At 60.3% G+C, this 56,448-nt stretch carries 53 protein-coding genes and 6 pseudogenes (1 of these 59 only partly in view); 28 read left to right on the forward strand and 31 right to left on the reverse strand.

Going from position 1 to position 56,448, the window contains the following annotated elements:
* Positions 1-635 precede the first annotated feature (635 nt).
* The gene (locus tag NKH43_RS10705) at positions 636-2,288 is read left to right on the forward strand and encodes an MFS transporter (protein WP_031195547.1); all 1,653 of its coding nucleotides are present in this window, start codon (positions 636-638) and stop codon (positions 2,286-2,288) included.
* A gap of 40 nt (positions 2,289-2,328) precedes the next feature.
* Positions 2,329-2,577, forward strand: a complete 249-nt coding sequence (locus NKH43_RS10710; RefSeq protein WP_023723202.1) for a DUF982 domain-containing protein — start codon at positions 2,329-2,331, stop codon at positions 2,575-2,577.
* 105 nt (positions 2,578-2,682) lie between these two features.
* On the opposite strand, the gene NKH43_RS10715 is transcribed toward NKH43_RS10710, so the two are convergent.
* The 12 genes from NKH43_RS10715 to NKH43_RS10770 form a co-directional block, all read right to left on the reverse strand.
* Positions 2,683-4,833, reverse strand: coding sequence for a type IV secretory system conjugative DNA transfer family protein (locus tag NKH43_RS10715; RefSeq protein ID WP_352621698.1), 2,151 nt, complete (start codon positions 4,831-4,833; stop codon positions 2,683-2,685).
* 13 nt (positions 4,834-4,846) lie between these two features.
* A complete protein-coding gene (virB11, locus tag NKH43_RS10720; protein WP_352516251.1) occupies positions 4,847-5,872 on the reverse strand; it encodes a P-type DNA transfer ATPase VirB11 in 1,026 nt (341 codons plus the stop codon).
* Positions 5,869-7,332 carry a type IV secretion system protein VirB10 gene (virB10, locus tag NKH43_RS10725; protein WP_352516252.1) on the reverse strand — a complete coding sequence of 488 codons (1,464 nt, stop codon included), beginning with the start codon at positions 7,330-7,332 and terminating at the stop codon, positions 5,869-5,871. Before virB10 ends, virB11 begins: the two co-directional genes overlap by 4 nt.
* Positions 7,332-8,129, reverse strand: a complete 798-nt coding sequence (locus NKH43_RS10730) for a TrbG/VirB9 family P-type conjugative transfer protein (RefSeq protein WP_352516253.1) — start codon at positions 8,127-8,129, stop codon at positions 7,332-7,334. Before NKH43_RS10730 ends, virB10 begins: the two co-directional genes overlap by 1 nt.
* Positions 8,126-8,839 carry a VirB8 family type IV secretion system protein gene (locus NKH43_RS10735; RefSeq protein ID WP_352547726.1) on the reverse strand — a complete coding sequence of 238 codons (714 nt, stop codon included), beginning with the start codon at positions 8,837-8,839 and terminating at the stop codon, positions 8,126-8,128. Before NKH43_RS10735 ends, NKH43_RS10730 begins: the two co-directional genes overlap by 4 nt.
* A gap of 72 nt (positions 8,840-8,911) precedes the next feature.
* Entirely contained in the window at positions 8,912-9,955 is a 1,044-nt protein-coding gene (locus tag NKH43_RS10740; RefSeq protein WP_352516254.1) for a TrbL/VirB6 family protein, read from the reverse strand.
* A 183-nt stretch (positions 9,956-10,138) separates the two neighbouring features.
* Positions 10,139-10,873, reverse strand: a complete 735-nt coding sequence (locus NKH43_RS10745) for a type IV secretion system protein (RefSeq protein WP_352516255.1) — start codon at positions 10,871-10,873, stop codon at positions 10,139-10,141.
* A gap of 9 nt (positions 10,874-10,882) precedes the next feature.
* Entirely contained in the window at positions 10,883-11,794 is a 912-nt protein-coding gene (locus NKH43_RS10750) for a transglycosylase SLT domain-containing protein (RefSeq protein WP_352806984.1), read from the reverse strand.
* 229 nt (positions 11,795-12,023) lie between these two features.
* The gene (locus tag NKH43_RS10755; RefSeq protein ID WP_352516258.1) at positions 12,024-14,426 is read right to left on the reverse strand and encodes a VirB4 family type IV secretion/conjugal transfer ATPase; all 2,403 of its coding nucleotides are present in this window, start codon (positions 14,424-14,426) and stop codon (positions 12,024-12,026) included.
* Positions 14,423-14,716, reverse strand: a complete 294-nt coding sequence (locus NKH43_RS10760; RefSeq protein ID WP_352516259.1) for a VirB3 family type IV secretion system protein — start codon at positions 14,714-14,716, stop codon at positions 14,423-14,425. Before NKH43_RS10760 ends, NKH43_RS10755 begins: the two co-directional genes overlap by 4 nt.
* Positions 14,717-14,719: 3 nt before the next feature.
* On the reverse strand, positions 14,720-15,034 hold the full coding sequence (locus NKH43_RS10765) for a TrbC/VirB2 family type IV secretion system protein (RefSeq protein ID WP_352516261.1): 315 nt from the start codon (positions 15,032-15,034) through the stop codon (positions 14,720-14,722).
* 12 nt (positions 15,035-15,046) lie between these two features.
* Positions 15,047-15,655, reverse strand: coding sequence for a lytic transglycosylase domain-containing protein (locus NKH43_RS10770; protein ID WP_352517938.1), 609 nt, complete (start codon positions 15,653-15,655; stop codon positions 15,047-15,049).
* A 133-nt stretch (positions 15,656-15,788) separates the two neighbouring features.
* On the opposite strand from NKH43_RS10770, the gene NKH43_RS10775 reads away from it, so the two are divergent.
* From NKH43_RS10775 to NKH43_RS10785, 3 genes are read left to right on the forward strand one after another with little or no spacing between them, the layout of a single operon-like run.
* Positions 15,789-16,391: a hypothetical protein gene (locus NKH43_RS10775; protein ID WP_352516264.1), complete on the forward strand. Its 603-nt coding sequence runs from the start codon at positions 15,789-15,791 to the stop codon at positions 16,389-16,391.
* The gene (locus NKH43_RS10780; RefSeq protein WP_023722879.1) at positions 16,388-16,945 is read left to right on the forward strand and encodes a thermonuclease family protein; all 558 of its coding nucleotides are present in this window, start codon (positions 16,388-16,390) and stop codon (positions 16,943-16,945) included. The genes NKH43_RS10775 and NKH43_RS10780 overlap by 4 nt, the downstream gene beginning before the upstream one ends.
* Complete coding sequence (locus tag NKH43_RS10785; protein WP_156948357.1) at positions 16,932-17,096, forward strand: hypothetical protein; 165 nt, start codon at positions 16,932-16,934, stop codon at positions 17,094-17,096. Before NKH43_RS10780 ends, NKH43_RS10785 begins: the two co-directional genes overlap by 14 nt.
* On the opposite strand, the gene NKH43_RS10790 is transcribed toward NKH43_RS10785, so the two are convergent.
* Positions 17,093-17,437: a hypothetical protein gene (locus tag NKH43_RS10790; protein ID WP_031195334.1), complete on the reverse strand. Its 345-nt coding sequence runs from the start codon at positions 17,435-17,437 to the stop codon at positions 17,093-17,095. The genes NKH43_RS10785 and NKH43_RS10790 overlap by 4 nt on opposite strands.
* 141 nt (positions 17,438-17,578) lie before the next feature.
* Here NKH43_RS10790 and NKH43_RS10795 point away from each other — a divergent pair, with 141 nt between their 5' ends.
* The 4 genes from NKH43_RS10795 to NKH43_RS10810 are packed head-to-tail and all read left to right on the forward strand — an operon-like array spanning position 17,579 to position 20,762.
* The gene (locus NKH43_RS10795) at positions 17,579-18,208 is read left to right on the forward strand and encodes a response regulator (protein WP_023722882.1); all 630 of its coding nucleotides are present in this window, start codon (positions 17,579-17,581) and stop codon (positions 18,206-18,208) included.
* A 13-nt stretch (positions 18,209-18,221) separates the two neighbouring features.
* A complete protein-coding gene (locus NKH43_RS10800) occupies positions 18,222-18,914 on the forward strand; it encodes an FkbM family methyltransferase (protein ID WP_023722883.1) in 693 nt (230 codons plus the stop codon).
* Complete coding sequence (locus NKH43_RS10805) at positions 18,904-19,449, forward strand: putative pterin-binding protein (protein ID WP_156948359.1); 546 nt, start codon at positions 18,904-18,906, stop codon at positions 19,447-19,449. The genes NKH43_RS10800 and NKH43_RS10805 overlap by 11 nt, the downstream gene beginning before the upstream one ends.
* Positions 19,446-20,762: a sensor histidine kinase gene (locus NKH43_RS10810; RefSeq protein WP_023722885.1), complete on the forward strand. Its 1,317-nt coding sequence runs from the start codon at positions 19,446-19,448 to the stop codon at positions 20,760-20,762. Before NKH43_RS10805 ends, NKH43_RS10810 begins: the two co-directional genes overlap by 4 nt.
* 110 nt (positions 20,763-20,872) lie before the next feature.
* On the opposite strand, the gene NKH43_RS10815 is transcribed toward NKH43_RS10810, so the two are convergent.
* Positions 20,873-21,343: a helix-turn-helix domain-containing protein gene (locus tag NKH43_RS10815; RefSeq protein WP_245278784.1), complete on the reverse strand. Its 471-nt coding sequence runs from the start codon at positions 21,341-21,343 to the stop codon at positions 20,873-20,875.
* Between the two features lie 198 nt (positions 21,344-21,541).
* On the opposite strand from NKH43_RS10815, the gene NKH43_RS10820 reads away from it, so the two are divergent.
* On the forward strand, positions 21,542-22,144 hold the full coding sequence (locus NKH43_RS10820; RefSeq protein ID WP_023722887.1) for a hypothetical protein: 603 nt from the start codon (positions 21,542-21,544) through the stop codon (positions 22,142-22,144).
* 125 nt (positions 22,145-22,269) lie between these two features.
* On the forward strand, positions 22,270-22,728 hold the full coding sequence (locus NKH43_RS10825) for a hypothetical protein (RefSeq protein ID WP_031195338.1): 459 nt from the start codon (positions 22,270-22,272) through the stop codon (positions 22,726-22,728).
* A gap of 66 nt (positions 22,729-22,794) precedes the next feature.
* On the opposite strand, the gene NKH43_RS10830 is transcribed toward NKH43_RS10825, so the two are convergent.
* Positions 22,795-22,920, reverse strand: coding sequence for a hypothetical protein (locus NKH43_RS10830; RefSeq protein WP_023722890.1), 126 nt, complete (start codon positions 22,918-22,920; stop codon positions 22,795-22,797).
* A 382-nt stretch (positions 22,921-23,302) separates the two neighbouring features.
* Here NKH43_RS10830 and NKH43_RS35300 point away from each other — a divergent pair, with 382 nt between their 5' ends.
* The 11 genes from NKH43_RS35300 to NKH43_RS10885 all read left to right on the forward strand — a co-directional run bounded on the left by NKH43_RS35300 (position 23,303) and on the right by NKH43_RS10885 (position 34,622).
* Entirely contained in the window at positions 23,303-23,851 is a 549-nt protein-coding gene (locus NKH43_RS35300; RefSeq protein ID WP_502906470.1) for a hypothetical protein, read from the forward strand.
* Between the two features lie 82 nt (positions 23,852-23,933).
* Positions 23,934-24,494, forward strand: coding sequence for an FMN reductase (gene msuE, locus NKH43_RS10840; protein WP_502906473.1), 561 nt, complete (start codon positions 23,934-23,936; stop codon positions 24,492-24,494).
* Between the two features lie 27 nt (positions 24,495-24,521).
* The gene (gene sfnG, locus NKH43_RS10845; protein WP_023722893.1) at positions 24,522-25,622 is read left to right on the forward strand and encodes a dimethylsulfone monooxygenase SfnG; all 1,101 of its coding nucleotides are present in this window, start codon (positions 24,522-24,524) and stop codon (positions 25,620-25,622) included.
* Positions 25,623-25,677: 55 nt separating this feature from the next.
* Entirely contained in the window at positions 25,678-26,580 is a 903-nt protein-coding gene (locus tag NKH43_RS10850; RefSeq protein WP_352621688.1) for an ABC transporter ATP-binding protein, read from the forward strand.
* Positions 26,580-27,476 carry a branched-chain amino acid ABC transporter permease gene (locus NKH43_RS10855; protein ID WP_352453924.1) on the forward strand — a complete coding sequence of 299 codons (897 nt, stop codon included), beginning with the start codon at positions 26,580-26,582 and terminating at the stop codon, positions 27,474-27,476. Before NKH43_RS10850 ends, NKH43_RS10855 begins: the two co-directional genes overlap by 1 nt.
* 3 nt (positions 27,477-27,479) lie before the next feature.
* Positions 27,480-28,517 (forward strand): branched-chain amino acid ABC transporter permease, encoded by a 1,038-nt coding sequence (locus NKH43_RS10860; protein WP_352517944.1) that lies wholly within the window; start codon positions 27,480-27,482, stop codon positions 28,515-28,517.
* 49 nt (positions 28,518-28,566) lie between these two features.
* Positions 28,567-29,844: an ABC transporter substrate-binding protein gene (locus tag NKH43_RS10865; protein ID WP_352858104.1), complete on the forward strand. Its 1,278-nt coding sequence runs from the start codon at positions 28,567-28,569 to the stop codon at positions 29,842-29,844.
* A 118-nt stretch (positions 29,845-29,962) separates the two neighbouring features.
* Positions 29,963-30,754 (forward strand): ABC transporter ATP-binding protein, encoded by a 792-nt coding sequence (locus tag NKH43_RS10870; protein ID WP_352475067.1) that lies wholly within the window; start codon positions 29,963-29,965, stop codon positions 30,752-30,754.
* On the forward strand, positions 30,751-31,998 hold the full coding sequence (locus NKH43_RS10875) for an SfnB family sulfur acquisition oxidoreductase (RefSeq protein WP_352620152.1): 1,248 nt from the start codon (positions 30,751-30,753) through the stop codon (positions 31,996-31,998). Before NKH43_RS10870 ends, NKH43_RS10875 begins: the two co-directional genes overlap by 4 nt.
* Before the next feature lie 33 nt (positions 31,999-32,031).
* Positions 32,032-33,207: an FMNH2-dependent alkanesulfonate monooxygenase gene (gene ssuD / locus NKH43_RS10880; RefSeq protein ID WP_352620151.1), complete on the forward strand. Its 1,176-nt coding sequence runs from the start codon at positions 32,032-32,034 to the stop codon at positions 33,205-33,207.
* Positions 33,204-34,622 (forward strand): FAD/NAD(P)-binding protein, encoded by a 1,419-nt coding sequence (locus NKH43_RS10885; protein WP_352620150.1) that lies wholly within the window; start codon positions 33,204-33,206, stop codon positions 34,620-34,622. Before ssuD ends, NKH43_RS10885 begins: the two co-directional genes overlap by 4 nt.
* Positions 34,623-35,018: 396 nt before the next feature.
* On the opposite strand, the gene NKH43_RS10890 is transcribed toward NKH43_RS10885, so the two are convergent.
* From NKH43_RS10890 to NKH43_RS10915, 5 genes and pseudogenes are all read right to left on the reverse strand, one after another.
* The gene (locus NKH43_RS10890; RefSeq protein WP_031195349.1) at positions 35,019-36,077 is read right to left on the reverse strand and encodes a class I SAM-dependent methyltransferase; all 1,059 of its coding nucleotides are present in this window, start codon (positions 36,075-36,077) and stop codon (positions 35,019-35,021) included.
* A 39-nt stretch (positions 36,078-36,116) separates the two neighbouring features.
* On the reverse strand, positions 36,117-37,325 hold the full coding sequence (locus NKH43_RS35305; RefSeq protein WP_502906471.1) for a peptidase M16 family protein: 1,209 nt from the start codon (positions 37,323-37,325) through the stop codon (positions 36,117-36,119).
* 452 nt (positions 37,326-37,777) lie between these two features.
* Positions 37,778-37,972, reverse strand: a complete 195-nt coding sequence (locus NKH43_RS10905) for a hypothetical protein (protein ID WP_023722909.1) — start codon at positions 37,970-37,972, stop codon at positions 37,778-37,780.
* A 352-nt stretch (positions 37,973-38,324) separates the two neighbouring features.
* A pseudogene (locus NKH43_RS10910) lies at positions 38,325-38,621 on the reverse strand (nicotinate-nucleotide diphosphorylase); the annotation flags it as partial.
* Between the two features lie 479 nt (positions 38,622-39,100).
* The gene (locus tag NKH43_RS10915) at positions 39,101-39,400 is read right to left on the reverse strand and encodes a Y4lK-related protein (protein WP_023722911.1); all 300 of its coding nucleotides are present in this window, start codon (positions 39,398-39,400) and stop codon (positions 39,101-39,103) included.
* A gap of 729 nt (positions 39,401-40,129) precedes the next feature.
* Here NKH43_RS10915 and NKH43_RS10920 point away from each other — a divergent pair.
* The gene (locus NKH43_RS10920) at positions 40,130-40,279 is read left to right on the forward strand and encodes a hypothetical protein (protein ID WP_023721628.1); all 150 of its coding nucleotides are present in this window, start codon (positions 40,130-40,132) and stop codon (positions 40,277-40,279) included.
* Positions 40,280-40,391: 112 nt separating this feature from the next.
* A complete protein-coding gene (locus NKH43_RS10925) occupies positions 40,392-40,583 on the forward strand; it encodes a hypothetical protein (protein WP_084642947.1) in 192 nt (63 codons plus the stop codon).
* A gap of 27 nt (positions 40,584-40,610) precedes the next feature.
* Here the strand turns inward: NKH43_RS10925 and NKH43_RS10930 are convergent, their stop codons facing one another.
* Positions 40,611-41,219, reverse strand: a complete 609-nt coding sequence (locus NKH43_RS10930) for a S46 family peptidase (protein ID WP_352620147.1) — start codon at positions 41,217-41,219, stop codon at positions 40,611-40,613.
* A gap of 12 nt (positions 41,220-41,231) precedes the next feature.
* Here NKH43_RS10930 and NKH43_RS10935 point away from each other — a divergent pair.
* A pseudogene (locus NKH43_RS10935) lies at positions 41,232-41,873 on the forward strand (IS630 family transposase); the annotation flags it as partial.
* 55 nt (positions 41,874-41,928) lie between these two features.
* Here the strand turns inward: NKH43_RS10935 and NKH43_RS10940 are convergent.
* From NKH43_RS10940 to NKH43_RS10960, 5 genes and pseudogenes are all read right to left on the reverse strand, one after another.
* Positions 41,929-42,699 (reverse strand): GntR family transcriptional regulator, encoded by a 771-nt coding sequence (locus tag NKH43_RS10940; RefSeq protein ID WP_023721624.1) that lies wholly within the window; start codon positions 42,697-42,699, stop codon positions 41,929-41,931.
* An 18-nt stretch (positions 42,700-42,717) separates the two neighbouring features.
* A pseudogene (locus tag NKH43_RS10945) lies at positions 42,718-43,347 on the reverse strand (TCP-1/cpn60 chaperonin family protein); the annotation flags it as partial.
* 62 nt (positions 43,348-43,409) lie between these two features.
* Positions 43,410-43,532 (reverse strand): hypothetical protein, encoded by a 123-nt coding sequence (locus NKH43_RS10950; protein WP_352858109.1) that lies wholly within the window; start codon positions 43,530-43,532, stop codon positions 43,410-43,412.
* A 319-nt stretch (positions 43,533-43,851) separates the two neighbouring features.
* Positions 43,852-43,994, reverse strand: a pseudogene (locus NKH43_RS10955) (IS21 family transposase); the annotation flags it as partial.
* 194 nt (positions 43,995-44,188) lie between these two features.
* Positions 44,189-44,914 carry an FkbM family methyltransferase gene (locus NKH43_RS10960; RefSeq protein ID WP_023721622.1) on the reverse strand — a complete coding sequence of 242 codons (726 nt, stop codon included), beginning with the start codon at positions 44,912-44,914 and terminating at the stop codon, positions 44,189-44,191.
* A 268-nt stretch (positions 44,915-45,182) separates the two neighbouring features.
* Between NKH43_RS10960 and NKH43_RS10965 the strand changes: the two are divergent.
* The 3 genes and pseudogenes from NKH43_RS10965 to NKH43_RS10975 all read left to right on the forward strand — a co-directional run.
* Positions 45,183-45,648 (forward strand): annotated as a pseudogene (locus NKH43_RS10965) (IS6 family transposase); the annotation flags it as partial.
* A 473-nt stretch (positions 45,649-46,121) separates the two neighbouring features.
* Positions 46,122-47,264: a non-hydrolyzing UDP-N-acetylglucosamine 2-epimerase gene (wecB, locus tag NKH43_RS10970; protein ID WP_352452592.1), complete on the forward strand. Its 1,143-nt coding sequence runs from the start codon at positions 46,122-46,124 to the stop codon at positions 47,262-47,264.
* 654 nt (positions 47,265-47,918) lie between these two features.
* Entirely contained in the window at positions 47,919-48,092 is a 174-nt protein-coding gene (locus tag NKH43_RS10975) for a site-specific integrase (protein ID WP_352515799.1), read from the forward strand.
* Between the two features lie 1,240 nt (positions 48,093-49,332).
* On the opposite strand, the gene NKH43_RS10980 is transcribed toward NKH43_RS10975, so the two are convergent.
* From NKH43_RS10980 to NKH43_RS11000, 5 genes and pseudogenes are all read right to left on the reverse strand, one after another.
* Entirely contained in the window at positions 49,333-50,223 is an 891-nt protein-coding gene (locus NKH43_RS10980; RefSeq protein WP_245278698.1) for a sugar kinase, read from the reverse strand.
* 152 nt (positions 50,224-50,375) lie between these two features.
* On the reverse strand, positions 50,376-52,457 hold the full coding sequence (locus tag NKH43_RS10985; protein WP_352620146.1) for an FAD-binding protein: 2,082 nt from the start codon (positions 52,455-52,457) through the stop codon (positions 50,376-50,378).
* Between the two features lie 203 nt (positions 52,458-52,660).
* A complete protein-coding gene (locus NKH43_RS10990) occupies positions 52,661-54,316 on the reverse strand; it encodes a GMC family oxidoreductase (RefSeq protein ID WP_352620145.1) in 1,656 nt (551 codons plus the stop codon).
* 13 nt (positions 54,317-54,329) lie between these two features.
* Positions 54,330-55,029, reverse strand: a pseudogene (locus tag NKH43_RS10995) (SDR family NAD(P)-dependent oxidoreductase).
* Positions 55,026-56,448, reverse strand: the 3' portion of a protein-coding gene (locus tag NKH43_RS11000) for an aldehyde dehydrogenase family protein (RefSeq protein WP_023721611.1). The gene runs 137 nt beyond the window's last position; 1,423 of the gene's 1,560 nt are visible here — the last part of the coding sequence; its start codon lies beyond the right edge, outside the window; its stop codon occupies positions 55,026-55,028. Before NKH43_RS11000 ends, NKH43_RS10995 begins: the two are co-directional and overlap by 4 nt.

The following is a 56,448-nucleotide window of genomic DNA, read 5'->3' on the forward strand; positions in this document are numbered from 1 at the left end:
AATCGCTGCGCGGGTGGTCGAGATGAAATCGCAAATCCGCCTGCACCTGCCGACATCGTGCCCCGACCAGCGCATCCTGCGCATCGTCCTCGATCGCATCCCCCAACTCGCGACATAACGATGGGGGCAGACGCCCCGAAACGAACCCGTCGACCGCAACCTGCAAACCCCCGCCTGCCATCACGACGGAGCAATCCCGGCGCCTGACGAGGCGCGTGGAAAAGCACCGCAACGGCGACCACAGCGTCGCTTCAGGCCGTCAAAAGCTTATCGCCGTGCATCAAGGCGGCTAGGTAGGTGTGGCCCGGCTTCGTTGAATCCGCTGCGGGCCAGCTCTCTGATAGAAATCGGCGCCGTCGTCCCAGGCTTTCCATGGGCATCGTTTCCCGCGCGGAATGAAGGTCTCCTTCCCGAAGGCGGCAATTCCTAAACTCGGTGCGATGCCCGATTTGCGGTCAGGCTGCATCCGCCTTTTCTTCCAGACCAAGTAATCGCTTCGGCCAGAGCGCCGGCGGTGAAGAATTGTCTTGCGCTATCCCTAGCAAATGCGCTCATGCTGCTACTCCTCCACGGGCACCTGCGCCGGGAGGGCACCTCTAAACGCGACCGATAGACCGAGGGGAGGGCTCAACCCAATGAGCAGGGTGGCGCCCGCAGATGCGACTCCAGCTTCGTCGGCGACATTTGCGCCGCTCGAGAATGCAACTTTCCGATCGATCTGGCTTGCTACGCAGGTGTCCAGCTTTGGCTGGCTAATTCAAACTGTCGCCATCAGTTGGCTGATGGCGACCATTTCGACTTCCGACGTGATGGTCGCCTTGGTGCAGGCTTCGACGACGTTGCCTACATTCATCCTGTCGATCATCGCCGGAGCCCTGGCTGATAATTTCAGCCGCCGCAATCTGATGTTCGCTGGCTGGTCCGTGATAGCGCTGTCCTCGGCGATGCTGACGGTTCTTGCAGGCTTGGGAATTTTCAATCCATGGATGGTTCTTGCATTCAGCTGTTTGGCCGGAGCGGGCGCCGCTTTCACCGATCCCGCTTGGCACGCGTCGGTCGGCGACATCTTACGAAAACGCGAAGTTCCAGCCGCGGTTACGCTCATCTCGGTTGGATATAACGCTGTTCGAAGCGTCGGTCCGGCGCTTGGTGGCATTGTCGTTGCCTCCTTTGGACCTTTGACAGCTTTCGCTGTGGCGACGCTGACCTATCTAGCGCTGCTGTGGACCATAGGGCGCCGCAAATGGGATGTTCGCTCGTCCCCCCTCCCGCGCGAGCCATTGACCACGGCCATTCATGACGGAGCGCGCTTCACGGCGCTATCGGCGGAGATCAAGGCGGCAATCGCGCGTGGCGCGCTTTTTGGCCTGACCAGCATCTCCATACTCGCGCTCCTGCCTGTCGTTGCCCGCGATCAATTAGGCGGAGGACCGATCGTTTATGGCATCCTGATGGCTGGCTTCGGGACCGGCGCCTTGTGCGTCGGCATCTGCAACAATGTTTTGAGACGGTCGCTCTCCCAGGAGCGACTGACAATACTGGCATGCATTGCTTGCGCGGCGTGTTGTTTATCTCTTGCTCTCACGTCTTCAGTGGCAGTGGCGGCTATTGCGCTGGCGCTCGGCGGCGCGGGATGGGTGGTCACCTGGACGGGGCTCGACGTAAGCGTTCAATTGGCAAGCCCAAGGTGGGTCGTTGGTCGCACGCTCTCGATCTATTATGCCCTTTCGTCGGGTGGTATCGCGGCCGGCAGTTGGCTGTGGGGTACGGTGGCTGAGAACTATTCGCTTGCCTCAGCCCTGGAGATTTCAGCTGCTGCGCTACTGATGGTCGCGGCCACCGGGTTCCTGTTGCCGATCCGTCAATGGCAAGACTCTGATCAGGATCCTTTTGGCTTCGAGACACCGCAACTCGCTCTCGACCTGAAGCCGAGAAGCGGCCCGATCGTCATCAAGATCGAGTACTCAATACCGGAGGCAAACGTCGAAGCTTTCCTCGATCAGATGCAGGAACGACGGCGGGTGCAAAGCCGCGTCGGCGCCAGGCACTGGAACCTCCAGCGCGATCTTCAGGATTCCTCGCTTTGGACAGAAACCTTCCGCACGCCGACCTGGATGGACTATCTGCGCCTAAACCATCGCCTCACAGCGGCGGACAAGGAATTGGACCAACGTCTGCTCGAATTGAACATGGGTGGAAACCCACCTCTTACTAAACTTTCGATTGAGCGGCCGACCGGGGCAACCCGCAAGCGGGATCAACCGACGCGATTTTTCTTCCGCCGGTGATCGCAGGCTGTTGTTGATAGAGTTTCAAGGGTGAGGGTAGATGACCGGCTTGGTAAGATTTGAGAGGCCAGTTGTGATTCAGATTGGCCGCTATACAGAACGCACCGTGTTCGATGTTAATGATGCGGCCTCCATCCTGCTGCGGGATCTTGGTGGTCGTCAGACGGAGAAGCACAGGGCAGCTATGGACGCCTGTCTGAAGGTTATACGAGGTGAGCTTCATCCACCCGCCGCCCGCAGGGCTTTCGTCGCGGTCGCGCGCGAAGCAAAGATTCTACGCTGCGATTGACTGGAGTGCTCAAGCGGCACCGCCCGGCAACTGGCGGCTGATACGGAAGGCCTGAGGCATGACGTTGCCGCTCTTCTATCTGACACGAGCAGGGCGCAGCAGTTCCTACCCGTCGACTACATCAGGCAAAGTATCTTCGACGACGCTCAAATTTCGATCGAAAGCCTCGGTGTCGGATGCGTGGGCTCGGAGAGATCGCACCTTGTTTAGGATAGCCGCAACCGCCGCTTCTTTTTCTGGCGCTATGCGTGTTGTCACCGCTTTGGCCGCCAACGCGGAAAAATCTATGGCGGCATAAGGTGGCACACCTGCAGTGTCGCTTGCTTTCGGCCGTTCTTTGACGATTGTGCGCCGGCCCCGCGGCGGAGCCATACGGCCGGCTTTTGCGGCAAATGTTGCGCCGCGCCGTAGGCGCGTCTGCAAGAGGCCTGAGCGGTACGCCGGTGCTGTCGGCACAATCGTCGGGAGCGCAGGAGATGGAACCGCCGCGGAAGCGTCCAGCGCAGGTCTTTTCGTGCGCGAAGCGTCGGTAGAGGCGGGCAGGGGCATGAATGCGCGTTTGGCGAGCTGGCCGTCGGCGAAATAGAAATTGCGCGTGCCAAGGATCGGCAGCTCGCCGCGCGGCAATATGATGACCTTGTTCTTGTCGAGCGTGCGGATTTCGTCCGGCCGCATGAGCGGCCGCCGCACTTCCTTGCGGTGCTCCGAGCGCGTGTAATAAGTGTCGAACAACGTCGCCTTGGTGCGCGTCACGTCTTTTTGCACGTCCGACCTTTCGCCGAGCTGCTCGGAAACGTAGCGCAGATCGTCAGCATCCTGCGCGCCGAAAAAGATCTGCACGCGAGCGGCATTAATGAGCGTCTTGCGCCCTTCCTGGCGATAGATCTCGCCTACAGCCTTCAACGACTGCACGAAAAACCACATCGAAACACCGTTGCCGCCGAGCACGCTCGCCATTTCGGTGACGTTCTCCAGCTTGCCGAGGTTCTGGAACTCGTCGAGCAGCACAAGTACCGGATGCTCGGCCGGCTGCGGCAGGCTTTCCGACATGAAGTTCATCATCTGCGTGATCAGGACGTTGAACAACGGTCCAAGCGAAGTGATCTGCTCGCGGCGCACGTCGAGATAGAGAGAAATCCGGTCCCGCTTGAGCCTGCGAATATCGAACGTGCTGCGCGAGGTGGCTCGCATCAGGCGCTCGTTGAGGAAGGGGGCCATGCCGGTGCGCACGCCGGCGTAGATTCCGGAGAACTGCCGCTCAGACATCTCAAAGTAGGGCAGCAGGGTTTGCAATGTGAAATGCGAACATTCGCGGCGGCGTTCCTCGCGCAGCGAGCCGATGAATTCCAGGAGCGGCTGCTCGGCACCGTTCATGATCTCGAGGATTGTGGCAAAGGTCTTTTTCTGGTTTGGGATCGTCGGCGATTCCATGACGAAGGATGCTATGCCGGTAAAAAGGAGACGGGCGTCGTTCACCCAATAAGGGTCGGCATTTGAGGGCGGTCGCGGAAACAGCGCCGCAGCGATGTTGCGAAGGTCGATGTCGCGCTGCGCCGAATCCAGCGAGATGAAGTCCATCGGATTGTAGCATGCGGTATTGCCGTCCTGATCAGCCGGCGCAAAACGCACCACGCGGCTGATGGTTGAACGGTAACCGGCAGTCGCCGCATAGGTCTCGCCCCGCAGGTCGAGAACCACGAGCGAATGCGGCCAGGTCAAGGCGTTCGGGATGATGAGAGACGTGCCTTTACCGGAGCGCGGCGGTCCTATGACGAAACCGCCGACATCATCGCCATCAATCCACAATTTCTTGCCGCCGATCAGCTTGCGCTGGGTCAAGCGGATCTTGCCGGAGCGCTGATCGCGGCCGGGCGACAGAATTTCGGCCAGCCTGCCGCCGGCTCGACCGACGAAGACGCCGCCAACTTTCGTCAGGCCGGTTTTTGATACGTCGCTCATAGTCATGAAGCGAGAGTCGTTGCGCTTTTTCGGGCGCATGAGAAACAGGCCGACCAGCGGCGCAAGAAACCCTAATGCCCCTGCGGCGACGGCGTATTGTACCCGGCTAACATTCCCCGCTATCGTATCTGCCCAGGCCAGACGAACGACGGGCAAGGGATTGGCGTTCAACTGGTCGAACAGGACCCGGGAGCCAGTCCTGAACCAATCTGTCGCGGCATAGACGACGGTGAAGACCAGGGCGCCCAGGGCCATCGCCATGAGCACCATGAAAATTGCAGTTGCGATTTTCTGCATGGATAGGCCCCCGCTAGATTGTCTCGGCCTTGGTGAACTTGATCTCGCTGATGCCGCGCCGTCCGCCTTCGGTGCGGACCATCTGGACGACCACCGGAATGACCTCGCGCAGATAGCCGAGGATTTCGCCTCGTGAGAGGCCCGAACTGCCCTGCATGACCATGAGCGCCAGCCGCTCGTAGGCGGACCGGGCGGAATTGGCATGAACGGTCGTGAGCGAACCCGGGTGGCCGGTGTTGATCGCCTGGAGGAACGCGAAGGTTTCAGCGCCGCGTAACTCGCCCAAAAGCAGACGGTCGGGCCGCATGCGAAGCGAGGCTTCGAGCAGCTGTTGGGCGGAGACCTTGGCAAGCCCCTGGTCGCCCTTCGAGGCTATCAAGGTGACGTTGTTGGGAGCCGGCAGCCTCAGTTCGCGGGTGTCTTCGATCGTGATGATCCGCTCATGGGCCGGGATCTCCTTCAAGAGCGCATTCAAGAAAGTCGTCTTGCCGGTTGACGTGCCGCCTGAAACCACGATCGAGACGCGGTTGCGCACCGCGTATTGCAGGAAGTCCATTGGCGACGTGTCGTGCAACATCTCGACGAGTCGCTTTTCTTCGATTGAAAGCGCAAGGCCGCTGCCCATTGCCGTGTCCTCGAAGGCGCCGAGATCCTTGTAGGCAGCAAGGCTCATATCCATGATGACCTGCTTGCGGATCGAAATCGCCCCGCCTTCGGGAGCCGCCGGCGGCAAGATGCATTGGATGCGCTCACCCGAGGGTAGAGCGGCCGACAGGACCGGCTTCTCTTCGTTGATGACCTGATTTGTCGCCGAGGCGACACCCGTCGAGATATGCCTAATCCAGCCGGGCGTGACCTCGCGCTTGACGACATGCTCCATTTCCTTCGCGCCGAGGCGTTCGATAAACAATTCACCCGGCCTGTTGATCGCAATCTCGGACACCGCATCTTCGGTCAAATAGGCCCATATCGGTTCCAGATGAGCACGCAGGACCGGGGCTCTCGCCCAAGGGTCAGGGAGGGGATGCACGGCATTCATTTCACCGGGCTCCCATAGCCGGAATAAAAATGATCCGTCGGCATGCCGTAGAGAGGCGTCGGATCGATCGCCGCCTTCGGCCGCCCACCTGCCTTCAGGCGTGCAACTTCTTCCTGGACGGGATCGGCGTATAGGTCCGAGAAATCGAGATCTCGCCGCACCAGCACGACGACCGATGTGCCCTGGTCGACGTAGACTGTCGGGCCAATGTTCTGCGTGTCGCGAAACGCCTCTTGCGCGAGTTGCTGCAAGGCGGTCGATGACTTATCAAACGCGATGCTGCGGGCGTCGCGCTGCGAGCCATTGCCACCATAAGTTAGGGTCGTGGTCTCACCTGTTACGGGATCGATTGTCGACACCTGGCGCTGTTGGCCATCTTGCCCGCTATCGCCAAGCGAGGACAGATATTCAGAGACTCCGCCAACGACGGAAAGCATGATGGCGTTGCCGTACCGTGCAGCCCAGTGCGTATCGACACGGCCGCCCATGCCGCCGCGGCCGAGCGCGTCGGCACCAGGCGATTTGATGTCGACGGAAATGCCATCCGAGCGGATGACCCTGCTCCAGACGATGAAAACACGCTTTTGACCGCGCGCAAGCCCCGAGCGGTATTCTCCGGTCAGGCGCGAGCCCTTCGGAATGAGGATCCGCCTGCCGTCGAGCGAGAAGACATCCTCACGCACGACAGCGCGCACGGCACCGGGAAGGTCGGTGTTGATCGCGGTTTCCAAATAGCCGCGAATGATCGTGCCTTCAGGGATCAACGCATCGGTGCGTCGGAAGACCCTGGCTTTGACGATGCCGGAAGAACTTGCCTCAGACTGCGCCAGGAATGCCTTGTTGGGATCACTGTCGGCGCCGGGGACCGGAATGATCTGACCGTCGGGCGCGATCTCGACCTGCGCCGCCTGGGCGCCGGCATCCGTCGAGCCGGTTTGATCATTCGTCACCATCTGGTTCGAGCGCAGGCGTTCCCACACCGCTTTTTCGCGCTCGGCGGCCTCTGCCTTACGGCGAGCCTCTTCCTCTGCCGCGGCTTCGCGGCGGGCTTCTTCCGCCTCGGCCTTGCGGCGAGCCTCCTCTGCCGCCATTTGCGCCTCCAGCGCGCGCCGCTGCGCATCGAGATCCGCGCCCTCCTGCACGGTCTGATCGACATTGGTAGCCTGTTGCGCGCCGCTCTGGTCGGCGGCCGGTGGCGGCACCACAATCTGCTCGATGGTGCCGTCGGCAGGTTGCGGCGGTTCGTTCAACGCCGGCGGGCGGAATTCGGGCGGGTTGAAGTTTTCCTCGCCGTCGCTGCGAACATCGCGCGATACCGGCTCCCGGGGCCAGTTCAGCCATATCAACGCGCCAACCAGCACCACGCCGAGGGCGACCAGGGCGATCCTGGTACCCACGCCCGCACCGCGGCGCGCGACCGTCGGGCTGCCGTCCAGCTGGTTATAATCGATCTGGGTCATCACCGCCCTCCGCTGGATCCGAACAGGGTGGAACCGCCTGTCAGTTTCGTTGGACCGTAGACTTGCTCGACCGGATCGATGGCGTTGGGTCGCGCCCGGTTGTAGAGGCAGAGCGTCTTGCCATCGGCCCGCAAGGTGAATTGCTGCGCGACCTTGTCGATGACTGTGTATTTGCCCTGCGTGCGAACGTTGACCAGCGACTCATGGCGCTTGTCGTCGACAACGAAAATCGCCGGAATGTCACCCTTGAACTCCAGAAACACCTTCGTGCCGTCGTCGAATACGGTACGCGGCTTCAGGCTGTCGTCACCCTTGTAGGCATAGTCGTAATTGAGATCGGCATAGTTCAGGTCCTTCAAATCCGGATCGGCGGCGCTCTCTTTGGCCTGTGAGAGCAGGCGCGCGTTGATATCCTCGTCCGGGTATTTGAACCGGACCTGGAACGATGCCCGGTCACGGCTATTGTCGGTTGCCTGCAGCAGCAAGGAATAGACGCGCCGGTTGGTGACGACGTTGACGTTGGTCCACGCATCGCGCTCCAGCGGCTTTACGAACAGAAATCGCGATCCGCGTTTGGGGATGATCGACCAGCCTTTCGTGTCGCCAGCCGACACGGTTTCGATGACTTCGGTCGGGCTGAGCTCGACCATCGTCGAAATACCCAGAGCTGCGCGCACCGACGTCACGTCGTCATTGTTGAAGGTGACGTATCGGATGCGGCCGTCGCGTGCGGCCGCGTCGTGCATTGTGCCGAGCAGAAAGGCGGCCGACAGCGCAAGGCCCACGCGCCATCTCATTGTAGGCTCCCCGCAGCGGGCGCCGATTCCTGATCGCGGCGGTAGTCCGTAACCTGAAATCCCAACGGATTGTCGAAACGCCATTCGTTCTTCAGCGGCGTCGAGGTGTAGCGGAATTTTATCACCGCCACCCAATCGTCGGTGGTGGACGAATTGTCCCGCCGCGTCGTCGTGGCAAAGCGCACCGAGGCTGTGTTGCGATTGAGCAGGGAAACCGACTTGATCTCGACCGAGACAGTGACATTGCGGCCAAAAATCTTGTCCAGCGATTGTGGATTTGCAGGCGTATAAAGCCACGTCAAATCCTTGGATGCCGCGTCGGTGGAGTAGAGCTGGGCCAGGTCGTAATTCTGTTTCAGTTCACGGGAATCGTAGGTTTCCCGGGCCCTGATATAGCGGACCAGATTGGCCGCCGTGACGGCTTCGTTCTGCGACAAATCTCCAGGCTTCAGCGCGCGCATGATTTCGAGGTAGCCCGTCGATTTGTCGACCTCGACAACATACGGTTCGAACTGCCGGAGCGGCAGGATCAGCACGAGCGCCAACAGAGACAGCACCGCCACCAGTCCGGAAACGCCGCTGATGATCCAGGCCAATGTACGCGATCGACGCATTGACCGGTGCGTGTCGTCTTCCCAGGTCGCGCCCGCCCTGTAATAGCGCTTGTCGACGAGTTCGCTGCTGCGGTCGGCAGCCGTTTCCACTGGCATTGTCACGTTACTATTGCCTCGTTTGCGCGACGCATTCTGATCCACGCCGCGATCGGTGATCGTTCTTGTGTCCTAGGCCAGAGGCCTGGAGTTATCGCGCGCACCTTGCTGGATGGCGGACCGGGTTGCGGCATCCGCCCTAGCTGCTCGCGAAGATCGAAAACTGTTTGCCGCGAGCTGTCGGGCGCCGCGAGCGGCGCGGCCTGCGACCCATCGCGCGCCGGAATAGCGCACGGCGTTTCTGCCGAAGTTTCTATAAGGATTGTATGCTCCCACGGTGCTCAGATACCCGCCGCCATTCAGGATCGAAGCAATCGAAGGTATCTGCATGAGAACGTAGATCCCGATGATCGTCACCAGCACCAGCGGCAGCACCAGCGACATTTTGCTGTCCATGGTCGCTCCGCCGGACGTGGCGGTGTTCAGCGCCGCGTTGACGAGCGAGAAGTAGAAACCGAGAAAGCCGTAGATCAGGACTTGCTGGATCATCAGGAAGGTGCTCAGCGAAAGGAAGCCTTCGCTCATGCGCGAGGACCATCGGTAAAGCCAGAGAATGATCCATATCGGCGCCAAGGCCAGCGTGATGAACAACATCACCTTGGCGGCGATGATCGCGGCAATGGCAAGCGCTGCGAAGATGATGGCAGACAGCAGGACGAGCAGCGACAAGAGCGCGCCAAAAATGTCATAGAAGGATCCGCTATAGACCTGATTGGCGACGTCCTGCGCCCCTTGGTAGAGATTGTCGATCAGCGCTGGAATTGCCGCCTGATCGCTGAGCTGATTGCCGGTGGCCCGCGACACGGCGCCGACGATCACCTTACCGACCTCGTCTGGAATGCTTTGCACGAGCTGATAGATCGTCGCGGAAAATGTCCCCCATCTGGTCAGCAGCAGATAGATGATGACGGCGCGGCCGAGGCGATAGGCCGCTTCGATTGGCGAAATCGACTCACGCCCGCTCAAAATCGAATAGCCCCACCACACGATATAAAGGGTCAGCATCAGCGTGAAGACGTTGCCCATCGCATTGCCCAACTGCATATAGACGGTGCGAACGAAGTCCTCGCCGATGTTGTCAATGCCACCGAGGATGCTTGCGGCGAGACCGTTCATGGATCCTCGTCAATGATGCTGGCGAACGGCGTTGAATTGACCGGCTTCAGCGCGCCGCATTCGTCGGTGTGGGCATACGCCAAAGGCCCGCACGGAGCTTTCAGTTCGCGATTAGCGCATCCAAAAAGCCCCGCGCCGAGCCCAATCACAACGCATATGCGCAGGACTCGCCTCGACAAGCGCTCAGCCCCCGCTCTTGCCGAATTCCGCGAATGGATTGACGGTGCGCGGCGTCATCATCTTCTGCACCTGGCTCTGGCGAAGAAGATCTCCCTTCAGCTTCTCATTCAGGGCCGCGACCGCACCGTTCTGCACGCCGATCAGTTCGTTGACCGCGCGCGCGTTTTCCAGCTGCATTCGTGTGTTCTGGTCCACCGATCCCTTGACGTCCTGTGACTGCCCGATCTGCCCGCTCGCGGACTGCAGGGACCGTTGGCGCTGGGTGACACCTTGCGAGGCCTGCGAAGTCAGCGCGCTTAGCAGCGAGGCCACGTTGACGCTGCCGCCATAGGCCGTGTTGACGGCGCTCGTCTCTTTGCCGGCAATCTGCTGGAGCTGCTTCACCAGCTGGAGCCCGTTGATGACGGCGCCGGCGATTTTCTGGATTTCGGGCGAAAGGCCGCCAAACGAAAGAGCCCCGCCGTTCAGGATCGATCCGAACGACGGCGCCTGGGCAATCGACATATTGCCGCCAAGGCCCATCTGTCCGATCCCGAGCGATCCGTCACGACTGCCGCTGAGAGCCTGCAGGATCTCGTCGCTCTTTTTCAGGATATCCTTGTTCGAATCCATGATGGAGTTGGTATTGTCCGCATTCTTGCGGGCGACATCGAGATTGGCGCCATCGATGACGGCAATCTGTGCGTGGGCCGTGCTTGCCCAAAGCGCCAGACTGCCGGCAATTGCGAATTTCGTCATGTCAGCCTCCTATTGCTGCAGAGAATCGATGACGCTGGCAGCGCCAGCAGGGTCAGTGGTGATGATCATCGAGCGGCTGTCGGCTGAGCTTGTCCCTGCATTCTCAACCGCGCATGGTAGCCACCGGCCGCGATCGATCTTCAACCATTCCAGTTCCGCGGGATTGCAAGAGAACGGGTTTGGAGAACCGCTCTTCGGCTGTTGCACCAGCTTGGCCGACTGCGATGCCTGAACGTTCTGCAACGACAGAAGTTGAGCCAGCAGGCCAGTGAAATTCCCCGCATTGGCGAGGTACTGGTTGGTGACATCGGCGTTGATCCCACGAGCCGACGAGTTCAGCTCCCAAGCGTCCTTGTATTCCGTCACTTGGCCAACGTTGCCCGCTAGCGCGTCAATCGCCGCATAGTTGGCGCCCATCTGCGATGAGCTTGCATCAAGGCCGCCAGCCGCCTTCCTGACCGTGCCCATGGCCGCGTCCTGGGCCGTGCCGCCGGCGCCGTCGGCCGTCACGATCGAGAATGGTGCCGGCGCGGCGGCCGGAGCCTTGCCGCTCGACACATAGTCGTTGAAGTAACTGTTCCAACGGCCGACGCCGCCGGCCCATTGGTTTTGCTCGCCTGCGTTCGATCCGTTGTAGAAGGAGGCGAGACAGCTGTAATTTGTCGCCCCGCATTGCTTCACCCCCATTCCGAGATATTTGACGCCGCCTTCGATATTCTGCTCGTTCACGTCGCGGTCCAGTCCCATGGACTTGCCGGTGCCCTTGGTCAGCTGCATGACGCCTTTGACGCCGGTGTGGCTCCCGGCGCACGTGTCAAAGCGCGATTCCTGATAGGCGACGGAGAGCGCCAGGCCTTCGGGCACGCCGTACTTTTGCGCGTAATAGCGGATCATTTTCACGTTGCCCGCGTCGCGCTGCAACGCGTCGGCCGGGGACCGGCGAAACATCTGTGAGCGGTATTTGTTCGAATAGGTGCAGACGACGCTTTTCTTCCTGTCGGTTTCGTCCTTCTTCGCTTCATCCGACTTCGTGCTGTGCTGCTCGTCCTCTTGCCGCTTGTCGAGGTTCGAATCGTCGATGACCGCGATCTGAGCGACAGCCACGGTCATGCTTCCCGACGTCGCGAGAGCCACGGCCAGACAAGCGCTGCTAAGCCGCTTCGTCATGCTCGTTCTCCCATCCGCAGAAGTATGGCAGCCACATCTCCGGCTCGTCGCCGAAGGTCTCCCGGAGCCGTGCGCATTCCTTGCTGTTGGCTTCGTTCGAGGACAAGACCTTGATGAGATCGGGCATCGCCGACAAATCGAGCTTGGCTACGATCGAGTCGCTGTCGTGCTTGACGAGGAAGGTGCGTGTTTCCTTCGCGGTTCGGCGCACGAACTCGAATTCCTTCGCTGTCAGCGAGAAGCGCTCCATGTAGGACTCCTTGCTCGCCTTCGGGTTGGGGAAGAAAATGTTGGTCTTCGTTTGCTCGATCAGTGACGACGAGATGGCGGAATTGACGACGTCTTCCGCCGTCTGCGTGCCAAAGCCGACCACGCCGTTGCGGCGACGAATGGTCTTCAGCGTTTCGTTGATGAAAGCGGCGAAAACCTCGTCGTCCAGCAGCTTCCAGCCTTCATCGAGGAAGAGCATGATCGGCGAGCCGTCGATGACGTCCTCAAGACGGTGGAAGATGTAGAGCAACGCCGCCGAGCGCAGCTTTCGGTCGCCCAGGATTTTGGTCATGTCGAACCCGACAACGGGTTTCGAGAAATCCACCAGATCGACGGGATTGTTGAAAAGCCAGCCTCTGTCCTTCGGGTCGAGCCAGGGCTGTATCCGCGCGGCCAGATCATTCATGCCGGGCATGAGCGAACCCCGCAGCACTTCCGGCAGCAGGTCGAAGGTCCGCTGTTTGCGCGGGATCTTGTAGATCATGTCGACGGCGGCGTTGATGACGCGCATCTCCGCCACGTCCAGCGCACCGCCTTCCGGCGTTAGAATGTAGATGAGCAGATCTTCCAGGAAAGAACGGTTTTCTGCCGTGTCCTCGAGCTGCAATGGCGCGAACCCGGTCGGCTGAGAAGGCTCCATCACCTCGTATCGACCGCCGAGCGCCCGAACGAAAATTTCAGCGCCGCGCATATAATCGAAATAAACACATCGTGGCCGCGGCATGATGCGCATGGCCTGCGCCATCAGGAATGACAGCACCACGGTCTTGCCCGAGCCGGTCGGACCGAACACCGTAAAGTGCCCGACATCGTGAACGTGGAAATTGAAATAATAGGCTGTCTGGCTGGTCGTTTCGAGCAAAGCGATGGGGCGTTTCCAATGCAGCCTCTCGCGTTGGCCCGAGGGGAAATTGTGTCCTGAAAAAAGGCCGGCGAAGTTAAGGGACGAGATCAACGCGCGTCGCGCGATGTAGCTGAAATTTCCCGGCAACTGCGCCCAAAAGGCGAGTTCCGTGTTCAGTGTCTCGCGGACCGGCACGATCGACATGCGCGAAAGCTCGGCCGTGATATCGGATAGCGCACGGTTGAGCCCAGCCATATCCGGTGCCAATGCCATGACGCTCATGTGATGTTGTCCGAAGACGACTTCGCCGCCGGCCAGCTTGTCGGCGCCGTCGTGGACGGACTGCTCGACTGTCGTGCCCGCCTCGTCGGAGCCCTCAACCTGGTTCGCGATGGTGTTGATCCTGCGCATCGCCGTGACACGGTCTTCGATCGCGAAACTCTGCGTCAGGACGAACTCATGTGGCAGGCGCAAGAGACCGTCCAATGAGCCCGGCGCGGTGAACGGCGGATATTCCTTGATCGACACCATGGCGCCGAGCTTGCCAGCGTCCGGTCCGCGAAGTTCCAGCGCGGACTTGCCGAAAAACAGCTGCCGCGTCGCCAGCACATCGCCAAGGGACATGCGCGGCAAAGGCATTTCCACATCGACGCCGCCGGCGAGGATCTTCGCCAAAAATTCCGCGGGCTCGGAAAAGAAGCCGTTGCGGCGCTTCACGAGACCGAGAAGACGTGCACCATAAGCCGTAAAATCCTTGACGACGCCGTCGAGAACGTCCTGCAGTTCGGCCATCGCCTCTTCGCGGGTTTCTTCGCCTGCGGTGCTGATGCGGAACGCATTGAGCGCCTTGTCCACCCAGCCGACGCGGCCGACCATCGGCCGGCGTATGACCGTCAGATACGCTTCGTTGACGAAAAGGTTTTTCGCCCCAAGCTCATCCATGTAGCGGGCGTCGAGCTCGGCCACGAAAGGGTTGTCAAAGTCGCCTTCGATCTCCGGCGTCACGTGGCGGCGGATGATGGTAGTGTAGACCGCAAAGCGAGACGTTGAGAGATTCCGGAACGTCGTGTTGCGGTTGAACATGCGGCTGTTCAACTCGGCCTGGTCCATCGTCTGGAAGGGCAGGCCACTGAGCTGGATGACGCCCACCAGAAAGCCGCTCTTCGTTACGATCAGATTGTCATCGACATGGCGAAGGTAAGGGATGTGCATCGCCGCGGGCTTTTCACGCCGCCGCTCACGGCCAAATTTCAGGTCGGCATCGAGGCTCATGGCGAATAGCTCCTCGCCCCCCAGAAAGTAAGGTTCGCCACCGCTCCGCGTTTGGAGACGCGCCGCTCGAAAATATGAAACATATAGGGGTCGAGCTGGCACAGATATGCGCTGACCAGATGCACCACGCCGAACACCCCAAGACCGAGCATGAAGCTGCTCGTGGCGATAAAGCCGATCACCGCCAGGATGCCGTTCAGAGCAAAAACTTCATATCGCACCCCCCATTTCATCGGGGGGCGTGTCAGTGGCAGGCTGACCGGCTCGACATAGACTTCCTCGTCGTCCATGTCTCAGCTGCCTCCCGCGGTCGCGCGAACCGCATCCACCAACTGGGCAGCGCCGAAGATCAGAGCGATGCCAATGATGATGGAAAAAGCCATCATCCACGCCAGGCGGCCCGTCATGGCGAGGAAGCCAAGAAAACAGACCGCGATGATGGCGAATGAGCGCGCGATGTTGCCCTGCAGAACGCCGACGAACCACTCCAGCACATTCTCGACCGGTGCCGCCGACTGCGCATATGCACTGGCCGGCGCGAGAGCTATTCCGACCGCCGAGGCCAAGGCCAGTTTCAGGGCAAATTTGCCCGCTTTCCTGTATTCCACCCTTGGCTCCTTTCAGTTGCCGAAATCCATGACATGACCATCCTGCCAGGCGTCCTCGCTTGCTGGCGGAGCGGCCGCGAGCATTTCGGATTTGGCCAGGGCAGACTTCTTCACGACACCGCCGAACTTCCAGCGGTTCAGTATTTTCACGATGTATTCTGCAGTTTCCGGATTCACCGGAATGCCCTGCGCCTTGTAGACGCTGTTGGGCCCGGCGTTGTAAGCCGCCAGCATCAGCAGCGGATCCTGGAACTCGTCATAGAGTGACTTCAGATGGCGGAGGCCAGCCCGTACATTTGCCTCTGTGTCGCAACGGTCGCTCACGCCGAGATCGGCCGCCGTGCCTGGCATCAGCTGCATGATCCCTAGGGCTCCGGCCTTCGACGGACCCTGACTGGCGCCGAGATCGCTTTCGGCCCATGCAATTGCCTCGGCCAGATCGGCGTCGAACCCTTCCTCTTGCGCGATTGAACGCACAAGTCGGGAGACCTCAGCACGATTTCCGGTCGTACACGCCCCCGGCCTTTGCGCCCCGACCGCGGCAAGGGCTTGCGCCGGTGTTGCAAAGGCAACTGCTACGCGGTCTGATGCCAGGTCCTGGCCGTGCGCATTGAACGGCATCGTGGCGCCACACAGGGTGAGCAGGAGAGCGAATCGAGCGTTCATAGTGTCGCCAAAATTTAACACTTTACTATGGCTACACGCAGCCCTAGTAAAGTGTCAACACTGTATGTAATCGCAAGGACGGATTTCGATGAGACAGACGGCCCTTTGCATGGTTTTGCTGCTTCAGGGCACCGCGGCTTATGCTGCCGGCGCCGACGCCCCGAGTGCCTTTGCCCAGCCGTCGGAGCACTACCTGCTCCAGTTTGCCAAGCCGGGCGAGAAGGTGTTCGTCTATGAACGCTATGATGCAAAAGGCGCGCTCTTTCAGCGCGATGCGGCCGCCCTTATCTCGCCGGTTAAGGTGCCGTCGGCGACCGAGCGCGTCATAAACGGCGTGACGTACCGGCTGCGCGGCCTTGCGGCCTGCCCCAAACCGAAGATCACGTACAAGACGCAGCAATGGGACTGCACGAAGGCCGCGCAGGACTATGAAGAGGCAATCTACAACAATCGCGCATCTGTCGTGCTTTGCAAAACACTTGTGCTGCAAAGCACGAAGGGTGAACCCGACGCCGTGTCGTGTTTCTCTCTCGTCGGTGCGGGCAACGCAAACGACCCGTACAACGTCGCCTACGACGATGACGAAATGGTTTTTTTCGACATGGCGGCGATCGGACGCAACAAGGACGGCAAGTCGCTGCGCCCCGATCTGGAGCATTCGGCCGACCTCGGTGGACAGTTCCAGGAATGAAGCAGGCGAGCTTCGCAGTGCTGGCCGCATTTGGTTTGTGCGCTTCGGCCCAGGCCCAGGATGCATCCGAGTCTGCCGTGCCAACGCCCTTGGCAGTATCGAAATCGGCTCAACTGCTGACCGGAGATACCTGGCGTGATGGAGATCACCTTTTCCGCCTCTATGGCGTCCAGTCATGTCTTCGAGGCACGTCAGCCGAAGAGCAAAATGGAAACAAAATCGATTGCGGGAACACCTCGCTGGCGCACCTTGCAGCCCTATTCGATAGCGCGGCGGTTACATGCCAGCCAATCGGCTACGCCCTGGACAAGGCGGTTTTTGTCGTGTGCGGTGCGCAGCTGAATGGCGACACAATCGACGTCGGCACGGCGCTGATAGCGACCGGATACGCGTTTGCCGCAACAACCGCAAACGGCAAAGCCGTCAATGAGAACTATCTGATCGCGGAAATCAACGCTAAGATGAAACGTGCGGGTTTGTGGGGCACAACGTTTCGGCATCCTGTGCGACTGCTGCTAAACAAGCGGTCGGAGAGACAGCATGAAACACGATGATGAAGCGCACAGATATTACTATCCTGTGGAAGGACGCGGCGACGGCGCCATTGGCGGAGCGGCTGCGTTCATCGCGATCATTTTGGTGCCGGCGGCCATCTACGCGGGCTGGAATACCGTGGCCTCATGGATTTCGACGATCTTTTCTTAGGGCTGCAGTTTCGTGAAGGAACCGAGCAACGCGCGCCAATCGTCGACATCAATCTCGCACCAGCCATGAGCCGTCAGCCGTTGGAAGTAAGCAGCCTTCATTTTCATTTCCGCGATAGTGGCTACTGGAGCAATGGCAGCACGCCTTCGCACAGCGGCCTCCTCCGCCATGACCGCGTCCAGCCTCTCACCCAGCACGATCGCGTCCGGCCCTTCGGCCCCCATCCATCGCTTGCCGATACATTCAAGCGCGGCAACGCTCTGACGATGTTCCGCAATCAGTTTTGCGACGTCTTCAGCCGCTTCCATCTGTCCATTGCTGCAGACCTGTTGAATAGGCATCGTCCTCGCCCTGGCGTACATCGGTCACATACTGGTAGCTCGGGAGGTGAGGAAAAATAGGGATGACATCATCCCTTTTTTGAAGCGACCAATTCTGAGAGACAGGGGCGGTGGGCGCATGCGTAGAGGGATTGGCTTCCAATGTTTCGTGCCCTGGTGGTCGAAGACCAGACACTTATGCGTCTGGCACTGATGAACGAAGTGCAAGCAAGCTTCGAAGAATGCATTGTCCTGGGAGCGGAGACGCTGAACATCGCGACTGCCGAGCTTCAAAACAATCATTTCGATCTTGTCGTGATCGATCCTGGCTTGCCCGGTTTTGATCCCACGTCACAGGGCGACCGCGTCGCTGTCGTCGACAAGATCATCGAGGCTTCACCCAGTGCGATCCATGTTGTCGTCACCGGTTCTGACAACCTTTGCGAGGCGGATGGCTTCCGGCAAATCGGCGCTGCCGCCTATCTCGGCAAGACCGGGCTTGCGCCCGGCGTGTTCAGGGACGTGCTGGACGATATTTCCACCAAGGGATTCTCGTTGCGCCTGTCGCGGGTTGTCATGACGAAACCCGATTATCGCTTTTCTGTTCTTACACCGCGCGAACAAGAGGCCATCGACATGATGGCGCATCGCGAACCCGGCGTGAAACGCAAGGAAATCTTTTCGCTGATGGCCGACCGGCTGGCCATTGATGCCGGCTCGGCCGAAAAATACTACAAGCAGGCTCGCGCCAAGCTCATGCGGCAAGGCCATCCGCTCCCACGAGGTCTGTGAGACAATTGCGCCCATGATCGTCCATGGAATCAAGGTTCCTGTCGCACCACAGGATGTTTCGCCGGTTATCTGGAGAGCGCTTCAAAGCCAGAGCTATGAGGCGAAGGAAGCGAAGTGGATCTTCAGGGCAGTCAAGGCGCGCGATCGCGTACTGGAGCTAGGGTCCGGTATCGGCATCATCACCGCACTGATCGCGAAAATCCCCGGCGTTCAGGTGTGGGCTTTTGAAGCGAATCCCGCAACAGCGGAACTAGCGAAGCGCGTGATAGCGGCCAACGATCTCGACAATGTCACATATTCGCAGGGTATCCTCACAGCAGGGCCGCCGCGGTCCTTCACCTTCTACGTTCGCCGCGACCTTTGGATGTCTTCCACGGACAAAGACCAAGGACCATATGAGCGCGAACTTTCGATCGTCTCGGCCGACGTCGATCGTTTCATCGCCGATCATCGAATAAACGCCCTCGTCATGGACATTGAAGGAGCTGAGAAAGAACTTCTGCAGGATGCCGAGCTGCCCGGCGTCGAACGCATCTTTCTTGAGCTGCACGACCACCTCTATGGCCTTGACGGCATCCGCAACATCACCCTTGCCCTAGCAGAAAAGGGATTTGCCTACGATCCGCGGGGCTCCCGAGGACCTTGCGTCCTCTTCGCTAAGAACGATGGCCCCCGCGAATATGAGGATGTGGAAGATGTTGCGTAATGCTCTCGCCGTCATGTTTGCCGTAGCCCTTCCGCTCGCCAGCGCCGCCGAGGAAATTCCGCTCGATCCCAACGAAGTGTCGGTTCAAGACGCCAGCGGCAAGACTGTCGCCGTTTTTTCAGTAAAGCAGCTGCGGGCAGACTTTCCACAACAGACCTATGACACGCGTACGCCTTGGACGAGCGACAACGAGAAAATCGAATATCGTGGGCCGCTGCTTGCAAATGTGCTTGCCAAGGCCGGAGTCACCGCCGTGCAGGAGGTCAAAGTTGTCGCCTATGACAACTTCGTTTCCGACATTCATATGGACGAAATCCGGTCTTATAATCCGATCCTGGCGATCGAACGTCGTTGCAACGAGAGTGACAAGGCCGGCTCGCATTGCCCGCCGGGCCAGGATTTCCGCCCGATCAGCATGGTAGAAAAAGGCCCCATCTTCATTGTTTGGCCCTTCGACCAATTGCCTGCTTCATATGTTCCCGCAAGAAACTCGATCTGGGTGTTTTTCCCAGTCATCCTGCGCGCCACGCAATGAAGTTCTTAAACGGCCGTTTGCTCACTGTTCTGCCGTATCTCGGTATGGCTGCAGCGCTTGGGCTGAGTGCGTGGACATTCATGCAATCGAACCGCTACCGTCAGGAGACGGATGCCATCCTCAATCAGACTTTCGAGATTCAGTGGCGCGCGGCACAGATTCGCGAGCGCCTTATACGAGTCTATGGCTATCTTCGCATTGCCGACGAGACGGGCAAGCTTGATGCGGACATCGATCGACAAATGGCGTTGGTGAACGTCAACGTCGCGCAGTTGGAAAACCTGCCCTATCTGAACCGCTTTTTTCCCGACCACGATGCCGAACTCCTGGGCCGGATTGGCCTAACCCTCGAACAGAAAATTGCCCCTCTTGTGTCAGCGCGTACAAACTACACCCAAGCCATTGCCGACATGGCCAAGCTGGAACAGTCAATTTACGAGATTTCCAGCTCTACCGTTGATCACAGTGCCACCTTGCAGCAGACCGCCAGCATCGACATTGCGGCCTCGCGCAACTGGTTCATCTTTGCCATCGCACTTGGCCTGGGTGCCACCTTTTATCTCGTTATCCATCAACGCTATGCTTTGGCCAATCGCCGTGACCAGCATATGCGCTCGTTCGCTTCGCTCTTTGCGCATATGACCCGATCGCGGGTTACAGCCTTGAGGCTGTTCCTTGAGCACGCACAACCAGACAAGCAACCGAGCGGCGAAATGCTTGAGGCTGCGCGCAGTGCTGCTACTGAACTGGAATCGATCACCAACAGTGTCCTTCAGATCGCCTATGCGCCACAAGATTCCAGCACCGTGGCGCTCGGCCCACTCCTCGAGGATCTCGCGCACGATCGCAGCAGTTTGGTGCAAGTTTTGGTCGATCCTAAAGCACGTCTGCAACCTGTTCCGGCGACGCCGTTACGGTTGGTCGTTAATGAGCTGATAGAAAACGCTCTTGCCGCTCTATCCGGCACCAGAAACGCCCCAATTCTCATCTCCGCGACAGTCAAGCGACGTCCCTTCCTCCTGCGCAGTTACCTCGTACTAGATGTGGCGGACAACGGCGCAGGCATGTCGCCTGCAATCCTTGTGAAGGCAACTACACCTTTCTTTTCAACGCGAGCTGGAAATCATACTGGCCTTGGACTGACCGCATGTTCCCAGATGGTCTCGACGCTGAAAGGAAGGCTCATCATCAACAGCGCTCCCGGTGCCGGCACAACCGTAGAGATCAGGATTCCGGTGCATTCGACTGCCGCCACGTCATGGCAGTCGTTCCTCAGGCGCGGGCGAAAAAAGGTACACACGTGGCGCGCCTAATTGTCAGCTCTGCTCCATTTTCACCTGAATGCACCGGTATGCGCTATCACGGCGAAAACCTGCCAGGCATTCTGTGTAGCGCAGCTTAGACGGATGATGACGCTGGAAGTTCACGGCACTCTGAAATGAGAACCTACGCCTCCGGGTGCGTCAGAATCAGGTAGATCAGTTGATGGCGGGACCTTATCGGAAAAGAGGAAGGTCGCTGGATCAAGTTTCAACGCCTTGGCGATCGCCGCAATTGTGTCGACGCTGATATTGCCGCTTGCGCGTTCCAATTTCATGAATGTCGCCTCCGCCACGCCGATGAGCTCGGCCATCTTATAGCGGAGCAAAGTGCGTCGTTTTCGCTCAATGTCGATGATGTGCGCCAGACGCATGCGGATTGCATTTTCGTCCAACTGATGCGCCCATTCGGGAAGTTTTTTTCCGCCCGCGAGCAGGTCCGCAACTGACACATGCAAGCCGCTTGCCATGATTTGCAACGTCGTCAGGGTGACATTGTTTTTCTGTCGCACGGTCTGGATGTATGTCCGGTAGGCGAGCCTTTCGCCCTCGACGGTCCGGAACAGCTCGGCCATGTGCATATGGGATAGGCCACGCCTAGCTCTCTCCCGCTCCAGCGTTCTCGCAATGTTGGCGCGCAACGGGTTGTTGACCAGGCCCGCGTCGTCTCGTTTCATAAATCGATGTAGTCGCACAACCTGCCTTCTCGATCTGTCCTTTTTCGCGCGGATGATCCATAGTAAAGTATCAGAATCCGCAGCGAGGAAAAGGCTATGAACATGCTGAAATATCTCTTGGTGGGTGCCACCGTCGTCGTGGGCGCCGCGGCTCTTCCATCCCAATCACAGGCATCGGAATGGGGCTGTCAGGTCCTCCTCTGCCTGTCCGGTGACTGGCAGGCCACTCCTTCTTGCCACCCGTCAATCTACAAGTTGATGGCGGCGATGAAAGCGCCGGGTTTTAACTGGCCGATCTGTCCACAAGCCAACTCCAGCGCCGCGAGATTCGAGAAGTATGAGGATTGTCCAGCTGGCTGGCAAGCAGCTGGCAGCTACGACTCCGATCGGCGAGGAATGAGGCAAGAACGGAACATCTGCCGTATCAGCTCCGACAGGCTCACCCTGCCCGCCACTTTCACGAATAGTCGTCTCGGCCAAGACCATGACAACGGATCTCGACAGGCCCAGATCGAAATCAACGGTAGGTTGGTGACGGCAAAAATCCAGATCACGGGCAACGATAGAGGGCATTCCCTTGGTAATGGCCCCACCTACTACACCATCTCTCGGCCGGTGCGCGGAAAGCCCTGGTTCATCGAGTATGACGACGCGAACGGCATGCGCCAGAAAAGCTGGTTCAATCTCAACATGCCATAAGCCAGGCGATCACGCAGGATGAGTCGCCATGAGGATCACAAGGCGTGTCTGTCCGGTTCATTCACCCCGACGCCAGCGATAGCTTCGAGACAGCAATACGGTACTGGATCAGGGAAGGGTAATAAGTGTTGAAGGCGCTGCTCCTGTCGACTGCGATAATGGGCCCATGGGCAGGCTTGGCGGTGGCTAGCCAGAGCGAGAAGCCGCGATCGAGCGCGGACAATCCGATGTGGCCCGCTTCACTGAAATGGGACTGCAAGACCGCCGCCAAAATCGTGTGTGAGCGTGACGGCAGTTGCACAGTGGCCGAGGACCATACTAGGTTTGTGCTGAACTATGGCAGCAACGAAGCTGAGTTCCCGGCCAGCAATGTCAGGATCAAACGGCACTATCAACAGACCGTGCAGGCAAGCCCTTTGCAGCAGGAAGTTAAAGTCGAACTGGCTGACAATCGCGTTCTTTGGCTGACGGCCGTGGATGCCAGCCGCACTTATTCGGAAGCCTGGGTCGGCGCAATGAGCGAGTTGAAGGGCGGCGCGGTACTCATGGAATCCGAGGGCGTCTATTGTATGCCGCACAAGTGAGTGAGCCGAGAGGGAAGGCGAGCGAAAACCGATATGTTCTGACCTCGGGCGCCAGCCACCGGCGTTTCAGAAAAGTCCGGCATAACCGTCTTCCCGGTCTAGTTTCATCAGACGATCAGCCGTCGACTCCTGCGCAGCGGCGTCCTGACCCATCACGGCCAGCGCAGCGAACAGCCCAACAGATTTCCTCATCCAAGTCCCCTCACGCCAAGGACCAAGAACGTTTTGCCTTGCCTGGCGAGAGCTGGGTGCGGATGGTCAGGAGGTCTTGCATGACTAACCTGTCAACAATGAAACGAACATTCCATGGCACGGTGCTCGAGCGCATCGTGGTGGTGGGGCTGGGCGGCCTGCCCCTGACCGCAACGATCGACAATCTGCCGGAAGCGTATCCGGGCGGACAAGTCGCGCGAGGCGGGCGCCTGGGCCTGCTCGGCAATCGCGACATCATGGATACGCCGTTCAACATAGGCAGCTACACGGCGCAAACGATCGAGGATCAGGGCGCACGCACGGTGGACGACGTGATGATCAATGATCCTTGGTACGGAGCACCCATTCAACCGGCGGGATATTGGATTCCTTCTACATTCGCGGCTTTCCGATCAATGAAGGAAATTTTGGCGAGGTCGCGTTCGATGGTGTGTTCGGGGTCGCGCCGACCTATCGCTTGTTCACCGATTATATCGAGCGATCGAGGTTCTCAAAGGACCGGTGGCGCTCCTTTATGGCATCGCGCCGAACAGCAGTCTCGGGGGGTACGACCAATATCATCCCACGCGCGCGGGCCGAGGTCGATCTGACACGGTCGAGCCCCCAGGGCGGCGGGCATCTCGATGTGAGCGGGCGTTTCGGCGCCGAGCGGCAGTTCGGGGTCCGATTCAACGGCAGCTATCACGGCGGGGACGCCGATCGACGACCAAAAGCGCGACGTGCCGGTGGTGACAATCTGCGGCGCGGGCCGCACCGGGCAACGGAGCGCCGATCGCCACGATCAAGCCTGGCCGGTCTGCGCCCGCGGTTTGCCGCCAATCGGATGTTAGAGCTCATGCTAATGAGGCGTCAGCACTCCGATTTTCTCAATGGTTTGGAAAAATCAAAAGATAATTCCTTATCTCTATAGATTTTGTGTAATATCGTACGATCCCGTCTTGGCAACCGGGCATCCCCTTGGTGGAACAGGAGATCGACGACACGTGGCAAGAATTTCGGTTCTCGGCATATCCGGCGGCGTTAGTACGCCATCCCGCACCACCGCGGTGGTGAGCGCGCTGGTCAAGGCGGTCGCGTCGCGTGTCCCGTCGGACGCCGGCCTGATCGAAATCACCGAGGCGGCGCCTTCGATTTTCGCCGGGCTGTCTCGTCGTGCGCTCGGCGCGTCTGGCGAAGCGATCATCCAGCGTGTCGAGAAGGCCGACCTGCTCGTGGTCGGAACGCCGGTCTATCGGGCGTCCTACACCGGCGCTCTCAAGCACCTGTTCGACCTCGTCGATCATCGTGCACTGACGGGCAAGACCGTGCTTCTCGCGGCAACCGGCGGAAGTCCATACCATGGCCTGGTTCTCGAACATCAGCTCCGGCCATTGTTCGGTTTTTTCGGGGCCGTCACGGTCCCGACCGGCGTCTACGGCGCGCCCGACGATTTCGTCGATGCCAAGATCGTCGGCGCGGCGATTATCGAGCGCATCTCACGGGCCGCTACCGAAGCGATTTCCTTGCTTAATTCCAATGATGCAAACACTGCCGTCGCCACGCGCGTCGGTTGAAGCCAATCAAAAGGGGAAACGAACGAAATGACCTCGAATTCCGACAACGTGAAATTCGCCTACTGGGTCCCGAACGTCTCGGGCGGCCTGGTCATCTCCAACATCGAGCAGCGGACCGGCTGGGACATCGACTATAACCGCAAGCTCGCCCAGATCGCCGAGGCCAACGGCTTCGACTACGCGCTGAGCCAAATACGCTTCACGGCCGGCTATGGCGCCGACAACCAGCACGAATCGGTATCGTTCAGCCATGCCTTGCTTGCGGCGACCACAACGCTGAAAGTCATCGCGGCGATCCTGCCCGGCCCATGGAATCCAGCGCTGGCGGCCAAGCAGATAGCCACCATCAACCACCTGACCAATGGCCGTGTCGCCGTCAATGTCGTCAGCGGCTGGTTCCGCGGTGAGTTCGCCGCCATCGGCGAGCTGTGGCTCGACCATGACGAGCGCTATCGCCGTTCGGAGGAATTCATCCGTGCGCTGCGCGGCATCTGGACCGAGGACAATTTCACTCTGAAGGGCGACTTCTATCGCTTTACCAACTACTCGATGAAGCCGAAGCCGATCGATCCGCAGCCGGAGATCTTCCAGGGCGGCTCATCACGCGCGGCGCGCGACATGGCTGCGCGAGTTTCCGACTGGTATTTCACCAACGGCAACACGCCGGAAGAGATCAAGAAGCAGGTTGACGACATCAAGACCAAGGCGAAGGCCAATGGCCACAAGGTCAAGATCGGCGTCAACGCCTTTGCCATCGCTCGCGAAACCGAGGCAGAAGCGCGCACCGTGCTCGACGAGATCATCGCCAAGGCCAATCCGGAGGCGGTGCAGGGTTTCGCCGATCAGGTCAAGAATGCCGGCAAGGCGTCGCCGGAAGGCGAGGGTAACTGGGCGAAATCCTCGTTCGAGGATCTTGTCCAATACAATGACGGCTTCCGCAGCAATCTCATCGGCACGCCGGAACAGATTGCCGAACGCATCCTCAAGCTGAAGGATGCCGGCGCGGATCTGATACTGCTCGGCTTCCTGCATTTCCAGGAAGAGGTGGAGTTCTTCGGCAAGCGCGTCATCCCTCTGGTGCGCGAACTGGAAGCGGCGCGCGACAGGGAGCTCGTCGCCGCGGAATAGGACACGCGCGGCCTCCAGGCCGCCGCCCGCACGCCTTCAAAATCAGGGACATTTCATGATTGGTGCTTCGCTGGGAGCCGCCGCATACGAGCGCGCGCCCGAAATTTCCGGCATTCTTGCTGGTGCTGGTCCCGTCGAGGACACGCGCCCGGCGCGCCTGTCGGCAAAGGCTGATGCGATCCTGGCGCTGGGCGGGATCAGCATTTCCTTTGGTGGCGTCACGGCACTGCGGGATGTCGACCTCGAGGTCAAAAGCCGCGAGATTCGCGCTGTGATCGGTCCCAATGGCGCCGGCAAATCCTCGCTGATCAACATCATCAGCGGCCTCTATCACGCCGATCAGGGCAAGATCGCGATCGATAGCCAGTCCTTCTCCCGGGTGTCGGCAAGCCGTCTGGCACGGCTCGGCGTCGCGCGCACCTTCCAGAACCTGGCACTGTTCGGTGGGCTTTCAGTGCGCGACAACATCGCGTCGGGCCGCGTCCACACCCGGCGCGCCAGCTTCGTCGAACATATCGCCGGTCTACCGCGCGCCCGGCGCGAAGATGCCGCGATCGCTGAAAAGGTCGACCAGACAATCGCCTTCCTGCATCTCGAGGCCGTCGCCGATCGCCTGGTCGCAACGCTGCCCTACGGCCTGCAGAAGCGGGTCGAACTGGCGCGCTCGCTTGTCGCCGAGCCGAAGATCCTGCTGCTCGACGAGCCGATGGCCGGCATGACGGCGACCGAGAAGGCCGAGATGGCCGGTTTCGTGCGCGCAGCGCGCGACCGGCACGACGTCACCATCATCCTCATCGAACACGACATCGGCGTGGTCATGGGGCTCTCCGACCGCGTCGCCGTGCTCGACTACGGCCGCAAGATCGCCGACGGGACACCGGCCGAGGTCAGGGCCAATCCGGCGGTGATCCGGGCCTATATCGGCACCGCCGAAGGCGAAGATGGCGAGGGCATCTGATGAGCTACTATGATTTCCTCTTCGTCATCGAGGTGCTGGTCGGTGGCTTGCTCTCAGGCGTCATGTATTCGCTCGTCGCCATCGGTTTCGTGCTGATCTACAAGACGTCGGGCGTGCTGAACTTCGCGCAAGGGTCGATGGTGCTGTTCGCCGCACTCACCTTTGTCAGCCTTGTCGAACGCGGCATCCCGTTTGCGCTTTCAATGCTCATTACCCTCGCGGTCATGGTTGCGCTGGGCTTCACCATCGAGCGAACTGTGCTGAGGCCGCTGGTCAATCGCTCGCCGATGACGCTGTTCATGGCCACGCTTGGCCTGTCTTACATCATTGAAGGCGCTGCCCAGTTGGTGTGGGGCACGCAGGTGCACGGGCTCGATCTCGGCATCGACGACACGCCGTTCGAGGTCGGCGGTATCCTGATATCGTCGTTCGATCTTCTTGCTGCAGGCATTGCCGCGGCGATGGTCGCCGGCTTGAGCGCATTCTTCTATTGGACCCGCGTCGGCCTAGCGTTTCGCGCCGTCGCAGACGACCAGTTCGCGGCGCTCGCCGTCGGGCTGCGGCTGCCCCGGATCTGGGGAACGGTGTGGACGGCCGCGGGGTTCGTGGCACTGGTCGCGGGGCTCTTGTGGGGCGCGCGCCTCGGCGTCCAGTTCTCGCTGTCGCTGATCGTGCTGAAGGCGCTGCCGGTGCTGGTGCTTGGCGGCTTCGATTCTATCCTCGGCGCCATCGTCGGCGGCCTCATCATCGGCGCCAGCGAGAAGCTCGCCGAGGTCTACCTCGGACCCTTTGTCGGTGGCGGCATCGAAGGCTGGTTCGCCTATGCGCTGGCGCTGGTCGTCCTGCTGGTGCGCCCCTCCGGCCTGTTTGGCCAGAAGACTGTCGAAAGGGTCTGACCGATGGCCGTGCAAGCGCTCGATGCCGCAAGGCTTCCCATCGACTGGCAGAGGTTAGCTCTGCCCGTCGCCCTGATTGCCGTGGCCTACGGCCTGATCCCCGCCTATGCGTCGAGCTATCTCGTCGAGGCGATCCTGCTGCCGTTCCTTGCGCTCAGCCTGGCGGCGGTCGGCCTCAACCTTTTGACCGGCTATTGCGGCCAGCTTTCGCTGGGCTCCTCCGCCTTCATGGCGGTCGGCGCTTTCGCCGCCTACAATTTCAACCTTCGGGTCGAAGGACTGCCGCTGGCTGCGACCATGATCCTGGCCGGGATTTCAGCCGCCGGCATCGGCGTCGTGTTCGGATTGCCGAGCCTGCGCCTGCGCGGCTTCTACCTCGCCGTCTCGACGCTCGCCGCCCAGTTCTTCGTGCAGTGGGCGCTGACCAAGTTCGGGTGGTTCTCCAACGACAACCCTTCCGGGGTGATCTCGGCGCCGCACCTTGCCGTTGCGGGCTTCTCGCTCGACAAGGCGACGGGCCGCTACCTGCTCTCGGTGACCACGGTCATCGTGCTCACGGCGCTCGTCTGGCGCCTGGTCAACAGCGCGACCGGCCGCAATTTCATCGCCGTGCGCGACAACGAAACCGCCGCGCGGGTGATCGGCGTCCCTGTGCTGAAGACCAAGCTGCTCGCGTTCGCCATCTCGTCCTTCATCATCGGCGTCGCCGGGGTGCTGTGGGCCTTCACCTATCTGCGCACCGTCGAGCCGGCCGGCTTCAATCTCGACCGCTCGTTCCAGATCCTGTTCATCATCATCATCGGCGGGCTGGCCTCGATACGCGGCGCCTTTCTGGGAGCGGCGTTCATCGTCGTCTTTCCGCTCATCCTGTCGCGGCTTGGCGCCTTCCTGTTTGGCGGACTGTTCGATTCGGGTGTTCTCGACATGAGCCAGCGCATCGTGCTCGGCGCGCTCATCATCATCTTCCTCATCGCGGAACCGAACGGGCTGTCGGCCCTCTTCGACCGCCTGAAACGACGGATCGGCTCAAGGTCCAGCTGAGCGCCGCTCGACATCCTCTCACGGACCACAACCTCAGGAGACGCAATCCATGACCTTCTTCAGTCACCTCAAGAAAGCGGCGATCGCCACGGCCTTCGTCCTCGGCGCGACGGCGGTCCACGCCGACGAGCAGTATTTTCCCCTGCAGAGCTACCGCGTCGGCCCTTATGCCGCCGGCGGCACCGGCTTCTTCGGCGGCTTCATCGACTATCTCAACCTGATCAACATCCGCGACGGCGGCGTCAACGGCGTCAAGCTGACCTGGAGCGAGGGCGAGACGCAGTATGAGGTCGAGAAGGGCGTCGAGGTCTATGAACGATTGAAGAGCAATCCCGGCATCGCCGCCTGGAACCCGCTTTCGGTCGGCATCGCCTATGCCATGATCGACCGCATCACCGATGACAAGGTGCCGCTGATCACCATCAACCACGGCCGCACCGACACCACGGACGGACGCGTGTTCCCTTACGTCTTCCCGCTGCTGCTCAATCCGTACAGCGAGACCTCGGGCATCGTGAACTATATCGCCTCCAAGGAAGGTGGCCTCGACAAGCTCAAGGGCAAGAAGATCGTCGTGCTCTATCACGGCTCGCCCTATGGCAAGGAGACGATTCCGATCTATGAGCTGCTGTCGCAGAAATACGGCTTCGAGCTGTCGCAGATCGAGGTTCCGCATCCAGGCAACGAGCAGCAGGCGCAGTGGCTGACGATCCGTCGCGAGCATCCCGACTATGTGGTGCTGCGCGGCTGGGGCGTGATGAACCCGGTTGCGCTCAAGACCGCGCAGAAGACCGGCTTCCCGGCCGATCACATCGTCGGCAATGTCTGGTCGAATTCGGAAGAGGATGTGATCCCCGCGGGCGATGCCGCCAAGGGCTATACGGCCATCACCACCCAGGCGTCAGGCGAGCAGTATCCGGTGGTCCAGGAGATCGTCAAAACGGTCTACGGCGCCGGCAAAGGCAATCTCGAGGAAAAGAGCCGTATCGGCTCGGTCTACCACAATCTCGGCATCGTCAACGGCATCCTCAATGTCGAGGCGGTACGCATCGCGCAGACCAAGTTCGGCAACCGCACGCTCACCGGCGACGAAGTCCGCTGGGGCTTCGAGCATCTCAAGCTCGATCCGGCACGCGTCGAGGCGCTGGGCGCCAAGGACCTGTTCCACTCGATCAACGTCTCCTGGGACAATCACGAAGGTGACGGCTACGTGACCTTCCAGCAGTGGGACGGCAAGAAGTGGAACGTCGTCTCCGACTGGATTGCGCCCGACTGGAAGCTGCTGCGTCCGATCATCGAGAAGTCGTCCGAGGCCTATGCAATCTAAAGGGCAAAAAAGACCCCCCCGCCCAAACCCCCCTACCCTGGGGCCCCAAAGTCATGCCCAACACCCCGGGGCCGCCCCCGGGGCGGCCCGCGATTTCCTGCCTATTGCGGAGTCATCGATGTCCAGCCCGGAAAATCCGATCCTGTCGGTCAGTCGCGTGGAGGCCGTCTACAACGGCGCCATCGCCGCCCTGCACGGTGTCGACCTGTCGGTCGGCAAAGGCGAGATCGTCGCACTGCTCGGCTCCAACGGCGCCGGCAAGACGACCCTGCTACGCGCCGTATCCAATCTCCTCCCGGCCGAGCGCGGTACTGTTACCGCTGGCCGGATCACTTTCGACGGCGAGGATGTCTCCAGGGCAAGCCCCTCTCACCTCGTCCGCAAGGGTCTGGTCCAGGTCCTCGAGGGCCGACACTGCTTCCGCTCGCTGACGGTCGAGGAGAACCTTCTGACCGGCGCGCTCGGGCGTTCGTCTTCCCGCACCGGCGTCAAGGCCGACCTCGACCGCGTCTATGCGCTTTTCCCCAGGCTCACCGAGAAGCGCCGAACCCGGTCCGGCCTCACCTCCGGCGGCGAGCAGCAGATGACGGCGATCGGCCGCGGTCTGATGTCGCGGCCGAAACTCTTCGTGCTGGACGAGCCTTCGATGGGGCTGGCGCCGCTGATCGTCGACGAGATTTTCAGCGCTTTGAAGCGGCTCAATCGGGACGAAGATCTTTCGATCCTTGTCGCCGAGCAGAATTCGGCAGTGGCGCTGAAATATGCCGACCGCGCCACCGTGCTCGAAAACGGAAAGAGCGTGCTGGAAGGGTCGGCCGCCGACCTGCGCCAGCGCGACGACATCAAGACCTACTATCTCGGCGGCACGCCGCTTCCATCGCAACATTTTCCCCAGGAGACCGCAGCATGACCATCCAATCGAAGCAGCCGTCCGATACTCGCAGCGCCGTCCCTCCGGTCGAGCGTCCGTCGGCCAGAGCGCATGTCATCAAGACCGATGCCGAGGCGATCGCTGTGGCGGAAAAACTGGCCGCAGACTTCGCCAAGGACGCCTCCAGGCGGGACCGCGAGCGCATCTGGCCGAAGGAAGAGCTCGATGCGTTTTCGCAGAGCGGCCTGTGGTCGATCAACGTGCCGAAGGCCTATGGCGGACCGGAACTCTCCTATGTGACGCTGTCGAAGGTGATCACCATCATCTCGGCGGCCGATCCGTCGCTCGGCCAGATTCCGCAGAACCATCTCGGCGTCGTCGCCGCCATCCGCACCGTCTCTGACGAGGCCCAGAAGCAGTTGCTCTTCGCCGAAGTTCTGTCCGGCACGCGGTTCGGCAACGCGTTCTCGGAATTCGGCTCCAAGCGGGCGGCCGATTTTGAGACCAAATTCGTCGACGCTGGCGACCACGTCGTGGTCAATGGCCAGAAATTCTATTCAAGCGGCGCGCTGCTCGCCCATCTGGTGCCGATCGTGGCGCTCGATGACGAGGGCCGGGCCTGGTATGCCATCGCCGATCGCGGCGCGCCCGGACTGACGGTCATCGACGACTGGTCGAGCTTCGGCCAGAAGACGACGCTGTCCGGCACAGTCCTGCTCGACAATGTGAAAGTGCCGAAGACGCATCTCGTCCCCGGCTACAAGGGCTATGACCGGGCGACGGCCGACGGCGCCATCTTCCAGATCATCCAGGCTGCTGTCGATCTCGGCATCGCCAACGCGGCGATCGACGAAACCGTCAGCTTCGTGCGCACCAAGTCGCGCGCGTGGATCGACAGCGGCGTCGATCATGCCTGGCAGGATCCCTACACTATCCAGGCCGTCGGTGACCTTCGCCTGCGGGCCAATGCGGCGCAGGCCGTTCTGGACAAGGCAGGGCTGGCGGTCGACCGCGCCGTGGCCGATCCGAACGATAAGACCGTCGCGGAAGCGCAGATCGCGGTTGCCGAATCCAAGATCCTCACCACCGAGATCGCCATCAAGGCCACCAACAAACTGTTCGAACTCGCCGGCACGCGATCCACACTGGCCGAGCACAATCTCGACCGGCACTGGCGCAACGCCCGAACCCACACGCTGCACGATCCGGTGCGCTGGAAATACGCGATCCTCGGCAACTATTACCTGAACGACGTCAATCCGCCGCTCCACGCCTGGAGCTGAGCGAGAACGCCGTAAAGTCACAAAGGACTGTTCATGAGCACTGCCATCCCCGACAGGATCAAGGTCCTGTGGTTTCTCCCGACCCATGGCGACAGCCGCTATCTCGGCACCTCCGAGGGGGGCAGGGCGGTCGACCTGCCCTATCTGACCCAGGTCGCCAAGGCCGCCGACGCCATCGGCTATTACGGCGCGCTGCTGCCGACCGGCCGAAGCTGCGAGGACAGCTGGGTCGTGGCGTCGGCGCTGGCGCCGTTGACGCAGCGGCTCCGCTTCCTCGTTGCGGTGCGGCCGGGCCTGCAATCGCCGACGCTTGCCGCGCGGATGACCTCGACGCTCGACCGCATTTCCGGCGGGCGCCTGCTTATCAACGTGGTCACCGGCGGTGACCCGGTCGAGAACAAGGGCGACGGCATCTTCCTCAGCCATGACGAGCGCTATGAGGTGACGCGGGAGTTTCTCGATATCTACAAGGCCGTGCTGCGCGGCGAGACCATTGCCTTCGAAGGCAAGCACTTCCGCATCGAGGACGGAAAGCTGCTGTTCCCGCCTGTGCAGACCCCGCATCCGCCGCTGTATTTCGGTGGCTCGTCGGAGGCGGCCAATGCGGTCGCCGCCGAGCAGATCGACAAATACCTCACCTGGGGCGAACCGCCGGCTGACGTCGCCGCCAAGGTCGACCATGTGCGCGGCCTTGCCGAGAAGGCCGGACGCCAGGTGAGTTTCGGCATCAGGCTGCATGTCATCGTTCGCGAAACCAATGACGAAGCCTGGGCCGATGCCGACCGCCTGATCAGCCGCCTGGACGACAAGACGATCGCCGAGGCGCAGAAGGTTTTCGCGCGCATGGATTCCGTCGGCCAGTCGCGCATGAGCCGGCTGCATGGCGGCCGTCGCGACAAACTCGAAATCAGTCCGAATCTGTGGGCCGGTGTCGGCCTGGTGCGCGGCGGCGCCGGCACCGCTCTGGTCGGCGATGCGGCGACGGTGGCGGAGCGCATCGACGAATACCGGCGCATCGGCATCGATACCTTCATCCTGTCCGGCTATCCGCATCTGGAGGAAGCCCATCGCTTCGGCGAACTGGTGCTGCCGCTGTTGCCGCTCGATCACGAAATCTCGACGCGGCCGACGGCGGTTAACATGGGCCCCTTCGGCGAAACGGTGGCCGGCGACCATCGCCCGTCGTCGCTGCGCGCGAGCCAGTCTTGAGCGCCAGCGAACCGATCATAGCGATTGTCGGCGGCGGCTTTTCAGGTGCGGCGACTGCGTTTCATCTGGCGCGACTGCTCCCGGCCAGTGCATCCGATATCGTGGTCGTCGAGCCGCGCGAAAGGCTCGGCTATGGTCTGGCCTATTCGACGACCGATCCTTCACACCGCATCAATGTGCCGGCCTCGAGGATGACGCTGATCTCCGGCCAGGACAGCCACTTTGCCGACTGGCTGGAGCAGACCGGCGCCGTTCTGAATGACGCCGAGGCGATCACTACCAACGGCGCGGCCTATCCACAGCGTCGCGTTTTCGGCCGTTATGTCGAATCCCACCTTCAGCCATTTTTGCAAAGCAAGACGATTCGGCACGTCCGATCCGCCGTCGCGTCGGTCGAGCGTAACGGCGACGCATATCGCCTCATCCTTGCCGACGGCGGAACGCTCGCGGCCGATGCATTGGTTGTCGCAACGACTCATCCGCCGCCGGCCTTACCGCCAGCCTTGCGCGCTATAGCCGGCGCCGCCGGTCTGGTCGCTAATCCCTATGATCTCGAACGACTGGAAGCGATCGAGCGCGACCACCATGTCCTGGTCGTCGGCACCGGGCTGACCTCGGCGGACGTCATCGCCACTCTCGACCGCAGGAGGCATCGCGGCAGCATCACAGCACTTTCGCGCCATGGCTACCGCTCGCGCAGCCATGCAGCCTCGCGTGGCGATCCGATCGGCGATTTCACGACCCTGCCTTCACGCAGCGCAACGGCACTGTTCAGGCGCATCCGGGCCACGATCCTTGATGCCAAGCGTCGGGGCGAAGGCTGGCACCCGGTGCTCGACGCCGTCCGGCGACAGGGGCAAATCATCTGGCAGGCCTTGCCGCTCGCCGAGCAGCGCCGCGTGGTGCGCCATCTTCGTGCGCTGTGGGATGTGCATCGCTTCCGCGTTGCGCCACAGATCGCGGCCGTGCTTGATCGCGGCGTTGCCGAGGGCAGGCTTGCCTATCGCGCCGCATCGATTGTCGGCGCCGAACAGGTCGACGGACGCATTTGCGTCAGGCAGCGGCTGCGTGGCCAACGCAGCCTCGTTGTCGAGGCTTTCGACAGTGTGGTCGTGACGACCGGACCGGCGCACGCCGATATCTTGCGGACCAACACGGCGATTGCGGCGCTCGCGCGGATGGGATTGGTCCGGCTCGACCCGATTGGTCTTGGTTTGGAGACCGACAGCCAAGGCCGTGCGGTCGGCACATCCGGGCGCCCGACCGACAGCATTTTCGTCAGCGGGCCACTGGCGCGCGGCAGCGTCGGCGAACTGATGGGAATTCCCGAAGTCACCGCACATACCGAGCGCATCGCCGCCGAAATTCACCAATGGTTGGGATACCAAACGGCGTTGCGTCGCAAGGCGTCGTGAAGCTGTGATTAGCATGAGTCTATTCAGATGACACTGACGGAACGCACCGCCAGGATTGAAAGCGCCTTCGAGGTTTATGAAAGCGCCATTGGTCGCAGTGCCGCTCCTGGCGCTTTTCGCGTTTGTCGCCGACGCCGCCGAAGTCGCCCAAGTTCAGGTGGAGAGACTGCGCGTTTGAGCGGAGTACGGTCTTCGGAGTTGGCTTCTCTGAGAGCACCGAAGTAGTCTAGGCGACGAGCTTGGCTGCGTGTGCCTTCAACTACTGTTGGCTTCTAACAACTCCAATCTGATGTCAGGGGGGTGACGCCTCTGGAAATTTGTCGATAACTGTGAGTTCGGATTTTGACGAGATCTTCACCATAAAGCGATGAGCTGCAATTTCTAGCGACGGCCGCGCTAGGGACGGGCCTCCAGCACCATGTTGAACGGCGTCTCCGTGGCGCGACGGAATCGCTTGAAGCCGCCGCCGGTCACCACCTTGCGTAGCCTCGCCTCGCCGGCCTGGGCGCCAAGCCCGAGCCCGACTTCCTGCGACAGGGATGCGGGCGTGCACACGAACGTGGAAGCGGCATAGTAAACGCGTCCGACGGGATTGAGGTTCGCCGCTAGATGATTATGCGCGAACGGCTCGACGATCATCCACGTGCCATCCGGCTTGAGCGACCCGTGGACATGGGTGGCGGCGCCCGCCGGGTCGCCCATGTCGTGAAGGCAATCGAAAAAAGCGACGAGGTCATAGGTGCCGGGGTAGGTCTTGGCGGCCGCGACCTCGAAGCGCGTGTTGGCGCCGACGCCGGCTTCCTCGGCGGCCTTGCGGGCGCGCTCGATCGAAGGGGCGTGATAATCGAAGCCGACGAAGCGCGAATTGGGGAAAGCACGTGCCATGAGCACCGTCGATGCGCCATGACCGCATCCGACATCCGCGACCTCCACGCCGCGTTCGAGCTTCTCGACTACGCCCTCCAGGGCCGGCAGCCAGGAGTCGATCAGATTGGCATTATAGCCTGGACGGAAGAACCGCTCCGTGCCGCGAAACAGACACGCGCTATGATCGTGCCATGCAACGCCCTTGCCGGACTGGAACGCTTGCCTCACCTTTTCTTCGTCGAGCCACAGCGCGGATAGGAACTCGAATGCGCCAGCCATGAAGGCCGGGCTATTTTCATCGGCGAACACCAGTTCCTGCTCGGCGTTGAGATAGAAATTGTTGTTGGCTTCATCGTAGTCGACATACCCCGCAGCCGCCTGCCCGGAAAGCCATTCCGTTACAAGGCGCTCCTGGGTGCCGGTGCGTGTCGAAAGTTCGGCGGCAGTCATCTTGCCGCCTTCGCGCAATGCCTCGAACAGGCCGAGTTTGTCTCCCAACAAGACTCCCGCGCCCGTAGCGATCGCACCGAGATCGCAGACCATTTTCTCCAAGAATGTGTCCAACTTTTGCTGACTCGCTTCAGACATCGGAATCTCCCTTGGGCTCGATCTCTCCCGGTAAAAGCCTCACAAGGGGAGAAGAATGGCGAAATTGGAGCCCGGGCCCATCCTTTGGCGTCCACGCGCGGGCCGATCACCATAATGGCGGGTTCGGCCGAAAGCAGCTTCTTTGCCGCTGCCTCGACTTGGTCGATCGATGAGGGCGGCGCGGCGCTGGTGTAGCCGATGCCAAGACCCGACAAGCGTGGCTGCAATCGAACTGGAGGAATCCAGATTGTTGGTAGCATAGGTGCCGATCAGATAGTTCTTGCTCGCTTTTAGCTCGGCCTCTGTCGGCCCTGTTTCCGCCAACCCCCTGATCACGTGGCGTATCCGCCGAGCGTCTCGGCCGCCCTGTCGGCGCGCGTCGCCGTGGTCACGACAAGCGCATTGGAATGCTGGTAGTCTTTCAATCTGGAATGGATACCGTAAGCAAGGCCGCGCTTTTCGCGCACTTCCTGGAACAGACGTGAGGTAAATGGCGAGCCTCTGAGTATTTTGCTTATCAGCTGTGCGGCTTAGAATTCCGGGTCGCTGCGTCCGATGCCGGGAAAAACAAGCTGCAGCGAAGTCTGCGGCGGGTCGTAGGCGACCAATTACGCCGGCCGAGCTCGGGGCGACATCGGCCACCGGCGCGATCGCCTGCTTCTGAGGCAAATCGCCGACCGAGTCGTGGAGCCTTTCACTCAGGCCTTTGGCATCAATGTCGCCGACGACCGCTACGTGCAGCCCGTCACCGACGAAAGCGGCCTTGTGGAGGGCGCCTAGATCGACCGGCGTTATGCCGGCGAGGCTCTCCTTGGTGCCCCTCGTCCGGCCTCGAATAAGGATGCGTGCCGTAGATTCTGCGCCGCTTGGCGCGGATGCGGTCGACGGGCTCCTGGTCGAAGCGGGGGCTGTTAGGCGCGAGCCTGAGCAGATCGAAGGCGGCGTCCTTCCGTTCGGGCAGCATGCGCATCTGCCATAAATGCCGTCGCGCTGCGCGTCGAAGCTCATCTCGGCCCCGGCATGGTCAACCGTCGCCTGGAAGGCATCGCTGTCGAGATCGCCGGCGCCCTCGTCGAACAGGCCGGTCATCAAATTGGCCAGTCCCTCCTTGTCAGCCGAGTCCTGCGTGGTGCCGCCGTCGAAGACGAAGCGGATGGCTCCGGTTGTGGTGACGGGACGGACGATAAGCAAGGTTCGGGGCGAAGTGATTTGTTCCGCGGCGGCGGTATGTTTTGGTGAGGTGATCATGCGACGTCTTCTTTGGTCGGGCACGTGTTTGCGGATGATGATGCATGTACCGTGCCAAATGAGAAAACCATTTATACGCAATCTGGTAGATCTGACCCTGCTACGTTGCGTATCCGACATTGTCGGAAATTGGACAGCGCCGAACGCGAAGCGGCTCGGGGCTTGTGACGATGCTTGCGCGTGCTGCTGCGGAGGGGGATATGAATGCGCTTCGAACTGGCGCGAGGCCTTCGAGGATGCCGGATTACTTAGCAAGGAGAAGTTGCTGGCGGACGACCGCCCATCCGAACCGTTTGGACGAGAATCACCCCTTAAACGGGGTCCTCATTCGGCACTCTCGCTGCGGCCACAGCCTAAGTTGCACCGACAAGGTGCGCCTGGAGCAGATCAATCTTGGCGCGGCCGTACGTTTGCCGCTTGATGAGTTTGAGCTTGGTGATCTGGCCTTCGGTCTAGCCATTCGACCACGGAGAGATGATGGCGTTGCGGACTGCGGCGATGTCCTTTTCGACCCTGTTTGCAAAGGAGCCGACGAGGCTTGCCTTCGCGCCGTCCAGCCGAGTGTCCAGTTTTGCGGCCGCCTTTGATCGGATCATCTGCTGAAAGTCGTCGATCAGCGTTCGCGCGATGACCGAGGTCAGGAACATTGCTCTCGATTGCCCCGATCAGTACAGCGTCCGATTTGGACAGGTCGTCACGCGCCAGCGTCATGAGCTTGGCGATGCTTCGTGCCGAAGGCGTGCGGGCAAGTGCGCTTTGATCGGTCCTTTCAGCAAGGCGTCTGCGCCGCGCCCATTCAGAGACGACGCCGATCTGGCCACGAAAGCCTTTCTTGCGCATTTCGCGCCAAGTCATGTGCTTGACCTGGCGGCATCGTCTTCGTCGAAATCGTTGCGTCCATTTCCATCCTGTTCCCTGGTTTCTGGCCTTTACGGCTTCTCTGCTAGCCGCTTGACGGTGACCGGAAAACTTATCCGCCCGGTGCCGTCCATCAGTCGATTATGAGTCCCGATAATCAAGTCCGATATCCAAGATCGGCGCGCTATGGGTCAGCCAGCCGATGGAGACCAGATCGACGCCCGTCGCAGCAATCTGCGCAGCCATATCGAGCGTAATCCGGCCCGATGCTTCGGTGACCACCCGCCCGGCAACCATCGCCACCGCGTGGCGCAACTCATCGACCGACATGTTGTCGAGCAGGATAGCGTCGGGGGCGAAGCCAAGTGCCTCCTCCAACTGGATCAGCGTATCGACCTCCACTTCGATTTTGACGAGATGAGCTACGCTTGCTCGCGCCAGCCACGCTTGCGGCGGCAACGCTCGTCATCCGCCGCTCTATAACCCTCGACAAGGGCCTCAATGCGATTTCAGTCAAGATGCAATCTCTCCGCTCTCGAAGGCGAGAGACTGGCAAGGCACAAGCAGGAGCGACATTCCTATTTTGCCAGATCAGGACATTTCATAACGCTATTATGGAACTCGGCGGCGGTTTTCTAGCTGTTGCTTGGTTCTCTCCTGCCGCAGCTACGAAGTTGTGGATTCTCTCAGTAAACTGCGGTTATCGGGTTGAACTATGGTGCCAGAGTCAGAAACGACAGCACATCGCAATGCCACTGGGGGGCTGACCGACCCTTGTCCGTGGTGCCCAGTACGAGAAGACCAGGTTATTGCCCTGTTGGGCAAACCACAGCTCATTGGCGTCAATACCCGTCCGGAAGTCGAGCTCGTCATGTCGGTGAAGGAGCCGGATTCGACAATCGTATCCGACCCGTCCTTTATGCGTTCCAATTTCGAGTGCCTGTTTTGTGCGGTCTCCGGCCGTCGTTTGTCGACGACGTGAGTTCTATGTACCGACCTATCGAGCGAAGATAGGCAACGATCTCCGGTAGCAGGTGATCACGATCGCCAAACTCTTCCACGATTCTCTTTACCTTGCGCCAGGGTACCTTCCCGTCAACATCGCCCAGTGAATAGCCTAAGTGACCGATCGCACAGATATCACAGCCAGCCTCGATCACCTTGTCGACGAAGGCGGGAATCTCGCTCGCTTTCATTAGCCGCATGTTGCTGGTCATCGCAGATATCTCCGTTGGTGGTCGGCATGGAAATTGCGCCGACGCTCAAACGTGCTTGAATGCGCGCACCTTCGCTACCTGTGCACTTGCACAGCTTGTAGGCAGGCCTGCAGAAGGCGCGGATCGAGTGTTCCTGCGCATTTGTTCATTGTTGGCACCCCGGACACTCAACCGTGTTGCTAGAACAACCCACCTGCTCCGTTCCAACAGCAGCATTGGCCACCGGAACGCTCCCCTTGCGCGCACTGAAAGCCGGCGCTCAGGCAGTCGGAGTCAGTCATGCCGAGGCGCCATTTCCTTTTCCCCACAAGTCGCACGAGCCGCACGCGCTCTTTTCGCTCTGGAGTCCAGTAGGTTGGGTCTGGGTTGGCTCAATCGAGGGGATGGGCGTCTTTCCATTTAGCTATAGGCTAGGAAAAGCTCCTTAGATCCCGCAGTCAGGAGTCCACCAATCGGTCGAGATGGCTGCGAACCGCGTTGCGGGCGGGATTGGGTGCTCCGACGGATCGATACCCAATACCTGCGCCATTTGTTCTTCGATGGCATTATCGCCCCCCGCGTATAGCTAAGTGGTGTGTACAAACCTGATCTACACGACCTAGCGCGATTTGGAGCCAACCGGCCTGGGACCTGGGCGGCCGCCTCGCCGCCTCTGGCTCTGCGCCGCAAAATCGGGCCGGTTCCGCGTCCGCATCGAATGACGCCGGTTAGAGGTGGTCTCGGAACGGGGTGCTCGGCATTTATGATCCGACCGAGCGCCAGCGAGTGATCGTCGGCGGGCTGGACGGCGGCATCATGTTAGGGGACTACGGCCTCCAGGCGCGCGAGGAATGCCGAGACCTCGGCGCCGATGTCGGCCGGTTCAGTCACCGTGGGTGACGGCCTAGCTACTCCCCGATCATCCGCGATTTAATTCAAATTTGTCTGTAAATATTGACGATTGCGCGACCTTCACCTCGTAGACGGCAATGGGGTGGTTAGAGAGGGTCCTATGACAAGCGATTTTTCCGCCGCCCGAGTGCATTTAGATCGAGCGTATGACTACCTTTGTGGCGATGACCCGATGAGTCGAAGGGGACGCCAAGCCTTGGACCTGCTAATTGAGGCGGTTGCCGTCGAAGAGTTCAAGCAGCCACGCCAAAACGCGGAGGTGCTAAGGTTTCCGATTGGGCGCCGCTCCTGAGGCAATCTCCACGGCCGCCATGTAGCCTCAGGTGAGGCGCTCACCGGACGGTTGCGCCGCCACTATGAACCATGGTGAGCAAATCCTCCAGAAGGCCAAGAAGCCCGCCCCGCATGAGCCGAGGCGGGCAATAGAAAATGGGGTGCCCAAGCGCGTCCATGAAACAGCGCCGCAGGTAAAATTCAGCAGAATGTCCATCCTGGCGCCTTCAACGGCGATGCGCAGCCAGTTCTTGGGCCGGTAGGGCACGTTGTCGCGCGCATATGGCCGGGAGGAACCATCAGGCGCGACATAGGCGCGACAAAAGCCGAAGTGGCCCGTGTGGCGCGGCCACATCCAGTTATCCGTTTGGCCGCCGAAGTTGCCGATGCGGAGCGCGGGCGCATAGACGAGGCGCACGTCCTCAATTTCGAGCTTCTGGAGGAGATAGTAGGAGGCGCCGCCATAATGGGCCCCTACGTCGCAACGGTGATTGGGCTGTCCTTCACATGCGGCGATCAGGGCCTTTTTGTTCGTGGCGAGCCGCTCATAGCGGGCAAACCCGTTCAGCTTGTCTGAGAGGCTCTTGAGCATTTCGGCGGTCACATCCCGCATGTCCTCGATCACATAGATGCGGCTGCCGGGCGCCGCGGGCAATTCTTCACCCAGTTCAAGCTGTCGAGCGATCCACTGTTCGTCGACAAGGTTGGCGACATCGTCGGGCTCTACCTGTCACCGCCCAACAGGGCAATGGTTTTGAGCGTCGACGAGAAGAGCCAGATCCAGGCACTCGATCGGGAGCAACCGGTCCTGCCGATGATGCCGGGCGTGCCGGAGCGCCGGACCCATAGCTATGTCCGACACGGCACCACCTCGCTGTTCGCGGCGCTCGATGTGGCGTCCGGCTTTGTGATTGGCAAATGCTACAAGCGGCACAGGGCGACCGAGTTTCTGGACTTCCTCAAGCAGATTGACGCCAATGTGCCGCCCGATCTCGATGTCCACGTCATCATGGATACCACAGAACCGCGCTGGTCAGGTTTCTGTCGCGCCGGCCTCACTACCATGTCCACTTCACGCCCACATCGGCATCCTGGATCAATCAGGTCGAACGCTGGTTCGCTGAACTGACCCGAAAGCAGCTGCGACGCGGCGTGCATACCTCAACCAGCCAGCTCGAGGCCGATATTCGCACCTTCATCGAGCGCCACAATGAGAACCCAAAGCCCTATCGATGGACCAAGTCCGCGGACGAAATTCTCTCGTCCGTCAGGTGTTTAGGCCGAGCAGACCTTATGTGGCGAACTTTAGGTTCACATGACTAGCTAGCTGAAAACTTTGCAACACATCCCTTCGCAGTTGGGCATCATCTGCTCCGGCCGATCAATTGGCGGGGTTGAGCGATCGAGGCGCTCTTGCGCTCGATCCAGCCAGTGTAAATGTAGCGATCGGCCCGGTAGGACGAGGACGAAAAGTAAATAACCTGATCGGTCGCGTCGAAGGCGGTACGGTCGATTTGCAGTACCGCAGTGCCGCTAGGCACGTCGAGTGCCTTTGCCAGTTTGGCACGCGCGGTGCCGGCCCTTATCTCCTGCCTGGCTCGCGCCAGAGTCACACCAAGTTGCCGCTCGAGAATCTCGGTGAGAGAGGTGTCGGCAAGGTCCACTTTTTCGATCTGGCGCCCTATTGCCGCAGGAAGCGAAACCGTCTCAACAGCTACGACTTCGTCGTCAATCGTTCTCACGCGCTCGATGTTTAGTACTCGTTCATCGGTTGGCACATTAAGTGCGGTTGCAACCACGGCGTCAGCGGAACGCCAGTCGACCGTCACATGCCTGGTACCCGGCCGGAAGCCACGCGCTACCGCTTCTTCCGAAAATCCTGAAAAAGTGAGCAGGTCCCGGCCGATGTGACGCTTGGCAACAAACGTCCCCTTGCCAGCGCGTCGATAAAGCAAGCCTTCACCGACAAGGGCAAGCACCGCCTGTCGCACCGTATTGCTGCTGAGTTCGTGCTGTTTCATCAACTCCATCTGAGTGGGGAGCTGATCCCCAGCATTGAAGACCCCGCTCTCGATCTGAGACCGAATGATATCCGCGAGCTGAATATGAAATGGAGTTCTACCGGGCTGAACCATGCGGTCTCCTTAAGCCGAGATCACGCCTTGGCCGAAGAGATCGCCGAATTCGCCGGTCTGGGCGTCCGAGCCATAGGTACAGCCTCGCGCAGCTTGCCGATGACGATGGAGCGGTTTGCCCCGCTGTTCTCCGCGATCTGGCGCGCGGGAGCTTCGATGGCGCGCCGCACGATATCGGGGCCGTATCTCTGGTCGGCGTTGTCGGCGGCGACCGCCTCGAGTGCCTTGGCGGCTCTGAGCAGCGCCACGCCGCCGGGCAGGATGCCCTCCTCGACCGCGGCACGGGTGGCATGAATGGCGTCGCCGACCCAATCCTTGCGTTCCTTGACCTCGACCTCCGTCGAGCCGCCGACGCGGATGACGGCGACACCCCGGCGAGCTCGGCCAGCCGCTCCTGCAGCTTCTCGCGATCCAGTCGGAGATGGTCTCCTCGATCTGCGTCTTGATCTGGGTGACACGCCTCTGGATCTGCTCCTTCTTGCCGGCGCCGTCGACGATCGTGGTGTTCTCCTTCTCGACTGTCACCCGCCTGGCGCGGCCGAGCATGTCCAGCGCGACATTCTCTAGCTTGATACCGAGATCCTCGCTCATGGCGGTGCCGCCAGTCAGGATCGCGATATCCTCCAGCATCGATTTACGGCGGTCGCCGACCTCGAGGTCCAGTGGCTTAGGCTGGCCGGTTTCATTGCGTGCGTCAGGACCGGCGGCGATCACTTCGCCCTCCTGCAGCTTTTCCTTCGCGATGCCGGGAATGGTGATGCCTCGCTGGCCGTCTTCTCGTCGGCTTCGATGCGGCGGACGAGGATGCGGTCATCCAATGAACGGAACGTCATGTCGTTCTCCTTCAGGACAAACAGATTGCAACAGGCTACCCCGATTCGGACCGACAGGGCTTGGTGCAGGGCTCGCGCGACCCTTTTTCGGCATCGCGCGCACATGCGGATTAATTTTGCTCCGTTCTCCAAGAGTGGACTGGCCTATGAAGTTCCGACCCTTATGCCCTGCTGTGTTGATTGCGCCATGGGACGCATTGACCGTTGTCTCGATGCGGACGAGACGAAGTTTCACAGGGCCTATCCTGAGCCTATGAAATACGTCTTCGGCGCGTTCAGGGCCTGCGCTCGCGGGACATGGAGCTGAGGCCGTCTCCAGCAGCAAGGCGTTGAGTTCCTCCAGGTTCTTGAAGCGCAGCCTTGGGGTGAAAAAGCGCTCGCGCCCAGCCTGACCTGGTTCTCGACCCGACCCCTCTCCCAACCCGACGCTGAAGTGCAGGCCACCGGCTCGATAAGATAGTGGCCGATCCCAATGCATGGCCAAACAGCGGTATCGACGCCCTCATGCCATGGAATTCCCAGCGCTGAATGGCCTCAGCTCCCGCTTACGCTACATGCGGCGATATGCGCTTCATCTGATTGCCACGCGGCACCCGAGGACGGACGTTGGCAGGCTTGGTGTACGTTCAATGACGCGTTCGATTTGGGCCGCTGCATCAAGTCAATCGCTCGAAGACGACGTTGATGTCAGTCATTGCAGCAAGCCGGTATGATCTGCATTCCATTACATTGATGATCCGATCCCTATTGCCCTTTAGATAATGCTCGTTTGGCTCGCATTGGATGACAGCAGGTCTGATGCACTCGTAGTCAATGGCCTTGACGAGATCGTGATCCAGTCCTTCGCAATCGATCGATAAGAAATCGATCTTATTGGCATAAGGGGCCAGTAGTTCATTGATACCGATCGCGCTCACCTCGATATGTTCTCGGATACCTCCTATACCGTCGAAGTCCCCGAAACTTTCAACGTGTGCTTTATCCACCGACGAAAGCTCATGGGCGTTTCCGATGAAGAGCGTCGCAGACGCTTGCGGAGCGGGCAAGACAACGGATCGAACGAGAACGTCTTCCGGGCGAGCAGTCCTGATCAGCGCTTCCAATTCAGGATTGGGTTCAACCAGAACACCTCGCGCGCCCCGTTGGTACATAAGAAAGGTATTTGAGGTCGAGATGGGGTGATTAGCGCCGATCTCGACATAAAACACACTGGCCCAAGATCTTTGACTCTTGCAGAGTTTTGCAGCCAGAATTCCTTCGACAATAACGTCTTCTCCGGCTTGTGCGTAACTAGCCGGCGCGAAGTGCTTTATCCGAGAGTTCGGGAGATTGAGCCTAGTGACCTCTTGGTTTATTGACTGGTTTTCGAAGTGGGACAACATAGCTCGACCTCCAATGTATTGGACAGGGGACCGCTACGACCGGTTGTCGCGACGGCCCCTGCTCATAATCCCCGCAATCAGCGTGCCACGTGCCGAATGCGGTGCTCCTTACTCAACAAGAGTGAAACACGCGCGCCCGCTGGAATGGCCGCGACACTTTTGTCGGGTTCGCGACATCAGCGCCACCGTCCGGCGACTTCCCGAGGATGTGTTGCAAAGTTTTTGGTAACCAAGCGCATTGGGCTCCGGTGTTCCTCGGAGAGTTGAGATATTCGAAGGCCGCCATTTCGACCAATCTGTGATCTTGCTTTGCATTCGCTCGCATCTGGCCTACGGACTGAGCCTACGCTGATCTTCGAGAAATGATGGCGGAGCGTGGCATTAGTGTCGATCATTCAACGATCCATCGCTGGGTCGTTCATTTCGCGCCGCTGCTGATGGAACGCTTTAACCGGCGCAAGCGCCTCGTGACCGGCAAATGGCATGCGGACGAGAACTACATCAAGGTCCGCTGGCGATGGATGGACCTCTATCGCGCCATCGACAGCGTCGGCGACACCGTCGAGTTCTGGTTCAGTGAATCCCGGGATTTGCCGGCCGCCAAGCGTAAGAGCGTTGGCACGCCATGACCGTGCTGATCGCATCGTCATCGACGCAGGCAGACCAACCGGGAAGCCATTGTTTCCTGCGATGCCACAAGTCGATTGCAGGATTGCTCCCGGCGCCGGTCGAAAGCCGACCCGCATTTGGCAAAGCCGGCCAGCTTGTCCGACGCAGCGATTTGCTCTTCGTCGCTAAGACTGCGTCGTGTGTCGGCTTTGTCGGGCCCGTGACACGAAGTTCGGTTGGGCGAACTTTTTTCTGTTTGCTAAGTAGCTGTAAGCAATCACAAATTGTTTTTTAGCTCGATCAGCCAATGTGGCACGAGTTTTGTGCCTCCTCGTTGAGGAGTGGCGGCAGCAATTGCCGCCATCATTGATGCCGGGGTCAGTCGCGATGGAGGAAGGCGATCCGCGTCAAATCGCGTACTATGGCAAGGGTACATCCTCGTCGTCCGCTGTGAATGGACAAGACGTGGTTCGCTTCGGCCCTGATGATGGCGCCTATGGCCCCTTAGGCGATTCCTTGGCGACTGCGGTCTCCGACGCCCCCAGGCCACGCAAGACACTAGCAGAGAGCGCGCTCACATTTATTTGGAGAGACGATCATGCCCAAGGTGGCATTCATTTTCGGTACTCGTCCTGAGGCGATTAAATGCGCCACAGTAATTAAGGCGATGAAGCTCGACCGCAGGTTCGAGCCCCTCGTTGTTTCCACGGGGCAGCATCGCGAGATGCTGGATATCGCTTTAGCGGAATTCGGTATTCGACCCGACATCGAACTAAGCGTCATGCAACCTCGCCAGACCTTGTCGCAGGTCACATATCGAATACTGGAAAGGCTCTCCGGGCAAATAGAACAATGGGGGATCGACGCGGTAGTCGTTCATGGCGATACCGCGAGCACCCTGGCAGGAGCCCTGGCCGCCTTCCAGCACCGTATCCCCATCATCCATATCGAGGCGGGCTTGCGTAGCGGCAACATTGCATCGCCATATCCAGAGGAGGCCAATCGGCGCCTGGTCGCCCAGATAACGGATCTCCACCTGGCGCCGACGATTCGTAGCAGCGAGAACCTTCTCCGCGAAGGTGCCGCTGAGGATCGTATCACGGTCACCGGGAACACGGTCGTCGACGCCCTTCACTGGGCGGCCGAAAATGCCCCCGCCTTCGCCGAGCCAGCGCTTGCCGACCTGAAGAACGAAACGCGGCGGATCGTGGTCGCCTCAGCACATCGGCGTGAATCGTGGGGCGCACCGATGCACGAGATCGCAAGAGCTCTTGTGCAGCTATCATGTCAGGAGAACGTGCGTGTCATCATCCCATTGCACCAGAACCCGGCAGTGCGCGAAGTCATTTTGCCCTATTTAAGCAACCAGGCGAATATTACGGTGGTGGATCCTCTGCCGTACCGCAACTTCTGCAGCCTTATGCTGCGCGCGGACATCATCATCTCGGACAGCAGCGGCGCAGAGGAAGAAGGCCCTTCACTCGGCAAACCGACGCTCGTTTTAAGAGAAATCACCGAGCGGCCGGAGGCTGTCGAAGCTGGCACGGCGCGCCTTGTGGGCCGCAGCACCGCCCGCATCGTGAGTGAAGCGACCCGGCTGCTGCGCGATCCGGACGAATATTCACGGATGGCCCAGCCCGTGGACGCCTACGGCGATGGAAAGGCGACAACTCGGGTCATCGGTGCAATCGCGAGATATTTCGCTGCGCACACCGCCCGCGAGTCGCAGCTGGCCAACTGATGGGCCGCCAGATCAGCGGCGTGGCGCGGGACCGTTCGCTGCCCTCCACGCCCTCCGAAGAACACCACCATATCGAACTGACCGGACCGGGCGATGACGACAAAAGAGAGAAGGTCATGGCTAGGAGTAACAATCCGACGAGATCTCAATTTCTCCAACGCTGTGGTGTGCCTATTCCCATGAAGCCCGCCCCCGATTCCGAAATGAAGCGCCCATACCCAAGGATCAGGGATTCGTCCTCAGTTCCCGGGGCAACCGCCTCTCGGCGACCGGCCTGCAAAATGGCTTTGCCGAGGTCCGTAAACTCGCCGACTTTGATGGCGGTAAGCCGTTTAAGGCCGCACGATCACCGGTTTGCCGTGACCCGCCTCAGCCTCTGGCACCAACAGCGCGCAGACGTTCAGGCGCTGGCCACATATCTCGGCCACGCCAGTTACACCGACACGGCCTACTACCTGAGCGTGCCGCCCTCGATGGAGGCGCAGCACGAGCGAACACCGCACACCTGCTCGTAGCGCCGCTCCTGGAGTCCTATTTCCGCCGGCGCCTGACCAAGCAGCGGAACGCGACTCCCGCGACCGTGGCCAGCTATCGCGACGCCTTGCGCATGCTGATCCTTTTGCCGCCGCCCGGTTGCGGAAGAAGCCGGCGGCGTTGACGCTCGAAGAGCTTGATCGAGACCTTGTTCTCGCTTTTCTCGACGAACTCGAGGAGAAGCGGAACAATTCCGTCACCACGCGCAACGCCCGCTTGGCCGCGATCCGATCTTTCTTCCGACGTCGCTTGCCGCCGACCCGGCGTTCTTCGGCGTTGCCCAACGCGTGCTGACGATTCGCATTAAACGGACGCACATTGAGGTGACGTACCACCTCACCAAGGCCGAAGTGGACACCCTCATCGCGGCGCCCGATCCAAAGACGCCCCGTGGTCGGCGCGAGGGACAAACTGAGGGGGTTCGCCCGCCCGAGGCAAAGCATGATCCGCGTAATGGGATCCGCGTCGATCCTGCACGTAGCGCAGCCGAAGGCGTAGCGGAGGAAGGACTGGGAGACCTTTTTTGCTTGCGAGGGAGAGAAGGCAGGGCCCTCTTTCCCTCTCTGAGGCAGACAAAGTCGGCCGCGATCGCGGCCGTCACTCTTTGAATAGAAAGCAGCCGTCGTCACCGGCTAGCGCCAGGACGGCTCCCGCGGTGAATGGCAAGAAGAGCTAGCGACTTACCATCACCAACTCGTATTACCCGAGCTGGCGCACTATGCTGATTGCGGGCCGTGCTGTAAACGGGCGATATCCCAATCTGGTGTATTGATGACGGCGTTCTGGCCGCGTTGGCTCCGTGCCGAAGGCATAGAGCGGTTTCGCGAAGCGACGCGCCCATATTCTGGCAGGCCCACTAGATTCCAAGGTGGCGTCCAGTCAACCAATTCGGTTACATTGATTGGAACGAACACAGAAGATCAACGTCACTTTGGCAGGAGCAATGGCAGGACCTTTCGAAGAATGGATTTCTCACCTCGGTTTACAGCAGATCGACGATCCATAAATTGACAAGCCGGTCTATCGGAAAACCAGCTTCGGCGAACTGGAGTTAAGCGCCGAAATCGAAAAAAAGATCAGCACCAGCCTTCGCAACGCTCGCGACCGACGGAAAATCCCGCGTTCAAAGCTAGCACCCATGCTTGGGCTCAGCGACTAGGTTTATAATCGTTACGAAAACGCGGTTTCACGGCTGACCGTCGGCCGACTGCTCCACTTTTGCGAGGTGCTGAATATTTCACCGGTGGAGATCCTATACCCCGTCGTGCTGCATCTTTGCGGTGAAGACCAGGCCGAAGCGGAAACTCCTATGGCGATCGTTGAAAAGCTGGCGAATTTCGACGGGCTCACGGCTTCAAGCCATTCTGAGCTTTCTTCGTCACCTGAAGACGAAGGAGACTGATGAAGGCCGCAACGGCATCGGCCGGTATCTGGATCCCGTCTCGCCGGCGACGCACTGGTGGCCGTCGCGTCGCGACGGTGGGCATATACGAGCGTTGTTTTCCAATGCTGGTGTGGTGCAAGCTCGACAGGACTACGCAGCCATACGTGTGCGGATTTCTCTCAGATAAGGGATGGAATCGACCGCGCCGGTCTTCTCAACTGCGAGGGACGCCGCAGCACAAGCGAACCGGGTGGCCGCCTCTGGATCGCCGCAGCGCAAAAATTCAGCCAGAAAGGCACCATCAAAAGTGTCACCAGCAGCCGTCGCATCCACAAGTTGCGCTGAGTAAGCGGGTATCCGAATTCTCATATCGCCACCAGCTACAATTGCGCCTTCTTCGCCTAGGGTCAAAAGGACCGTTTTGACGCCGTGTCGAAGGAATTCGTCGCAAATGGCATCCGGATCCGATAGCCCGAGCAGGGCTTGTGCGTCCTCCATGCTCGGAAAGAGAAAGTCTATTTGTGGCAATGAAGCTGACAAGGTTTCCCACGCCGCTGCCGGCGTCCATAGACTGCGCCGCAGATTGGTATCAAAGGAAACCTTGGCACCTGCCGATCTGGCCATCTCCATCGCTGTAAACGAAGCGTCCCGGCAAGACTCGGAAATAGCCTGTGATATCCCGCTAAGATGAAGAAATGACACTCCCGCGAACATGCCTGGTGCGAGATCACTGCTTGCCAGGCGGCAGGCAGCCGAGCCGGCGCGCCGGTAGGAAAAGCTATGACCATCAGGACCATACTCTATGAAATAGATACCGGTTGGCGCGGCAGCATCACGGATGACATGCGTCGTTGCGATGCCTTCGTCGTGATACAGCGACCGGATACGCTCGCCCAGGCTGTCCTCCCCAAGGCGGGTTATCATCCCTGCTTTCGCGCCGGATCTGGCTGCGGCGACCGCGCAATTCGACACATCGCCGCCAATGCCCGGCTTGATCGTTCCGTCCCGCCGCCACGCGAACTCGAACAGGGGTTCACCCATGCAAACGATGTCAGCCTCTCCACCACCCATACCACACCTCATTGTCCGTCTCCGGTCGCCCTTCGGCTGGCGTTTAGGCCTCAGGTTCCCTCAGTTCCAGATATTCCATGCGGATGTTGACGACATCACGCGCACCGCGACTAGGTATCTTCTTAGTCAGAACCGAGATCAAAGATCCGGCCGGTCAGCCAGTCTGGCCAATCGCGTTCGAAGAACGACCCAGCACTCTCGTCGAACGAACGGATTGGACGTGTTGAAACCACCATTTCGACGCCGTCCAATCGGACAATGATCTGTTCACTCCGCTGGGCGTCGCGCTCCCTCCGGAAGCGATAGTCTTCCAGCGGGCCTGTCCTCGCGAGCGGAAGCGATTCACCTTCTCGATCGCATATTGCGCGGGAACCGCGGCTCCCTCCGCCTTGGCCAATGTAATGGTCCAAAGCGGTAAGCACCGCTTCGGAAGCTAGCGCCATTTGCCGCCATTGTATTGACCGCACCGCCTCAGCAGGTCGTTTGTACCTAATGCCATTTGCGCGAATGCTTACATTGAGTCTTCGAGCTTCTGCGAGGGCCTGGCTTACCCGCTCGCCGTCGCAGATCATACCGGCCGCATCGCTCATCCGCGCCTGGATCGTGGAACGCGCCGACTTGATCGTCAGCGAGCTGTCGGGGCGCATGATCGTGAAGAGCGCCGCGATGCCCGCTTGCGCAGCTCGGGCAATGTCGACCTTCGGCGCTACTTTTGCTTTGCCGCTGGCTGCAATGTGCTCGGCCGCTCGGGTGCCAAAGACCTGCCCGGCATTAAGCGCGGCTCCGCCGGGCCGCGTCACGCCGTGCGTACCAGCGGCCTCTCCGATCGCATAGCAGCCGGCAAGGCTACTGCGCCCCCAAACGTCCACCATGATGCCGCCGTTCATGTGCTGGTTGTTGACGGCGAACTCCAACGGTTCCTTGGTTATGTCTATCTTGTAGCGACGATAGAGTTCGATCGCGAGCGGGTTCATGTGCTTCAACCGCTCGATTGGCAAATGTTGACCCGCGCCGGCATTGCCGAGATAGGAACTCACGTCGTCGTCCAACCGTTCGAGGGAGAACGGCAGATCGCCGGGCATGGGCAGCGGATTCCGGTTGAAGTCCATGAACACGCGCCGCCCCGCTGCGGACTCGCGATAGATCGCAACATCTATGAGACTCGAGCTGAAATCGAGCATCCGCGTGGCATGAAAAGGCCATTGATATCCCTTGCGGAACAGGTTGGAGGCCATCTCCTGTGTGCTGCGATAATACTGGGCAAGGAAGTGGTGCTCATTGCCCTCCGCGTCAATCGAATAGACATGCGGAATCGCCTGGACATAGGTGCCGGACAGATTCCAGGGAAAACCCTCCCGGCGCGTGCCTATACCGAACTGGCTCTCCGTAAGGTTGACCAATTCGATACCAGCTTCGAGCGCAAGGCCGAGCGACCCGAAGCAGCCGTTGGGATAGACACTATCACGATAAAGTTCGCCGGGACCGCCCGCGGCAAGCACAAGGACCGAGCACTCGAACAGGGCAAGGCCGAAGGGGTTTGTTGTTGTTCGGTCGTTGGGGCGCATCGTAAGAATGCCGGCGACGTGCCGATCCGTCCCCTCCCCGCAGGTGAGGATTTTGGCAGCCGTAGTGTGGTTATAGAACGGAACATCAAGACGGATCGCCTCTTCGGCAAGCACCTTGACCATCAGACGTGACGTGCGTGGACCGCAACTGGTGGCACGACCCACCTCGTCGTGGTCGGTCTTGTATCTGAGAGTGCCGCCCAGCGCGTCCTGAGGCAGTGGAAGGCCAAGAAACTGTAGCGAGGCCATCATGCGAGACGAGCCCACGGCCTCCACATAGGCAATATCCTCATCCATCGCGCCGCCGGCGCGTATTGCTCGCGCCATCGCCTTGTAGTTATCTCCCTGATCCGCACTGTTGGCCGTATGCAGCGTCTGCTTGTCAGAGCCGGAGCAGGCCGACGTTCCACCCCAAGCGCTTTGACTGACGATAACCACCTCTTTCCCACGCCGCCTTAATTCCACCGCCGCACGCAGCCCCGCCGCACCGGAACCGACCACTACACAACCGCATCGATAGACCGGGACTTGAAGGTCGCCGTGGACCATTGTACCGGACGGAGCCGTCTCCGACCGTAGTCGCGGCATATCGACATCGGTCATGGCGTCGAGAATGTGCTGCGGGACGTCAATCGTCATAAGACTGCTAAGATCCTTGTGTCATCAGGGAGCGCATTTTTGCCAGTGATTCATCACCATGAAATGCCAACCGGATGTGTCAGCACGAATTTGGCCGATCAGTGCGTGCATGCGCGGGATATCTTGGCCGACGAGAACAGCCGGAAATCGTAACATTCGCCCCATTTCCCTGCTCACTTCGTGGCGGCGGATCATGAGTGCACCTATTGAATGTTGGTGCGTGCGCGGGGGCGCGCGTCGTTGCGTTCATGCTCGAAAAGAGCCGGCGGAAGCGGGGCACGATTGCGTATTATGTCGGATCCCTTCTCGCCCACCATGATCGTCGGAGCATTGGTGTTGCAGGACGGCACCCGCGGCATGACTGAGGAGTCGCAAACGCGTAATCCCTCCAGCCCATGGACCTTGAGATCGAGCCCGACGACGGCCATGGAATCGAAACCCATCTTGCACGTGCCGACCGGGTGGTGATCGGTCTTGGCATTGGCGCACCCGTAAATGAACAAGTCTTCGTCCGTCACGGCCTTTGGTCCAGGCAGGCGCTCGGCCATCACGAAAGGTTCCAGGGCGGCCTGCTGCATGATCTCCCGGGCGATCTTCAGGCCCTCAATCGACATTTTCCGGTCGTGCGGGTCTTCCCAATAGTTGGGGTCGATCAGCGGGGCCGCCGAAGGATCGGCGGAAGAAAGTCTAACCGTGCCGCGAGAGCGCGGGTGCAGATAGGCGGAGTTCAGCGTCACACCGGCGCTCTTCAGCCGCTCGACTCCCGCCTCGATCCCGGAGCCGAGGCCGAGGTGGAACTGGACGTCGGGCGAGCGGGCCTCGGGGTCCGCATACCAAAAACCGCCCGTCTCGAAGAGCGAGGAGGCGACCGGACCAGTGCGGAAGAGTACGTACTGGATACCGGCCCAGAGGGTGCGGTGCAGCTTCGCCACGTTGTCATAGGTGTGGTCGCCGGTGCATTCGCAAATGACGAACAGGTCGAGATGGTCCTGCATGTTCGAGCCAACCCCCGGTAGGTCGTGTTTCACCTGAACTCCGACAGATTTAAGATGATCGATCGGGCCGATGCCCGACTGCAGGAGTAACTTAGGCGACCCTATGGCGCCGGAGGAGACGAGTACTTCGCGTTCCGCCCGGATCGCTTCGATGCCCTTCGCAGTCACGACCTCCACGCCCACGGCGCGGGTGCCTTCCAGCACGATGCGGGCGACGCGAGCGCCGGTGCGGATCGAAAGGTTTCTCCGACCCTTGATCGGCGACAGATAGGCCATTGAGGCGGAGGAGCGACGGCGATTGCGTTGCGTAAGCTGGTAGAAGCCGACGCCGGCCTGCTGGCGACCGTTGAAGTCGTGGTTGTAGGGAATGCCGAGTTCCTGGCCGGCGCGGATATACGCGTCGCAGATCGGGAGATTCGAGACTGGCATGGAGACGCCGAGCGGCCCGCCATAGGAATGGTAGTCGTCGGCAAAACGCTGGTTGTCCTCAGCGCGCTTAAAATAGGGCAGGATTTCCCGATAGCTCCAGCCTTCGCAGCCGTCGTCTGTAGCCCAGAGATCGTAGTCGGCTGCATTGCCGCGCGTATAGAGCTGTGCATTGATTGAAGAACCTCCGCCGATCACCTTCGCCTGCGTATAGCGCAGCACTTGGCCTTTCATGTGCTTCTGCGGCACGGTTTCCCAGCCCCAACTCGCCACGCCCTTGGTCATCTTGGCGAAGCCCGCCGGCATGTGGAACAGCGGGTTCCAATCTCGGCCGCCAGCCTCCAGCAACAACACGCGCACGGCCGGATCTTCAGAAAGCCGGTTCGCGAGCACGCAGCCGGCAGGCCCGGCTCCGGTGATGATGTAGTCGAAGCCCATTCTGTTGCTCCCTTCAGAGGCGTGGAATTGAAGAGCCCCCGTCGGCTTCGATGATCGTTCCCGTCGCAAAACCCAAATCGCCGGAAGCGAGTGCCGTGCAGATTTTGCCGAGGTCTGCTGCTTCTTCCCCCCCGCTCGATGCCGGGCCGCACCTCAAATACTGATACTCCCGTATCCATGATATGAAATGCCACCCCCTGGTAGAATGCCGCCAGCTCGGCCTTGCTGATGCAATAGTCCGCGCGTTCGGGCGAACTTACCTCGGGTGAGACCGACGTGATGTTGATGATGGACCTGGGTACATCCGCCGCGCTCCTCACGAGCATTGCCTTGACCACAGCAAGCGTAAAGAACACCGTTCCCCTTAGGTCCATCGCGATCGTCTTATCGAAGTCCGCCGGCACCAGGTCGAGGAAGTCACCTGGTACGACTGCCATGGAGGCATTGCTAACAAGGCAATCGACACGACCAAATCGCGAAAGGACGCCCGTTACCGTTTCTTCATGTCGGGAAACATCAGCGATATCGGACTGCAGATAGGCGGCTGCCACGCCATAGGATTCTAGTTTTGCGACAGCATCCTGCCCGTTGTCGGGACTCGCGACCCCAGTGATCGCCACATTGTATCCCGCTTTTGCAAAGGCGGTCGCAATTCCGAGATCGATGCCGTGGCTGCCAGTGACGACGGCGACGGGCCGTGTGGTCGTCTTCATTCGGCGAGGTCCCGGTCGGTGCGTTGGCCAGGCCAATTTTCCTGTCGCGGCATCCACCAATTGGTGCGGCCTCCGATGTGCATGTTGAGTGTTTTTGTTTCGGTGTAGTCCTCGACCGCGCGGCGTCCGAGTTCGCGACCGAGCCCGGATTGCTTGTAGCCACCGAACGGGAGCTCGGAGGCGCCATCCATGAAGGTGTTCATCCACACCGTTCCTACCCGCAAGCTGCGCCCGAATGTCAGGCACGTATCGAAATCGCGGCTCCACACACTGGCGGAAAGGCCGTAATCGATGGAATTGGCGATCTCGACGGCTTCCGCCGCCGTTTCAAAGGTGAGAACTGAAAGTACGGGGCCGAAGACCTCCTCACGTGCAATTTCCATATCCGGCATGACCGCCTCGAGGATTGTTGGCGACATAAAATGCCCCATCCCGAGATCGAGTTGATCGCCCCCGTGAACAACCTTCGCGCCGCTATTCTTTGCACTGGCGACGTAGCCCGCGATCTTCTCCAAATGCTGAGGCGTAATGATCGCGCCGACCTGCGTCGCTGGGTCCAGCGGATCGCCAACCTTCACGTATTTCGCAAGCTCTGCAACACGCTTGACCACATCCGACGCGATGCTCTTATGGAGGATTAGCCGCGAGCCGGCGTTGCAGCATTCGCCCGCATTGAAATAAGCGCCGAAGACGGCGGCGTCGATGAAGGAGTCGAGGTCCGCATCCGGGAATACGATCTGCGGATTCTTGCCGCCGAGTTCCAATGACACCTTTTTGAGGGTCTGCGCTGCATTCGTCATGGTGAGCTTTCCGACGCCGGTCGAGCCGGTGAACGAAACCATGTCGACCGCAGGATGGGACGTCATGATCGCGCCGACTTCGGGACCCGTGCCGGTGACGATGTTCACGACGCTGTCCGGAACGCCCGCTTCCTCAAGGATCTCGCCGAGAACGAGCGTCGAACCCGATGTCAGCTCTGAGGGCTTAACGACGCATGTACAGCCGGCGGCGAGCGCAAAGGGCAGTTTCTGGCTTAGGATCAGGAATGGAAAGTTCCACGGCGTTATGATGGACACGACGCCGATCCCCTCGCGCAGAACGACGCCTAGTGTGTTCTGCCCAAGCGAATTGTAGCTCTCGCCGTGCAGGTCGCGGGCAAGCGCAGCGGCATAGCGCCAGATGTCGACAGCGCCGGCGATCTCGCCGCGCACCTGAGTTATTGGCTTGCCGCCCTCGATGCAGTCGAGATAGGCGAGGTCTTCGGCGCGGGCCTCGATGAGATCGGCGGCCTTCAGCAGAACCCGCGAGCGCTGCGACGCCGTCGTGTGCGGCCACCGGCCGTGGTCGAATGCCTTTCGCGCCGAGGCGATGGCGCGCTCGGCATCCATCCTTGTCGCCGCCTGGTAGCGGCTCACGACG

The organism is Mesorhizobium sp. M1163 (assembly GCF_040318415.1).
Classification (GTDB): Bacteria; Pseudomonadota; Alphaproteobacteria; order Rhizobiales; family Rhizobiaceae; genus Mesorhizobium.

Bases quoted from the DNA above. Each gene is read 5' to 3' on its own strand.
- NKH43_RS10805 (WP_156948359.1), top strand. From the start codon at position 18,904: ATGTTGCGTAATGCTCTCGCCGTCATGTTTGCCGTAGCCCTTCCGCTC.
- NKH43_RS10925 (WP_084642947.1), top strand. From the start codon at position 40,392: ATGACAAGCGATTTTTCCGCCGCCCGAGTGCATTTAGATCGAGCGTAT.
- NKH43_RS10790 (WP_031195334.1), bottom strand. From the start codon at position 17,437: ATGCCTATTCAACAGGTCTGCAGCAATGGACAGATGGAAGCGGCTGAA.
- NKH43_RS10990 (WP_352620145.1), bottom strand. From the start codon at position 54,316: ATGGGCTTCGACTACATCATCACCGGAGCCGGGCCTGCCGGCTGCGTG.
- NKH43_RS10810 (WP_023722885.1), top strand. From the start codon at position 19,446: ATGAAGTTCTTAAACGGCCGTTTGCTCACTGTTCTGCCGTATCTCGGT.
- NKH43_RS10785 (WP_156948357.1), top strand. From the start codon at position 16,932: ATGAAACACGATGATGAAGCGCACAGATATTACTATCCTGTGGAAGGA.
- NKH43_RS10730 (WP_352516253.1), bottom strand. From the start codon at position 8,129: ATGAGATGGCGCGTGGGCCTTGCGCTGTCGGCCGCCTTTCTGCTCGGC.
- NKH43_RS10710 (WP_023723202.1), top strand. From the start codon at position 2,329: ATGACCGGCTTGGTAAGATTTGAGAGGCCAGTTGTGATTCAGATTGGC.
- NKH43_RS10985 (WP_352620146.1), bottom strand. From the start codon at position 52,457: ATGACGATTGACGTCCCGCAGCACATTCTCGACGCCATGACCGATGTC.
- NKH43_RS10905 (WP_023722909.1), bottom strand. From the start codon at position 37,972: ATGTTCCTGACCTCGGTCATCGCGCGAACGCTGATCGACGACTTTCAG.
- NKH43_RS10890 (WP_031195349.1), bottom strand. From the start codon at position 36,077: ATGTCTGAAGCGAGTCAGCAAAAGTTGGACACATTCTTGGAGAAAATG.
- NKH43_RS10760 (WP_352516259.1), bottom strand. From the start codon at position 14,716: ATGGACGACGAGGAAGTCTATGTCGAGCCGGTCAGCCTGCCACTGACA.
- NKH43_RS10715 (WP_352621698.1), bottom strand. From the start codon at position 4,833: ATGCAGAAAATCGCAACTGCAATTTTCATGGTGCTCATGGCGATGGCC.
- NKH43_RS10850 (WP_352621688.1), top strand. From the start codon at position 25,678: ATGATTGGTGCTTCGCTGGGAGCCGCCGCATACGAGCGCGCGCCCGAA.
- NKH43_RS10830 (WP_023722890.1), bottom strand. From the start codon at position 22,920: ATGAGGAAATCTGTTGGGCTGTTCGCTGCGCTGGCCGTGATGGGTCAG.
- NKH43_RS10875 (WP_352620152.1), top strand. From the start codon at position 30,751: ATGACCATCCAATCGAAGCAGCCGTCCGATACTCGCAGCGCCGTCCCT.
- NKH43_RS10775 (WP_352516264.1), top strand. From the start codon at position 15,789: ATGAGACAGACGGCCCTTTGCATGGTTTTGCTGCTTCAGGGCACCGCG.
- sfnG (WP_023722893.1), top strand. From the start codon at position 24,522: ATGACCTCGAATTCCGACAACGTGAAATTCGCCTACTGGGTCCCGAAC.
- NKH43_RS10870 (WP_352475067.1), top strand. From the start codon at position 29,963: ATGTCCAGCCCGGAAAATCCGATCCTGTCGGTCAGTCGCGTGGAGGCC.
- NKH43_RS10735 (WP_352547726.1), bottom strand. From the start codon at position 8,839: ATGCCAGTGGAAACGGCTGCCGACCGCAGCAGCGAACTCGTCGACAAG.
- NKH43_RS10960 (WP_023721622.1), bottom strand. From the start codon at position 44,914: ATGTTGTCCCACTTCGAAAACCAGTCAATAAACCAAGAGGTCACTAGG.
- virB10 (WP_352516252.1), bottom strand. From the start codon at position 7,332: ATGACCCAGATCGATTATAACCAGCTGGACGGCAGCCCGACGGTCGCG.
- ssuD (WP_352620151.1), top strand. From the start codon at position 32,032: ATGAGCACTGCCATCCCCGACAGGATCAAGGTCCTGTGGTTTCTCCCG.
- NKH43_RS10860 (WP_352517944.1), top strand. From the start codon at position 27,480: ATGGCCGTGCAAGCGCTCGATGCCGCAAGGCTTCCCATCGACTGGCAG.
- NKH43_RS10855 (WP_352453924.1), top strand. From the start codon at position 26,580: ATGAGCTACTATGATTTCCTCTTCGTCATCGAGGTGCTGGTCGGTGGC.
- NKH43_RS10950 (WP_352858109.1), bottom strand. From the start codon at position 43,532: ATGACGTTCCGTTCATTGGATGACCGCATCCTCGTCCGCCGCATCGAA.
- NKH43_RS10740 (WP_352516254.1), bottom strand. From the start codon at position 9,955: ATGAACGGTCTCGCCGCAAGCATCCTCGGTGGCATTGACAACATCGGC.
- NKH43_RS10705 (WP_031195547.1), top strand. From the start codon at position 636: ATGAGCAGGGTGGCGCCCGCAGATGCGACTCCAGCTTCGTCGGCGACA.
- NKH43_RS10815 (WP_245278784.1), bottom strand. From the start codon at position 21,343: ATGGCCGAGCTGTTCCGGACCGTCGAGGGCGAAAGGCTCGCCTACCGG.
- NKH43_RS10755 (WP_352516258.1), bottom strand. From the start codon at position 14,426: ATGAGCCTCGATGCCGACCTGAAATTTGGCCGTGAGCGGCGGCGTGAA.
- NKH43_RS10800 (WP_023722883.1), top strand. From the start codon at position 18,222: ATGATCGTCCATGGAATCAAGGTTCCTGTCGCACCACAGGATGTTTCG.
- NKH43_RS10980 (WP_245278698.1), bottom strand. From the start codon at position 50,223: ATGGGTGAACCCCTGTTCGAGTTCGCGTGGCGGCGGGACGGAACGATC.
- NKH43_RS10865 (WP_352858104.1), top strand. From the start codon at position 28,567: ATGACCTTCTTCAGTCACCTCAAGAAAGCGGCGATCGCCACGGCCTTC.
- NKH43_RS10770 (WP_352517938.1), bottom strand. From the start codon at position 15,655: ATGCCGTTCAATGCGCACGGCCAGGACCTGGCATCAGACCGCGTAGCA.
- NKH43_RS10940 (WP_023721624.1), bottom strand. From the start codon at position 42,699: ATGGTTCAGCCCGGTAGAACTCCATTTCATATTCAGCTCGCGGATATC.
- NKH43_RS10780 (WP_023722879.1), top strand. From the start codon at position 16,388: ATGAAGCAGGCGAGCTTCGCAGTGCTGGCCGCATTTGGTTTGTGCGCT.
- NKH43_RS10795 (WP_023722882.1), top strand. From the start codon at position 17,579: ATGTTTCGTGCCCTGGTGGTCGAAGACCAGACACTTATGCGTCTGGCA.
- NKH43_RS10745 (WP_352516255.1), bottom strand. From the start codon at position 10,873: ATGACGAAATTCGCAATTGCCGGCAGTCTGGCGCTTTGGGCAAGCACG.
- NKH43_RS10820 (WP_023722887.1), top strand. From the start codon at position 21,542: ATGAACATGCTGAAATATCTCTTGGTGGGTGCCACCGTCGTCGTGGGC.
- NKH43_RS35305 (WP_502906471.1), bottom strand. From the start codon at position 37,325: ATGATCACCTCACCAAAACATACCGCCGCCGCGGAACAAATCACTTCG.
- virB11 (WP_352516251.1), bottom strand. From the start codon at position 5,872: ATGAATGCCGTGCATCCCCTCCCTGACCCTTGGGCGAGAGCCCCGGTC.
- wecB (WP_352452592.1), top strand. From the start codon at position 46,122: ATGCCCAAGGTGGCATTCATTTTCGGTACTCGTCCTGAGGCGATTAAA.
- NKH43_RS10915 (WP_023722911.1), bottom strand. From the start codon at position 39,400: ATGACCAGCAACATGCGGCTAATGAAAGCGAGCGAGATTCCCGCCTTC.